The organism is Streptomyces regalis, from assembly GCF_001509475.1.
Taxonomy (GTDB): domain Bacteria; phylum Actinomycetota; class Actinomycetes; order Streptomycetales; family Streptomycetaceae; genus Streptomyces; species Streptomyces regalis.
In genome coordinates this window covers 1-57671 of record NZ_LLZG01000013.1, presented here as the reverse complement: position 1 = coordinate 57671, position 57671 = coordinate 1, and the positions used below count along the sequence as shown (strand labels likewise).

Here is a 57671-nt window from a genome sequence, read left to right as displayed (position 1 = left end):
TGCCCGCACACTGAGCGAGGTCGCCCACGCCTGCGATCTGACCCGCGCCGCCGCCCGCCGACTGCTGCTGACCCTCGCCGACCTCGGCTACGTCCACCAGGACGGACGGCTCTTCCGCCTCACGCCGCGCGTGCTGGAGCTGGGCTATTCCTACCTCTCCAGCTACACGCTGCCCCAGATCGCCGAGCCGCATCTGGAGCAACTCGTGGCGCAGGTACGGGAGTCGTCGTCGCTGTGCGTCCTGGACGGCGACGACGTCGTGTACGTGGCGCGGGTGCCGACCCGTCGCATCATGTCGGCGTCCATCACGGTCGGCACCCGCTTCCCGGCGTATGTGACGTCGGTGGGCCGGGTGATCCTCGCCCATCTACCGGAGGAGCAGGTCGAAGTCCGGCTCAGCAGGGCGGAGTTGAAGCCGCTGACCGGGCGCACCATCACCTCGCCGGACGCCCTGCGGGCGGAACTGCGGCGGGTCCGTCGGCAGGGATACGCCATCGTCGACCAGGAGTTGGAGGAGGGGCTCCGGTCGGTGGCCGCCCCGGTGCGGGAGCGGGACGGAGAGGTGGTGGCCGGCGTGAACATCGCGGTGCACGCCGGCCGCAACTCGGTGGACTCGATCTGTGCGGATCTGCTGCCGCATCTGCTCGCGGCGGTGGCCCGGATCGAGGCCGACCTGAGGATCACAGGTCCAGCACGAGCCGCTTCCCGCGACACCGGGACACACAGATCATCATCGTCTCGCCGCTCTCCTGCTCCTCCTGCGTGAGCACGGAGTCCCGGTGCTCCGGAGTGCCGTCGAGGACGTCGGTCTCGCAGGTCCCGCACGTGCCCTCGGTGCAGGAGAACAGCACCTCGACACCGGCGGCGCGCACGGCGTCGAGCACGGAGACGTCCGGGGAGACGGTGAGCGTCTTGCCGCTCTGCGCCAGCTCGACCTCGAACTCCGTGTTCTCGCCGCCCTCCTGCTCCTTCGGCGCGAACCGCTCCACGTGCAGCAGCCCGGCCGGGCACCGCGCCTCCACCGCGTCGAGCAGGGGCCCGGGTCCGCAGCAATAGACGAGCGTGCCCTCGGGAACGTCGTCGAGCACCGAGGTGAGGTCCAGAAGGCCGGTCTCGTCCTGTGGGGCTACGGTGATGCGGTCGCCGCCGTAGCGGCTCAACTCCTCGGTGAACGCCATGGACCGGCGGGTCCGTCCGCCGTACAGCAGGGTCCACTCCGCCCCCGCGGCCTCCGCCGCCGCCAGCATCGGCAGGACCGGCGTGATGCCGATGCCGCCGGCGATGAAGCGGTAGCGGGGCGCGGGCCGCAGGGCGAAGTGGTTGCGCGGCCCGCGCACCCGGACCTTGTCGCCCTGCCCCAACTGCTCGTGCACATGGGCGGATCCGCCCCGCCCGTCCGGCTCCCGGAGCACGGCGATCCGCCAGGCGTCCCGGTCCGCCGGATCGCCGCACAGCGAGTACTGCCGCTCCAGCTCCGGACCGAGAACGACATCGATGTGCGCGCCCGGCTCCCACGCCGGGAGTTCCTCGCCCAGCGGGTGGCGCAGGGTGAGGGCGAGCACGCCGTCGGCCGCGAACTCCTTGCGGTCGACGACGAGTTCGGCTTCGTACACGGTCATGAGCTGTTTCCTTGCGGCTCGTGTCCTTGCGGCTCGTGTCCCTGTGGCTGGTGTCCCTGGGGGTGGGCGAGCATCCACTCCCACATCTCGATCGGGTCCTGCGAGGTGTACTCGCGTCCGCAGTGACAGGTGCCGTGCAGGATGTCGGTGCCCGGCAGCCAGTCGATGCGGTAGATCTCCCCGGTGGGGCTACCGCTCACAGGACCTTCTCCACGGGCTTGTCGCCCTCCTCGACCAGCCGGGCGAGGATACGGCGGGCGGCCAGGCCGCCGGTGTCGATATTGATGCTCAGCTCCTGGTAGCCGGTGCGCTCGGTGCCGAGGGTCTGCTGCAGCAGGTTGAGGGCGGTGACGTCCTGCATGACGACGGTGTGGTTGTTGCTGCGCAGGAACTCGGTGACCTCGTCGTCGTCCGTCGCCCAGTCCCGGGAGACCGCCCAGAAGTCGTACACCTTGCCGTCGCCGGACGGCGTGATGGCGTAAGTGACCTCGGTGTGGAAGCCGCCCGGGTCACTGCCGTCCGGCTCCGGCACCACGCCGACCGGGGCGACGCGGCTGTGCAGCAGGTACAGGCACGGGGCGTGGTACTCGATGTCCTGCCAGCGGGTGATGCGGCCCTCGATGCCGGTGGACTTGGCGTAGAACGGCGGGCACTCGGCGTCGTCCATGTGCCGGCTGACCCGCACGATGCCGGCGCCCTCGTCGACCTCGGTGGTGATCGGCGTCTCGGCGACCTCGGGGGTACCGATGTAACCGCCGTGGAGGTAGGTCTCGTGGGACAGGTCGAGGAGGTTGTCGACGAGGAGGCCGTAGTCGCAGTCGATGGGCTCCATGCCGCGCACGGTGACCCAGCCGGGGGAGTCGAGGTGCTTGGCCCGCGGGATGCCCTGGGGGTCGGCGAGCGCCGGGTCACCGATCCACACCCAGATCAGCGAGTCCTGCTCGACGACGGGGTAGGAAGCCACGCGCGCCGTACGGGGGATGCGCTTCTGCCCCGGCACGTACACGCACGCACCGGTCGTGTCGTACGTGAACCCGTGGTACCCGCACACGATCCGGTCGCCGTCAAGGCGGGTCGGGGCCTCGGACAGCGGATAGCGCCGGTGCACACACCGGTCGTGCAGGACGACCGGCGTCCCGTCCTCCTCCGTGCGGTACAGGACGAGGGTCTCCCCGAGGATCGTCCGGCCGAGCAACTCGCGCCCGACCTCGTGGCTGTAGGCGGCGACGTACCACTGGTTCCTGGCGAAGGCGGTCGTGTGAGGCATGGGGTTCCCGTCCCTGTCGGCGGGGCGTCGTCGCCCCGCGTGCCGTGGTTGGGATCAGGGTCCTGAGGGCTGCGTCCACCACGCAAGGTGGCTTCTGTCAGGCGGAAGGACTTCTGTAAAATGCCTGGTCATAGCTTTGCTCTTCCTGTTGCTGATCACTGGAACGGGCGCTGAGACGGCGCGGGCGATGGGATTGCGCCCGAGGTGGCCGCAGACGGCTGGATCGAGTACATCCGTTCGCGGCGCTGCCGAAATTGCCCGTTAGTGCCGGTCTTAGTCTTGATTGTGAAAATTCTTGCCGGTCCTTGAGGTGGTACACCGGCAGAATTTTGCGTTGTCCCAGTTCAAGCCCGATCAAAGGTAGGGGGAAGCGACGTCGGGTCGAATCCGGGTCGAATCTGCCAACTTCCGTGTTCCCGGCTGGGTAAGTGCAGGTCAAGGAGGCAGACTGCGAGAAGGCCAAGCTGGTGCGCGGAGGGACGAACGGCCGCAGGGCACGGCTCCGGCCGTCCGAAGATGTCGACTTCAGGTCGGGGCTGTGGGGCCAGACGGGAACCGTTCGCATTTGTCGAACTCGCCCCTGTGTGTCGTCGTCGCGCGTGACAGGCGGCGGTTTCCGCAGTAGGCCTCGGGCGCGTGGGTGTTCGTGTCCGTCTCGCGCTGAACTTGTCAGTGAACGTCCGCCCGGCTCCGAGTGATCACGGCGGCCTCGCTCGCCGCTTCCGCGTGTCGTCCCCGTAGCTCTGAAATCACTCTGAACGCTGCTGCGGTCAGCGGTACCGCGACGACGAGGGGCAGACGCCGAGCGGCAAGATCCAACGCTTCGTCCTCAGAGGGATGAGCGACGACGACATAGCCCGCCTGTCCTGACAGTGAGCCCCGCTGGGACATGCCTCAGCGGCGGGGGTCGAGTCAGTGCACGAGTTCGGTGGGTGCCGCTTGCCCGGTCGGGGTGCGGGAGTCCGTCATCGTCAGTCTCGCGCAGAGGTAGGAGAAGCCGCGGTGCCGCGATGTCCTGAACAGCGCGATGAGCGAGACGGCGGCCAGGACGACGACAGGGCCGGACAACGACTCGAAGTGGTTGAGGAGGAGGAAGCCGCCGACACCCGTCAGGCCGCGCAGGAGTCTCGCCTTCACGTCCGGTCGGCGGCCGTCAGCGGTGGCCGCCTGCAACTTGACGATGTGCTGCCCGAGACTGGCCCCGCTGCCTGCCAGAGGAATTCCGACGGTGAGCACCAGCCACGGCACCCAGAACCCGACACGTTCGACGGTCGCGTCGAAGAAGAAATACGAGTACGCAGGTGTACCACCGGCGGACAGGCCCCCCTGCCAGATCCACATCAGCGCCGCGCAGGCGGCGACGGTCGGCACATAGAGGAAGGCGAAGCTCATCAGGTCGCACGCGGACGCCAGCAGCCGCCTGCGCCAGGTGATCGGGCGCGGCTCTCCCGGTTCGGCGTGGACCCGCTGACCGGGCACGGCACTGAGCAGGGGGGCGGCCAGCGCACCGATCAGACCTCCCAGGCCGTTCGCGATCAGGTCGTCGACGTCGAACAGCCGGTAGGCGCACGGGTAGATGAACCAGTCTCCGGTCAGTTGTGTCGTCTCGATCAGGAGGGACACACCCAGGCCGATGGCAACGGTGACGGGCACGCTGCGCCCGAACATGTACCGGACGAACATGCCCAGAGGTATGAAGAGCGCCACGTTCAGCAGCACTTGGGTCAGCGCCGGGTTGTTCAGCATCGCCATGGGGCCGCCGCTTCCGGTGGCGGACTTCCCCATGTCGTGCAGGAAGTGGAAGGGGATCAGCTGCGGTCGGCGAACACCGATGCCCGCACAGAAATCGTGCCGCATGGGTGGGAACGGTGCGAACACGTAGAAGAACAGAGCCAGGCCGTAGAGAGGCCCGGCGAACGCCAATGCCATGTTGCCCAGGCCCAGTTCGCCGCGCCGCCGGTACCGCACGGCGATATAGGGAACGAACAGCACGAACGCGGCCACGGACATCAGCAGGGCGGCCCATATGGCCGGCTCCACCCTCGTACTCACGAGCGAAATTCCTCTCAGCGCCGCGGACTCGGTCGGCTTCGGCGCACGAAAAATGGGATCAGTACAGGTGCAGCAGGCCGATGACGGCCAGCAGCGCGCAGATGCCGAGATTCAGGATCCGGTGCGACAGGAAGAGGGCCACGAACTCGCGGATCGTCGCGCTCGGCCAGAAATAGCGGGCCGTCGGCGCACCGATGACCTGTGCCTCGACCTTCTCCTTGCGGGCGATCTGCGCGGCGCGCATGACATGGAAGTTGTTGGTCACCACCAGCGCCCGGTAGTCCGTCTTGCGGTCCTGCATCAGCGCCTTGCTGAATCGCAGGTTCTCCTGGGTGGTGCGGGACTTGTCCTCGATGAGGATCCGGTCGGCGGGCACGCCGGCCGTGATGAGGTAGTCGGCCATCGCCCGCGCTTCGGGGAGGTCCTCGTCGGGCCCCTGGCCGCCGGACGTCAGCAGCATCGTCTCCCGGCCCTCGGCCCGCCGGGCGTCGAAGGCGGCGCGTCCCCGGTCCAGTCGGCCGGCCAGCAGCGGCGGGACCCGCGAACCTCCGATGAGCCCGGAGCCGAGCACCACGACGAAATCGACGGCGCACCGGTGCCGGATCCTGCCGTAGACGAACGAGTAGAGCAGAAAGCACACGAACAGCAGCGACACGTAACCGAGGACGAACCCCACTGCGTCCAGCGGGGTGCCCAGCAGCTCCCAGCGGGTGCTGTTGGCGATCGCCTTCAGCGCGATGAACAGCAGGATGCCCCCACCTGCCGCCAGAGACAGCAGGTTCGCCAGGCTCCTGCCCTCGCGACGCAGCATCGTCACCCCGTTGGCGATCAGGAAGACCGCGAGCACGAAGGGCAGCAGCATGAGGAGGATCCAGAGCGTCAACAGCAGGACCAGGGGCGCCGTCTCGGACGCCGACGCCAGTTTGTACAACAGCCCCAGGGACAGGGAGAGGAGCGCGAAGAAGAGGTAGACGCCGTTGCGTACGAGTCTTCGGTCGTACAGGAAGCTGCAGGCGAACACCAGGAAGAAGACGCCTGCGGGAGCAAAGATGATCATGTGTTGGCTACTTGGGGGTCAACTGAGCCGGCCGTGAGGAGCCTCCGGCCGGACTGAGGAAAGGGAGGAAGGAGGACCTGGGGGAGGGCAGGGCATGAGCGCAGGCCGCCGTGAGACGTCGCCGCAGGGGCTACCGTGCCGCCGAGAGTGTCGACGTGCGCCAGGTAGAGCTCTTGCCACTGGTTGTCGGCCGGTTGGGCCGGAGTTGCAGAGCAGTGTGCAGGACGGTGGGCCGTGCGGGCCACGCTCCGCCCGCCTGGTGGACGAGCCTCGCATCGCTCGGCTCGGCTGCGCATCGGCCGTATGGCTGAGACGGCGATGGGGTGGGTCTTGTCGGTGTGTGGCACGTCTCGCCAGTGGAGGGATGGTGGCCCCCACGTCAGGCCCGTTTCCCACGGGGTTTCCACCGGGCGTCATCCTTGAAGCTGACACGACGGCATACCTGAGGCTCACGAGACTGCCTCTCGCATCAGCCTCAGGTGGTCGGCACTTCGGCTGATACACGGAACCCGCATGAACCGGACGATGGAGGAGTACCCAGCGGGGTGGGTCCTGGACGCCCGCGTCCATGTGCTGTCAGTGGCCGTCTGCGCGGCCTGCGCCCCGCGCTGCCTCTGCCGCCGATCGGAGTAGTACCCGTGACCACCGCCTCGCCCACCGGCCCGCGCACCACCATCCCCACCGCAGCCGCCCGCGCCATAGAGCTCTCCAAGGTCTACGGGGACGGCGATACCCGGGTGGTCGCCCTCGATCGGGTCAGTGTCGGCTTCGGGCAGTCCCAGTTCACCGCGATCATGGGGCCTTCCGGGTCCGGCAAATCCACGCTGATGCACTGCGTGGCCGGACTGGACAGCTTCTCCTCCGGTTCGGTCCGCGTCGGTGACGTCGAGCTGGGGTCCCTGACGGACCGGCAGCTCACCCGGCTCCGCCGGGACAAGATCGGCTTCATCTTCCAGGCGTTCAACCTGCTGCCGACCCTCACCGCGCTCGAGAACATCACGCTCCCGATGGGCATCGCGGGCCGGAAGCCGGACAAGCAGTGGCTGGACTGCGTCATCCAGATGGTCGGGCTGTCCGGCCGGCTCAGCCACCGACCCACCCAGCTCTCAGGCGGCCAGCAGCAGCGTGTCGCCGTCGCCCGGGCACTCGCGTCGAAGCCGGACATCGTCTTCGGTGACGAGCCGACGGGGAACCTGGACTCGCGTGCGGGTGCGGAGGTCCTCGGCTTCCTGCGCGACTCCGTACGGACGCTGGGCCAGGCCGTCGTCATGGTCACCCATGATCCGGTCGCCGCCTCCTACGCGGACCGGGTCGTCTTCCTCGCCGACGGACGGATCGTCGACGAGATGTACGAGCCCACCGCAGACGGGGTCCTCGACCGGATGAAGGCCTTCGACACTTCGTTCCGTACGAGCTGAGCCGAAGCGGACCGAGCCGTACGAAGCGACGCGCACTCCCTCATCGACCCCGTCCTCCCCTCACCTCACCGGGACCCCTGCCACCATGTTCCGCACAGCCCTGCGCAACGTCCTCGCGCACAAGGCCAGACTGCTGATGACCGTGCTCGCCGTCATGCTCGGCGTCGCGTTCGTCTCCGGCACCCTGATCTTCAACGACACCCTCAGCAACGGCTACCGCGACCAGACGGCCAAGAGCTACGCCCACGTGGACGTCGAAGCCCGTTCCTACGACACCTCCGACAAGATTCCCGGCATCAGTGGGAAGACGTTCGACGACATCACCCGACTCGACCAGGTCGCCGAAGCCGCCGGGCGGGTCGACGGGACCGCCGACGTCACCGACAAGGACGGCAGGCTCATCAACAGTGGCTCGTCCACCTCGGCCGCCAACTTCGCGCCGGGGAAGGACGGCCAGGACCCGCTCTACGTGTTCACCGACGGCAGCGGACCCACCGAGCCCGGGCAGGTAGCGCTCGACAAGGACACCGCCGAGAAGAACGGCTACGAGGTCGGCGACACCGTGCGCATCGCCCTCAAGGGTCCGGCGAAGACGTACAAGCTCTCCGGCATCTTCACCACCGACGACACCTCAGTGGCCCTGGGCGACAGCCTGGTGCTGTTCGACACTCCGGTCGCTCAGCGGCTCTTCCTCCAGCCGGGCTTCTATCACTACGTCACCGCCACTGCCGCTCCGGGCACGTCGAGCACCGAACTCGCCGCCACCATCAGCAAGCTGCTGCCGGGCGACGCGGACGTCAAGACGGGTCAGCAACTCGCCGACGAGAGGGCCAAGGGGGGCGCGGGAGACGCTTCGACGCTCAGTGCGATCCTGCTCGCCTTCGCCGGCGTCGCGCTCTTCGTCAGCGTCTTCCTGATCGCCAACACCTTCACCATGCTGGCCGCCCAGCGCGCCCGGGAACTCGCTCTGCTGCGCGCGGTCGGCGCCTCCCGCGGGCAGGTCACCCGGTCCGTACTGATCGAGGCGATGGTCGTCGGCGCGGTCGCCTCGGCCGCCGGGCTCGGGCTCGGCGCCGCCATGGCCGCCGTAGCGCGCTCCACGGTCGGTGTGTTCGGCGCGAAGAACCCGGACGGGCCGCTGGTCGTCACGTCGACGACCGTCCTGGTCGCGGCAGTCGTCGGGGTCCTGGTCACCATGCTGGCGGCCTGGCTGCCGGCCCGTCGCGCCGCGAAGATCCCGCCGGTCGCGGCGATCGGCAGCGCGCACCTGCCGACCACCACCAGGTCCCTGGTGCTGCGGAACCTGCTCGGCGGCATGATCACGCTGCTCGGCGCGACGGTGGTCCTCGCGGGCGCCGGGGCCGGCGGCTCCCTGGGCCAAGGGCTCGTAGGGCTCGGTGCCGTCCTCGCGGTGACCGGTGTCATCGTGCTGATCCCGCTGCTGTCCCGGCCCGTGATCGCCGTCGCACACCCGTTGCTGCGGCGCGGCTTCGGGGTCTCCGGCAAGCTCGCGGGCCAGAACGCCGTACGCAGCCCGCGCCGAACCGGCGCCACCGCCTCCGCGCTGGCCATCGGGCTCACACTGGTCAGTGCTCTGACCGTACTTGCCGCCACCCTCGGCCAGGCTGTGGACAAGGTGACCACGGACATCGTCAGGGCCGACTACATGGTCACGGACAGCGGCGCCGGCCTGGATCCCTCGGCGGTCGCCGATCTGCGCAAGGTCCAAGGCGTCACGGCGGTGTCGCAGGAACAGCAGGCGTGGATGCAGATCGACGGCAGCCAGCAGGATGTCACCGGCGTCACCCCGGCGGACTTCCAAAAGGCCCTCCGCCTTCCGGTGGTCTCCGGCTCGCAGGACACGCTCGCGAAGGGGCAGATCGCCGTCGCCGAGAACCTCGCGCGGTCCAACGGCTGGAAAGTGGGGGACACCCTGCCCGTGGAGTACGAAGACGGCAAGAGCGGCAGGCTGACCGTCGGGGCCGTCTTCGAGCACAACGATGTCGTCTTGCCGGTCGTCGTCTCCACGGACGTGATCGAACCGCACGCGGACAAGACGTCCATCTTGAAGATCTACGTCAAGACGGAGGGCGGCACGAACGAGAAGGCACTGGCCGATGCCCTCGCCGGGGACCCCGGGGTCAAGATCGGCGACCGGCAGGACATCCGCGACGAGATCAGCGGGGAGCTCGACACCCTGCTGAACGTCCTGTACGGACTGCTCGCGATCTCCCTCGTCATCGCCGTGCTGGGGGTGGTGAACACCCTCGCGATGTCGGTCTTCGAGCGGCAACGGGAGGTCGGCATGCTGCGCGCCGTCGGGCTCGACCGGCGGGGCGTGACGCGGATGATCCAGCTGGAGTCCGTGGTCATTTCCCTCTTCGGCGCGGTGATCGGACTCGGCCTCGGAGCCTTCCTGGGCTGGGCCGTTGGCGAGACCATGAAGACGGAGATCCCCGGATACGCATGGGTGCTGCCGTGGGGCCGGTTCGCGCTCTTCATGCTTCTGGCGGCGCTGGTCGGACTGCTGGCCGCCATGTGGCCCGCCCGCAGCGCGGCCCGGCTGAACATGCTCACGGCCATCAAGACCGAGTAGGCGGAGCGGGTCGTCGTACGGCCGCAGGCACACCATGCCTGCGGCCGTACGGTCGCGAGCAGGGACTCAGCGGCCGATGTGGAGCCGACGTCCAGTGCGTCGGGCTCTGCCGGAGCCCGCGCTGCGCTGTGGCTCCGGTGCCGCGCGGGCCGGCGTGCAGGTCGAAGCTGATCACACCTCCGCCGTGCCGACCCGACCATCCCGTCTCCGGTCCGGAACCGCGTTCGGTGCTGCTGCGGCCGACTTTTCGTGCGCACACACGACCTGCGTACCACCGACGCCGGCACATGCTGGTGCCGCAGGAGATCGCGACCACCAGTCGTAAGCGCTTACTCGCAGCGGTGGCCTGGCGTGTACGTTGGCCCAGGCCGAGCGGGAGCCGATGCCCGACCTTTGGGCTGCCGCCTCCCGCCACAGGAGAAGCAATTTCATGGACCAGGCCGTGCGCAGGCGTCGTCAGGCGTTGTTTCTGCTCTTCCTGCTCGCCGGTATCGCGATGTCCTCGTGGGTGACGCGCACCCCCGCGATCCGGGATGCGCTGGATGTCTCCACGGCGCAGATGGGCCTGGTCCTGTTCGGGCTGTCGCTGGGCTCGATGCTGGGAATCCTCGCCTCCGGTCGGCTGGTTTCCCGATCCGGGACGCGACCCGTGATCTTCTGGGCCACGGCGTTGCTCATCCTGGGGATGGCAACGATCTGCGCGGGCAGCCTCATGATGTCCATATCGATGGTGACGGCCGGACTGTGCGCCTTCGGCGTCGGTATGGGCGCGAGCGATGTGGCTGCGAACATCGATGCCACGGACGTCGAGCGGACATCCGGCGTGACGACCATGCCTGCCCTGCACGGATGCTTCAGCCTGGGCACGGTCCTCGGAGCCGGCGCGGGCATGGGCGCGACGGCAGCCGACGTACCGGTCCACTGGCACCTCGCGGCGGTCACTGCTCTTGCTGTCGCGATCTTCTTCCACTCGCCGCGCGCCGTTCCGGCGGGTACCGGCCGCGCCACCGTCGACGAGTCGGCGAAGACGCATGGCCCCGGATCCCGCCCGGCGGTGTGGAGGGACGGGAAGCTCGTCCTCATCGGTGGAATCGTGCTGGCCATGGCGCTGGCCGAGGGGGCGGCGAACGACTGGCTGCCGCTGCTCATGGTCGACGGACACGGCATGGACGCCACTCTGGGCTCACTCGTTTACGCGGGTTTCGCGGCCGCGATGACCCTGGGGCGGTTCGCGGCATCCTTCTTCCTGAGTCGCTTCGGCCGTGCCCCGGTCATGCGCGTCAGCGCCGTCGCAGGAGCACTGGGTCTGCTCCTCGTGATCGCCTCGGACAACGCGGTGGTGGCCGGTGTCTCCGTGCTGCTGTGGGGGCTGGGTGCCTCACTCGGTTTTCCCCTCGCGCTCTCCGCCGCGGGGGAGTCGGGCTCCGACGAGGCGGCTCGGGTCAGCCTCGTCGCGACCATCGGTTACGTCGCGTTCCTCGTCGGACCACCGGGGCTGGGCTTCCTGGGTGAGCACATCGGACTGCGTGCCGCGATGCTGGTGGTCCTCGCGTTCGTCGTCCTCGCGGCCTTCCTCGCCCCGGCGGTCGAGCCCCGGCGTGATGGTGCGGCCGAGCGCATCCCGCAGCGGTGACTCTCCCTCGGTGGGAACGGCCCGTCCGAAGCAGAGCGTTCGGGTAGACCGCGGTCACACGCGCTGTCGTGATGGCCCATCTGCCGAGACTTCCGCCATTACTGCCGGGACGGGCATGGCAGTCTGTGCCCGTCCCCGACGCGTGTCGTGCAGCGAGCCGCCACGACGAGGCTCGGCAACGACGTACGGAGGCGGGCAGAGCCGGAAACGTGTCCCACCGGTCAAGCCGGCCCTGCCTGGCCTTCCCGTCGAGGCGGCCTGGGCAACGTCACGAAGGCCAGTGGGGCAGGCACGTGCCTGCCGGCACACGCGAGGCGGTCGGTCTTCCCGCGTCAGCGTGCGGGCGCGGGGACGACCCGACAACAGGGCCCTCCCAGGAGCCGAGTTGGCAATGACGCCCTCCGGAAAGTCGGCACCTTCTGACGGCGCTCAAGCCCCCGCTCAGGCCCAGCCCGAGCCCCGGACCAAGTTCCCGAGCGGCGCCAAGTGGTGTCGTCCCTCCTGATGGCCGCGTCTCCGTCGAAGTGATGAGACGGTGCCCTTCGCCGGTCTGACGTGCCGGCGATCACCGCCGCCATAGCCTCGCCGGGTGTCAGAGAAGATCAAGCCGGAAGAACCGGCAGCGGAGGCCGCGAGTCGGCGTGTGCGGTCGTTGGACGTGCTGCGCGGCATCGCCATCATCGGAACCCTGCTGAGCACCGTGAAGACGCACGTGCAGAAACTGCTGGCCAAACTCGACGTCCGCACGCGGGTGGAGGCGGCCCTCATCGCGAGCCGGGCCGGCCTCGTCGAGAACGGACAGGCCGAGCCGGGGAATTGACGACTCCGCACCCCGCCGGAGCCCACAGCAATGGGGTGGCCTGATATCGCACGCCGGGGCGGGGTCCTGCCAGGCTGACAGCGGTGGGCCGCCTCTTCCGCAAGCTGCGGGGCCGCAAGGGCGTGTACCAGGCAGGCACCGTGTCGTACGGCGACAGATGCGCGGAGCAGGACGCTCCGGTGTGCACGCGAACACCGGCTCTGACCAACCGCGGACACGCTGGGAGAGTCCGCCGAGAACAAGCGGATCGAGTGCCTGCTCGGCCGCTGACCCCGTGCCCGTGCGGAACACCTGTTCGGTGCGGGCACGGGGTGCTGTCGGTTGACGGAGGCAGGGCCGGCCGGTGCCGTCCGGCGCACTGCCGATCGGTGCGGCAAGCCCGATCGACGCACCGGAGGCATCGAACGACCGCCCTCGGGTCAATCCGCTGGTCTCACGGCGGGGAGGAGGGCCACGACCTCCCAGCCATGGTCCTTGCGTGGGCCGGTGTGCAGTGTGCCGCCGAGGGCGGTGACACGTTCGGTGAGGCCGACGATGCCGAAGCCTCCGCCGCGGGCGGCGTACGGCATCGGGGTGCCCCCGCGACCGTTGTCGCGCACCGTCACGTGCAAGGTGTTGTCGGCGTGAGCGAGGGCGACGGTGACTTCGGTGGCGTCGGCGGCGTGGCGGCGTACGTTCGTGAGGGCTTCCTGGACGACGCGGTAGGCGGCGGCCTGCACCTCGTGGGGCAGGTTCCGGGACACTGAGGCGTCGCGGTGCAGTTCGGCCTTCGGACCGGTCGGACCGCCGAATCCCTCGACCAGTTCCGCAAGGGCTGTCAGGTCCCCTACCAGGCGGCTCTCGCCCGGCTTGAGCCGGGCCGTTTCCTCCGGGCCGCCGCGCAGGATGCCGACGGTCACGCGCATGGAGTCGAGCGCTTGGGTCGCGGCGTGCTCGATTCCCGCCAGGACCGGGTCCAGGCGGCCGGGTTCGGTGGCGGCCATCATGCGGGCCATCTGGGTCTGGACCAGGATGCCGGTGACGTGGTGGGCGACGAAGTCGTGCAGGTCGGCAGCCATGGCGAGGCGTTCCGCGCGGCGGGTCTCGGCGACCGCGACGCCGCGTCTGTGGTCCAGGGAGCGCAGGTATCCGCCGAGGCCGGCGAAAACGCCGGTCAGCAGCGCTGCCGGCAGCATGAACAGCAGCGCGTCCTCCGTGGCGATGACATCGTGGAAGCGCAGTGGCGCCGCGATCGTCGCCCCGCCTGCGAGGACGGCGCACAGCCATGCCCACCGCGGTGGGCAGGTGCGGACGGCGATCAACAACAGACAGAGCAGGACCGCCACCTCACCGGGGCCGAGTGTCCGCATGCGCTCCGTCGTCGCGGCCACGGCGGTCAACGCCACGGAAACGCCTGCGGGAACGATGGTCCGCAGTTGCGGGGTGAGCCACACGGGCTGCCGGGCGGAGGGCCAGAGGACGGCCGCGAGGCCGAGCGACAGGAGCAGGAGTACCGCCCAGAGCGTCTTGCCGTTGACGACGGCGATGAACACGTCCGCAACGGCCAGCAGGAGCAGCATGGTGATGCCTGTCGCGCGCAGGCAGCCCTGCCGACGGGTCCGTGTCGTGGTGAAGTCGTCTGTCGCAGGCAGGAGGTTCACGTCGGTAACGGTAGGGGGAGACGTCAGGCTCGCCCCGGCCGGTCGACCAGGGCAGACGTCAGGCGCAGGAACCGCTTCGTCGGCGGTGCCTGCGCCTGGTCATCGGAGGTGGGAGCTGTCAGTTGACGCGGACGATCTTCCAGAGCTGGTCGTCGAGGCCGGCGCTGCCCCACTGGACGACGGCTGCCCCGTTGGCGGTGGAGGACTGGGCGACGCCGGCGACGAGGGTGCTGTTCACGTTCCGGAGTTTGTAGTAGCCGCCGCCCGCGTCGGTGAGGGTCCACTTCTGGGAGTCGGCGCTGGAGGCGGTGTTCTGGACGACGGCCGCTCCCGCTGTGGTGGAGGAGCCCTGGATGTCGAGGTTGAGGTTGCTCTTGACGTTCGTGATGTTCCAGGCGCCGCTGCCCGCGGACTGGAAGGTGAAGAGCTGGCAGGTGCAGGCCGTGTTCTGCCACTGGCCGACGGCGGTGCCCGCGGTGGTGGAGCCGTTCGGGATGTCGAGGTACTTGCCACTGTTCTTGTTCACCAGGACGTATCGGCCGGTGCCCAGGGGCGGCAGGGCAGTCTGAGTGAGGTTCCAGCGCTGGCAGGCGCAGGTGGTGCCGCTCCACTGCACGGCGGTGGTGCCGACGGTGGTGGAGGCGCTGGGTATCTCGAGGAACTTGCCACTGATGCGGTTCGTGATGCTGTACCCGCCGGCGGGGTGGGGGGCGACGGCCCATTCGTGGTCGAGGGTGCCGTTGTCATCCCACTGCAGGACGGTGGCGCCGTCGGCGGTGGACTGGTTCTGGACGCCGAGGACCTTGCCACTGGCGACGTTGAAGATCTTGAAGTAGCCCGAGGACTGCTGCTCGAAGCGCCACTGCTGGTTGGTGGAGGTGGTGGGGTTCTGCTGGGTGGCGGTGGTGCCGTTGGTGGTGGAGCCGCCGGCGATGGTGAGGTTCAGGGCGCTGTTCGCGTTGGTCATGGTGTAGGTGGCGCCGTCGGAGATGCTCCCGCCGAAGTCGACCGTGCTGTAGGTGACCGGGTTGCGGCGGTTGTCGCCGCCGAAGCCCGCGCTGAACACCATCAGGCTGTGGCCGTCGGCCAGCGGAAGCAGACCGCGGCTGTAGCCGCCACCGACGTTGGAGGGCATCCGCGTCCAGGTGTCCGCGGCGCCGTTCTGTGTGTTGACGAACAGGTCGTCGCTGCTGTGGGCGGTGGTGACGAGGGTGCCGTTGGGGCCGCCGGTGGGCAGCCAGGTGATGTAGGGCGTGCCCTGGGGGACCAGGCCGTCGGTGGTGCGCAGCGGGATGCCGGTGACGGAGTCGAACGCCTCCGGGTCGGAGGAGATCTTGTAGTGGACGGCGAAGTTGCCCGCGGCAGAACCGCCGAACTCGTACGTCATGATGTATTTCCCGTTGGGCATCCTGGCGACGGTCGGCATACCGGGGCGCTGGCTGTAGGTGGGCATCGCCACGTCGTCCACGACCGGGCCCCAGTTACGGACGTCCGTCGAGACCTGGTGGACGATCTTCTGCCCGTGGTCGGTGTCGCGCTGGTCGGAGTAGTAGACGATGAGCCTGTCGCCGGAGACCAGGAAGAACGGTTCCCACACAGGGGTATTGCCGTTCACATCCGTGGCTTTACCGCCGGTCGCGATGTTGGTGACGAAGGTCCAGCTCTGGCCGCGGTCGGTGCTGGCGTACAGGTCGATCTTGCTGCCGCCCCGGTCGTACGGCACCGAGTCACCGGCGGCGAGGATGGTTCCGGCGGGGAAGTCACCCATGGCCCTGGGCAGTTCGAACAGTTCGGGCTGCCAGCGCATGCCCCAGCCGTTCTGGGTGTCGGCGACCTCGGAGATCTTCGTCCAGGAGGTGCCGTTGTCGGTGCTGCGGTAGATCGGGAAGACGGGCATGTCCTCGCGGTACTGCTCGAACGTGGCGAGCAAGGTGCCGTTGGCCGAGCCGTTGTGCTGCAGGCGCATCGCCCGCGGGTAGTAGCTTCCGGGGGAGAGCGCGTCGGACGGCGGGGTGTACAGGGTCTGCGCGGGGCGGGAGAGGGCGTCCGCCCTTCCCGCTCCGGGCAGGACCAGCGTCGCCGCGGCGACGATCAACGCCAGGAACAGGAACAGCAGGGTGGTGGGGCGGGAACGCTGAGCGGCGCCGGGTCTGGCGCCCAACAGTGCAGGGGACATGTGCGGCTCTCAGGACAGGGGAGGGATAGGAGGGTCCGGTGCCTGCCGCCCCGGGACGAAACCGGGTAGGAAGCGGCGAGCCCGGAGTGCGCGTCCACCGCGTACGGGGAACTGCGGCGTCGTGCGGCACGGGAGTCGTACCGATCCGCCTCTCGGGTGAGACGGCGGTGCGAGTGGCAGAGCTGTGCCGGGGCGGGGTGTGTTCCCTGCTGCCGGGGTGCTCTCAGGTGGTGCGCCGGCCCGTCTTGTCGGGGTGCGATGGCGGAGGCGCGGTCGACCCGCGGACGACGAGTTCGACCGGTGGGTCGCTCGCCTGCGGCAGGTCGGTGTCGGGCTTCTCGATCGCGTGCACGAGAAGGCGGATGCCCTCTCGGGCCGCGGCCTCGAAGGGCTGGCGCACGGTGGTCAGGGGAGGAGAGACGTAGGCGAAGACCGGGTTGCCGTCGAAGCCGACGACACTGATGTCCTCAGGTACGCGGCGCCCGGCTTCCCGCAGGGCGTGGATGAGCCCGATGGCCATCTCGTCGCCCGCCGCGAAGACAGCGGTCACGGACCTGTCCGACGCCAGCGCCCGGCCCACGGCATGGCCGGAGGCCGCCGACCAGTCACCGTTGAGCAGCGGCGGCTCGTGCGCGCCCCGGGCCGCGAGCGCCGCCCGCCATCCCTCGATGCGGTCCTTGGCGGCGTACCACCGCCGCGGGCCGGCGAGGTGATGAACGGTCGCGTGCCCCAGATCCAGCAGGTGCTCGGTGGCAGCCCGAGCCAGTGCGTGGGCGCCCACACTCATGGTCAGGGTGCGGGCGGCGGTGAAGGCCGGCGGTGCTCCCAGGAAGAGGACGGGGACGTCGACGCGGACGCCGACCTCTCCCTCCACGATGGGTTCGGAGACGACGACGCCGTCCACCCCCTGCTCGAGCAGGGACTCCACGGCGCCCGCGATCCCCGCCGGGTCGCCGTCCGGCGTGTTGACCACGCGGAGCGCGTAGCCCGCGTCGCGCACGGCCCGCTCGATGTGCACGAGCAGTGAAGCGGTCCCGTATCCGGCGGTGCCCAGGGCGACCACGCCGATGGATCCGGTACGCCCGGAGGCCAGTGTCCTGGCCGCCTGGTTCAGCCGGTAGCCGAGTTCCTCAGCGGCTGCGAGGACTCTTGTGCGGGCCTCCTCGGAGACATACGGCTCGTTGTTGAGGACCCGGGAGACCGTCTTGCGCGACACCCCGGCCAGGCGGGCCACGTCCGCGCTGCGCGGCGCAGAGGAGCCCTCGCTCTGCCCCACCACTGCTGCCATGAAGTCTCCCGACGGCCGTGCGTCTGCATCGAATGAGGTCAACTGTATGACCACGCGGTCTGACCGCGTGGTCATGTCTACGGAGCCGACAGCTGTTCGTCAAGGGTCCCCGCAGTATCGATTCCGATGGACGGCAGCGGATTCGATGGAGGGCCACCGGTCGGCGAGGGGTGTCGTAGCCGCCGCGACGGAGTTGCCTTCGCCGGGTATATGTGCTGGTCAAGTGGTGGATTTGTACTCTCAAGTCCGCTCACGGAAGACGGCCGTCGTTCCCGTCGGGCTGCAAGGTGCCTGACTTTTCGACGTGTGCGGTCGGCCCTGCGCTCCGGTCGAAGGGGGCTTGACAGCAGCTCCCCGGAGCGTTCAGTCTTCCTCGCAGCTGCCGGTCGTATTTGTTCGATCGTGTTGAGTCTTGGTCGCGTTGACGGCCGCTTCCCCGTCACACCCCCTTGGGTCGACGTGCCGCCCGGGCACGACCGCCCTGTCAGGAGCCGAAATGCACTCTTTCTCCCTCGGCCGGCCCATGCCTGCTGCCAGCCGCCGCTCCGTCCTGCGCGGTATTGGTGGCGCAGCCGTCCTCGGCGCCGGCATACCGCTGCTCAGCGCCTGCGGCGGCAGCGGCACGGCTGCGGACCCGAAGACGGTCAGCCTCGGGTCGAACGCGTCGGACGCGGTGCCGAAGAAGGCGTTCGCCGAGATCTACGCGGCGTTCACGAAGCAGTCCGGGCTCACGGTCGACGTGAACACCAAGGACCACAACACCTTCCAGGAGCAGATCAACTCCTACCTCCAGGGCACCCCGGACGACGTGTTCAACTGGTTCGCCGGCTACCGCATGCAGTTCTTCGCGGCCAAGGGCCTGGCCTCCCCGATCGACGACGTATGGCAGAAGATCGGCGGCAACTTCCCCGAGGCGATGAAGGCGCTCAGCAAGGGCGAGGACGGCAAGTACTACTTCGTGCCGATCTCCACGTCCCTCTGGGGCGTCTTCTACCGCAAGAGCGTCTTCAAGAAGTACGGCTACGAGGTCCCCACCACCTGGGACCAACTCGTCGCGCTGTGCAAGCAGATGAAGAAGGACGGCCTGGTTCCGTTCGCCTTCGGCGACAAAGACGCCTGGCCCGCGCTCGGCACCTTCGACCAGATCAACTTCCGTACCAACGGCTACGACTTCCACGTCGAGCTGATGGCCGGCAAGGCGTCCTGGACGGATGCCAAGGTCCGCACCGCCTTCGACCACTGGGCCGAGATCCTTCCCTACCACCAGGAGGGCGCGGTCGGCCGCACATGGCAGGACGCGGCCCAGACGCTGATCTCGAAGAAGGCGGGCATGTACCTGTTCGGCAGCTTCGTGGCGCAGCAGTTCACGAACAAGGCCGACCTGGACGACCTCGACTTCTTCCCCTTCCCGGAGATCAACTCCGCGTACGGGCAGGACACCGTCGAGGCGCCGACCGACGGCTTCATGCTCTCCAAGGCCCCGAAGAACAAGGCCGGAGCGCTCAAGCTCCTGGAGTTCCTGGGCACCCCGGAGGCCGAGCAGATCTACCTGAAGTCCGACCCGAGCCTGGTCGCGGCGTCCAACAAGGCCGACACCTCCTCGTACACCGCGCTGCAGAAGAAGGCGTACGCGACGATCGCAGGCGCCAAGCACCTCACCCAGTTCATGGATCGCGACAGCCGCCCGGACTTCACCTCCACGGTGATGCAGCCGGCCCTGCAGAAGTTCATCCGTGACCCCAAGGGTGTCGACAGCCTGCTGACGTCGATCGAGCGCCAGAAGAAGACGATCTTCGCGTCCGCATGACCGCCACCACGAACACCGGTACCGGGACCGGCACCACCAGCACCCCGGGGACGGCCGCAGTGCCGCCCCCGGACAACCCGAAGCATGTGACCAAGAATCAGGCCAAGCGGCTACGGGCCCCCTTGGGCCACCGACGGCTGCTCACCCGACGGGACCGCACCACGCTCGGCCTGATGGCCGGTGTGCCGACGATCCTGCACGTCATGCTCGTCTGGCTCACGGCTCTCGCCTCGATCGCGCTGGCCTTCACCACCTGGGACGGCATCGGCTTCGACTCCATCAAGTGGGTCGGCCTGGACAACTTCAAGGAGCTGTTCACCAACAACCCGCAGTTCTGGCCGGCAGTCGAGCACAACGTCGTCTGGTTCGTCGTGCTCATCCTGATCCCGACGCCGCTGGGCCTGTTCCTGGCCGTGCAGCTGGACAAGAAGATCCGGTTCAGCAAGGTGTACCAGACCGCGTTCTTCCTGCCCGTCGTGCTGTCGATGGCGGTCATCGGGTTCGTCTGGCAGCTCGTCTACAACCCGGACACCGGCCTGATCAACAACCTGATCGGTGCGAACGAGCCCGGCCACTACATCGACTGGATCGGCGACCCGGACCTCAACCTGTGGTCCGTCCTCATCGCCGCTTCCTGGCGGCACACCGGATACATGATGATCCTCTACCTGGCGGGTCTGAAGGGCGTCGACCCGGCCCTGCGGGAGGCGTCCTCGCTGGACGGCGCCAACGAGTGGCAGACGTTCAGGAACGTCATCTTCCCCACCCTGCGCCTCACCAACACCATCGTCCTGGTCGTGACGATCATCGAGGCGCTGCGCGCCTTCGACCTGGTCTTCGTCTTCAACAAGGGCGCCGAGGGCACCGAGTTGCTGTCGATCCTGGTCACCAACAACATCATCGGTGAGTCCAGCCGGATCGGTTACGGCTCGGCGATCGCCGTGGTCCTGCTGGTGATCTCGCTTGCCGTGATCATCCCGTATCTGATCGCGACCTTCCGGAAGGAGCGGCGCGCATGAGCACCGTGAGCGCGCTCGGAAAGCAGCGCACCCCCGTCCGCCCCGCCCGGATCCTGCTGCACGTCTTCCTCGCTGGTGCCGCGCTGGCCTGGCTCGCGCCCCTGCTGTGGGCGATGTACGCGGCGATGCGGCCGTACGCCGAGACCAGCACCAAGGGCTACGTGTCCTGGCCCGACAAGCTGAGCCTCGACAACTTCACCAACGCCTTCCAGCAGTCGGACATGCTGCACTACTTCGGGAACACGCTGCTGGTGGCGATCCCGGCGGTGCTGCTGACGCTGTTCCTGTCGTCGTGTGTGGCCTTCTATGTCAGCCGCTTCGACTTCCGGGTCAACCTCTTCCTGCTCCTGGTGTTCACGGCCGGCAACCTGCTCCCGCAGCAGGTCATCATCACCCCGTTGTACCGGCTGTACCTGCTCATCGACCTGCCCGGCATCACCATGAGCGGCAAGCTGTACGACTCCGCGCTGGGCCTGGTCCTGATCCACGTGGCGTTCCAGTCGGGCTTCTGCGCCTTCGTGCTTGCCAACTACATGCGCTCGCTGCCGCACGAGCTGACCGAGGCCGCCCTCGTCGACGGCGCCTCCGTGTGGCGCCTGTACTGGCAGATCGTGCTGCCCCTGTGCAAGCCGGCGATGGCCGCCCTGGCGACGTTGCTGTCCATCTGGATCTACAACGACTTCTTCTGGGCCATCGTTCTGATCTCCACCGGCGAGAACATGCCGATCACCTCGGCACTGAACAACCTCTCCGGCCAGTACTTCACCGACCCCAACCTGATCGCCGCCGGCGCCCTGCTCACCGCTATCCCCACCCTGATCGTCTACTTCGTGCTCCAGCGGCAGTTCGTCAGCGGCCTCACGCTGGGCGCCAACAAGGGCTGAAGCACGCCTCCCACTCGTTCCCCACACTTTCCGGAGTACCACCAGTGACCACCGAACGCCGTCTCCGCCTGGCCGGAATCGCCTACGGCGGCGACTACAACCCCGAGCAGTGGCCCGAGGAGGTGTGGGCCGAGGACATGGCCCTGATGGGCGAGGCCGGGGTGACCATGGTCAGCGTCGGCATCTTCTCCTGGGCCCTGCTGGAGCCGTCCGAGGGCGTCTACGACTTCTCCCGCATGGACAGGATCCTCGACCTCCTCCACGAGAACGGCATCGCCGCAGACCTCGCCACCCCGACGGCCTGCCCGCCCGCCTGGTTCTTCCGGGCCCACCCGGAGGCACTGCCGATCGACCGCGACGGCCGCACGCTGTCGTACGGCAGCCGCCAAACGTTCTGCCCCTCCAGCCGGGCCTACCGCACAGCGGCGCTGCGTATCGCGGGTGCGCTGGCCGAGCGGTACGCCGACCACCCGGCCGTCGCGATGTGGCACGTCCACAACGAATACGGCTGCCACAACGCCGAATGCTTCTGCGACACCAGTGCGGCCGCCTTCCGCACCTGGCTGAAGGCGAAGTACGGCAACGACCTGAACGCGCTCAACCACGCCTGGGGCACCACCTTCTGGAGCCAGTGGTACTACGACTGGGAGGAGATCCTCCCGCCCCGCGCCACCGGCGCCGACCCCAACCCGACCCACCGGCTGGACTGGCGCCGCTTCTGCTCGGACGAACTGCTGTCGCTGTTCACCGCCGAACGCGACGTGCTCCGCAGAGCCGCCCCTCACATCCCCGCCACCACCAACTTCATGGTGATGCACAACTTCGACGCCATGGACTACTGGCGCTGGGCCCCCGAGCTGGACATCGTCTCCAACGACCACTACCTGCTCGCCACCGACCCGGAGTCGGAGACCGACATCGCGCTCTGCGGCGACCTGGTCCGCTCCCTGGCCGGCGGGCGGCCCTGGCTGCTGATGGAACACTCCACGGGAGCCATCAACTGGCAGCCCGTCAACCGGGCCAAGACGCCCGGCGAGATGCGCCGCAACGCGCTCGCCCACGTCGCGCACGGCGCCGACGGCATCGCCTACTTCCAGTGGCGCGCCGCGAAGGCGGGCGCCGAGCAGTGGCACTCGGCGATGCTGCCGCACGCGGGCACCGACAGCCAGATCTGGCAGGACGTCATGCAGCTCGGCGCCGATCTGCGGGCCCTCGCCGAAGTGGGCGGCAGCACCAGCCCCGCCAAGGTCGCCATCGTCTGGGACTGGAACGCCCGCTGGGCCATGGAACTGCCCTCCCAGCCCAGCAGCGAACTGCGCTTCCAGGACCTGGTGAGGGACTGGTACACACCGCTGTGGAAGGCCGGCGTGGCGGTCGACTTCATACGCCCCGACAGCCCGGACCTCGACCGCTACCGGCTCGTCCTCGCCCCCAGCCTGTACCTGGTCGACGACGCGGGCGCGACCAACCTGGCGGCGTTCGTCGAGCACGGCGGCACCCTCGCCGTGGGCTTCCACAGCGGTGCGGTGGACGAGAACTGCCATGTTCGCCTGGGCGGTTACCCAGGCGCCTTCCGGAAGGTCCTCGGGGTGCACGGCGACGAGTTGTTCCCCCTGCTGCCCGGACAGACGGTCGGCCTGGCCGGCCAGGTTCCGCAGGGTGCGACCGCCGACCTGTGGACCGAACGCCTCCGGCTCACCGGAGCGGATGCCGTTGCCACGTACGCCGAGGGACCGCTGGCCGGCGTCCCGGCCATCACCCGCCACGCGTACGGCAGCGGCACCGCCTGGTACCTCGCCACCCACCCGGACCCCACCACCCTGGCCACCGTCCTGGAGCGCATCCGAGAGGAAGCCGGAGTGCGCCCGGAGCACGACGTAGCAGCCGGCGTCGAGGTGGTGAGGCGGCGGGGCGCGGAGGCCGACTACCTCTTCCTGATCGACCACGCCGGCCACGGCGCCGAGATCCCCGCCGAAGGGGTCGAACTCCTCACCGGCAAACCGGTCGTGGGCTCCGTCACCGTCCCCGAAGGCGGCGTCGCAGTCGTCCGCGAGGCGACGCGCGAACCGAGTGGCGGGTGAGGCATCTGAGGTTGCTCCGTGTGTCGGTCTCCCCTCGGGCACTGTCCCTTCGCTTCGGGAGGTGACTGGGCGGGACGTCACCGCGCGGCCGACCGGACGACTTTGACAGTCAGCGAGGTTCGGCCGTGTGGTCCAGGAGGCGCTTGGGACATGAAGATCAGGACGGGGCGGCGCTCTCACCGCGCCGCGCCGCGCGGTACGGACGTGGCCCGTCTACGGCCGGTGCCGCCGCCACGTGCGCGGCGACTGAAACGACGCGACGGACTTGGATCCGCTCGACTGTGGCGCCGTGCCGGGGCCCTCTCCCCACACGCGACCTCGCCCGGCTTCCACATGACCGACGGCCGCGCCTGCAGGCGCGCCGAGCGTGTCTGAGAACCGCACCTCGCGCGACTCCGGCGCCGCGATCCAGGAGAACCGCCGGCTGGACGCGAGGTGGGACCGAGGCACTTCTCTCGGTTACGTGAGGCGGGCTGTCAGCCCGATCCGGGTGCCGCCCGGCCCGCCACGGGTGTAGGCACAACGCCGCGCCAACGGAATTTCCTGCTCCGACTCCACGGAAGTGAGTTCTGACATGACAGGTTTGCCCAGCCGCCGACAGGTGCTCGGCGGGGCGGCTGCGGGAGTGCTGGCCTCGCTGGCCGGGATTCCGCTTGCCGGTTCCGCGTCCGCCGCCACGACGTACACCGCACCTGATCCCCGTGTGTGGATCCACCTCAACAGCGGGTGGCGATTCATCAGATCGGACGTCGCAGGCGCGCAGGCGCCCGGATTCAATGACTCCGGATGGACGTCGGTCAACACGCCCCACACCTGGAACGCCGTCGACGGTGCCGACGGCGGCAACAACTACTACCGTGGAGTGGGCTGGTACCGCCGCCACTACACCGTGCCGTCCGAACTGGCGGGCAAGAGGCTGTACCTGCAGTTCGCCGGGGTCAACCAGGTCGCCGACGTCTGGGTCAACGGCACGTATCTCGGGCAGCACAAGGGCGGGTACTCCCGCTTCAGGTTCGACGCCACGGCCGTGCTCGTCCCGGGCGGGGACAACGTGATCGCGGTGAAGGTGACCAACGCACGCGACACCGACATCGCCCCGGTGGGCGCGGACTACACCTTCCAGGGCGGCATCTACCGCAACGTGAGCCTGTGGGCCGTCGACGACCTTCACGTGCGGATGACGGACTACGCGGGCCCCGGAATCTACCTGAGGCAGAGCAACGTGACCGCGGCGTCGGCCACGGTGACCGTGACGACGAAGCTGTGGAACGACAGCGGCACCACCAGATCGGTGGTCGTCCGCACCGTCATCGCCGACAAGAGCGGGACCATCGTCGCGGAGGCCGGCAGCACCGCGCAGACCGTCCCCGCGGCCACCGGCGCGGAGATCCGGCAGACCCTCCGCATCGACAACCCGCGCCTGTGGAACGGCCTGGCGGATCCCTACCTCCACAACGCCAGCGTCGAGATCCATGACGTCACCGGGGGCGGGGACAAGATCACGGACGTGGTGACCGAACGCCTGGGCCTTCGCTCCCTCGCCGTCGACGCCGACACAGGCTTCCGCCTCAACGGCAGCCACCTCCACCTGCACGGCGTCAACCTGCACCAGGACCGGGCCGTCAAGGGATGGGCGATATCCGACGCCGATCACACACAGGACTTCGACCTCATCGGCGAGATCGGCGCCAACGCCATCCGGATGGCGCACTACCAACACGACCAGAAGGACTACAACCTCGCCGACGAACGCGGAATGGTCGTGTGGGCGGAGATCCCGCTGGTCGACATCGTCACCGACTCGGCCGCCTTCACCACCAGCACCCAGAACCAACTGCGGGAACTGATCCGGCAGAACTACAACCACCCCTCGATCGCCTTCTGGGGCATCGGCAACGAACTCCTCGACTACAACGGCACCGCCGCGAACAAGCTGCTCGCGTCACTGGCCGACATCATCGAAGCCGAGGACCCGGACCGATTCTCCACCTACGCCGTACGTGGCGAGGACCCCGACAACGCGCAGGCGGGCCTGCACACGCAGACGACGGGCTTCAACAAGTACTACGGCTGGTACTACGGCTCCAAGGACAATGACCTCGGAGCATGGGCCGACAACCTGCACGCGAACTCCCCCTCCCGCAGGATCGCCATGTCGGAGTACGGCGTCGGCGCCAGCACCACCCAGCACGTACTCAACCCGCCCAAGCCGGCTCCGGGCGGATCCTGGCACCCCGAGGAGTACCAGTCGCTGTTCCACGAGGCGGCCTGGAGGCAGCTTGCGAGCCGTCCGTACATCTGGGGCACGTTCGTCTGGGCCATGTTCGACTTCCCCTCCGACGGCCGCAACGAAGGAGGCCAGCCCGGAATCAACGACAAGGGCCTGGTCACCCGCGACCGGCAGACCCGCAAGGACGCCTTCTACTGGTACAAGGCCAACTGGGCCGACACTCCCACCCTCTACATCACCAGCCGCCGCTGGACCCAGCGCACCGACGCCACCACCGAACTGAAGGTCTACTCCAACGCGGGCCAGGTCACCGCCACCCTCAACGGCACCTCCCTGGGAACCCTGAGCAGCAGCGACCACATCTTCAGGTGGCCCAGCATCACCTTGAGGCCCGGACAGAACACCGTGACGGTCACCGCGACCATCAACGGCTCCACCTACACCGACAGCGTCAACTGGACACTCGGCTGAGAACCCGGCCCCTCGACAGACGCCCCGTCCGACAAGCGGAACAGGCGCTACAGGGGCAGGGTGATGCCACATTTCCGACGATCCCGTAGGTGCGCGGGTGGCGGCGGTGTGACGATGCCAGCTGGCACACGCCGTACGCGACGAAGCTCCGGTGGGCACGGTGACCTGTCAGGTCGTTCTCCCCGACCGGAGTTTCGATGCGCCGCCAAGGCCGCCACCGCGTGCGACTGCCGACCTGCCACAGCGGCTCGCGATGCCAGCCGATCCCGCCTCGTCATGGACGGCACGGCAGGCGAGTCCGAGGCGGTGGGCGCCACCGCACCGGTGCACACCAGGACTGCCGTCGGGGCCATGATGACGGCAGGGCGAGCCGTGGCCCGTTCGACGGGAACACTCAGCTTCGTGCGGAGGTGAAATTCGCCCGGCCGCAGAACGGCGTCGCGCACGTCCTGCGTCACGATGAACGAGCACCGGCGGGCGCGGTGTCAGGCATGGGCCAGTCCCGGGAGGTGTTCGGCGAGATGCACGGCATGCAGCCGCGCGAACTCGTCGTGTGTGCAGCGTCCGTAGGCGGGGTGGGGGCGTGTTCTCCCATGTGGCCGGTGAACAGGGCCACCGCGTCCGCGAAGCCGGCCGCAGCCTCGGTCAACGGCAGGCCCGGGTCCAGCGGCGGCGCTCCGTCGATCTCCGCACCGAGCGGGTGCTTCATCGCTCCGCGGCGCAGGAAGACCCGTTTGACCAGAGCGCCTGCCGTCGCCCGGAACAGGGCGGGCTTGAGATCGGGGTAACCGGTCACGGAGTAGCGGACGGTCTGGGCACAGTGCTGCAGCGTCTGGGACAGGTTCCAGGGGCTGCCCGGCGCCAGCAGGTCACGCTCGGGGCGACCGAGGTCCTTGTGGAGCCGTTCAGTGAGCTGGACGAGGGTGAGTGAGGTCATATCGCAAGATTCCGTTTCCTCCATGCTCGACGGCCAAGGCCCCGACCTCGGTCCCGCCCCTCACAGCGAAGGCGGCACCAACCGACAAGGATCGCTTCGTCCTCGAAGAGGATCCGTAGGCCGTGCTGGTTCAGGTATTCGCTGAACGGCTGGGCTTGGCGGCTCGTCGTGACTGTTGGTTCGGGACCGTCGCACGTGAAGGTGATACGGCCGTCTGCGATGGTGAGCTGGTAGTCGGCACTCCAGTGTGGTGTGTGCAGGGTGAAGCCGATCGGGCCTTCGCGGGTGAAGGTCGTGACGGTGAGGTCGGTGTCTATCACCGGCCAGCTGAAGTTGCCGCGCTTGATTTCGAAGCTCTCGTTGGCGTCGAGGAAGCACTGGACCGGCCCCTCCAGGGCCAATGGCACGAGGTCGGGACGTCCGTTGGCTTCGGTGGGGATGATGAACCCCTTGAGGACGCGTGTCCGTGGGCACCGTCGTTGTGCGCCGGTGTCCTTGGAGGGCGTCCAGTGCCGCCAACCTCCACTCCGCCGACGTCGAAGCCCTTGTGCGATTTGACCGGCCGAGCGGTCGGCGCGTCGGTGGGGTGGAACCCTGATCTCGGATGTCTGTCAAAGCGGGTCAAGCCCAGGTGGCCATCGTCTCGTTGTTCTGGGCGGTGTACGCCTACCCCGTGATCAACGGACACAGCCGGACTGTCGAGACGATCGCGCTGTCGTCGATGCCGGAAGACCTGGCCTCGCAGAAGGACTTGTCGACGACGTTGACGAGGTGTTCGACCTGGTGTGAGGCCGGCAGCTCGTTGAGGGCAATGGCGGCGCTGCGGCCTCCGGAGCCGACGGCGATCAGCGAGCCGTGGTCGCCGGGCACCCCGCCCGCATGGGCCCACCACATGCCGCCGCAGGACAACGGTGTGGAGATCAGGCCCAGCCCGTAGCGGGCGCCGGGCCACACCCGGTCGGGGTCAGCGGCCACGGTCTGTCGTATGAGATCCAGTTGGCCGCATGCGACAGACGCCGACCAAGCAGGGCGGAGGCGAAGCGCGTCAGGTCGGCCGGTGTGGAGACGAGGGCACCGCCGACGCCGCCGAAGGTCAGGTTCCAGTCAGTGCCGTCGACGCGGTGGCCGTCCCGGTCAGTGAATGCCTGATTGTCCTCAGTGACCTCCACGGTTGAGCGCGATTTAGGCGTGGGCCCACAAGCGGCCACGGCGATCGGGGATTCCGCCAAGCACTGCGCGCCAAGGCGGTGGGTTGCGTTCCCGAAGGGTACCTGCCGTGCGACCTGGCGCCGGGACTTGTTCCTGACCTACTTCCGACTCCTATCGGCCCCTGTCCATAGCCGTGAGAACCGAGCCGGTGTCGATGGAGGTGCGCGGCAGATCCGGCGAGGTCTCGGCGCGGGCCGGCGCGGCCTGCTGCGAGACGTCACCGGACCGCCGCGCCACCTCAGTCTTGGCCCGCCCCCTCCCGCGGTCGAGGATCCCCGAGCTCTGAGGGCGGTGCTCCAGCCCATCCGGACGGGTCCACACCGAGGGCGCTCCTGGGGTTCCGCCACTCGACTGAGCCGTTCAGCCCGGGCGCTGCACTCTCACCAATAGATCCGATGTATAGCGCTTCAGTCGCCGAGTGGGTGATCTTTCGAGCTCTACGCGCCGCAAGAGACCCCCGCTTGTCACTCATGTTTGGGTCAACCTCGTCTCAGCTATAGACGCGGCCATCGTCGTTCACTTATAAATCCATCCGATGTCTTCTAAGGGTGACGCGGAGCACGGCCGCCACGCCGGCGTTCCGCTCCCAGCGCCCTGCCATCCCTCCTCCCTTGACCCATGGAGCCGCACCATGTCTTCTGCCTCCCTCAGCAGACGCTCTCTGATGAAGGCCGCCGCCCTTGCCGGAGGAGTGGCGGCCTTCGGGCTGCCTCAGGTCTTGTGGCCCGCCACCGCCGAGGCGTACACCGTCCCCTCGAAGATGGACTGGTGGTACCAGGCCAGGTTCGGGATGTTCATCCACTACGGGTCCTACTCGGCGCTCGGCCAGGGCGAGTGGGCGTTCGACACCCAGCAGTGGAGCAAGGCGAACTACCAGACGCAGGTCACCCAGAACTTCAACCCGTCCCAGTTCAACGCCGCCGCCATCGCCGAACTGGCCAAGAACGCCGGCATGAAGTACCTCGTGATCACCGCCAAGCACCACGAGGGCTACGCGATGTGGGACTCCAACGTCCCCGGCTTCACCGACAGCACCGGCACCAAGCAGTACAACCTGCGCGACTACAACGGCATCCAGTCCGACCCGCTCATGAACCTCAAGACCGAGTGCGAGAGCCGCGGGATCAAGTTCTGCCTGTACTACTCGATCCTCGACTGGAACCACCCTTCCCAGACCGATCGCCACGAAAGCGGCCTCACGACGATGTCGTCGCAGGCCGCCCGCACCGCCTACATCGCCGACATGAAGGCGCAGCTTCAGGAACTGCTGGACCGCTACGACCCGGCGCTGCTCTGGTTCGACGGTGACTGGTTCGGCGAGCCCTCCAGCCCCACCCTGGAAGACTGGTGGCTGGAATCGGACGGCGTCGACCTCTACAACTGGCTGATCGCCCGCAAGCCCGGCCTCATCGTCAACGAACGGGTCAAGCGGGACCACCGTCTCGGTGACTACGCGGTCGCGGAGTTCGGTATCCCCAGTGAGCCGATGGGCCGGCCGTGGGAGCGGTGCGCCACCATGAACGGCGCCTGGGGTTACAACGCGGGGAGTGAGAACTCCTACAGGTCCGTCAAGGACATCATCCAGGAGCTCGTCACGGTGGTCTCCCGGGACGGCAACCTCTTGTTGAACATCGGCCCCAAGGGCGACGGCTCGGTCCCCGCCGGGTCCCAGACCGTCCTCAACGGCCTGGCCTCATGGATGTCGACGTACGGCGACAGCATCCACGGGACCAGCGGCGGCCCGTTCACCAGCGAACCCGCATGGGGGAAGGTCACCAAGAAGGACGGCAAGCTCTTCGCCCACGTCTTCAGCTGGCCCACGAACGGCCAGCTGAGGATCCCGAGGATCGACAACACGATCAGCCGCGTCTATCTGCTGAACAACCCCTCGGTCTCGCTCTCGTACACCGTCACCGACCAGATCAACGTCACCGTGCCGGCCACCGCGCCGAACGCCAACGTCTCCGTGGTGTGCGTCGAGGTCCAAGGCATGCCCATGAGTGTCTCACCGGCGGTGTTCTCGAACGTCGACTACCAGGGCACCCGCGCTGTTCTGCCGCTGGGCAGTTACACCTCCTCCCAGCTGTCCGCCGCCGGCCTGGGGCCCGCCATGGCCTCGTCCATTCTGGTGCCCAACGGCTACCGGGTGACGGGCTACTCCGGCGACAACTTCACCGGCACCGCCTGGACGTTCACCTCGAACGCCGCCGATCTTCGGGTGACCGGCAACAATGACGCCATCGCCTCGCTGAGGGTGACGTTCAACCCGGCCACGTACTTCCGCCTGGGCAACGTCACGAGCGGCCTGGTGCTGGACAGCGGCGGCAACTTCACCAGTGGCTCCAACCTCAAGCAGTGGGAGCCAATAGACCACAACAATGTCCAGTGGCAGGCAATCGAACTCGGAAACGGCTACTACAGGCTCGTCAACCGCACCAACAGCCTGGTCGCCGACGGCTGGGGCGCTACCAACAACGGCGACCCGGCCCGGCAGAGGGCCTGGGACGGAAGCAACACGCAGCAGTGGCAGATCACCCACCGCGGCCAGGGCCAGTACTCGATCGCCAACCGCAGCACGGGGCTGGTCCTCGACGGCGGAGGCATGGTCGCCGCAGGGGCTGTGGCCAAGCAGTGGACGTGGCAGCAGCACACCAACCTGCTGTGGACGTTCAGACCGGTCGGCTGACTGGCGCGACCCCGGTGGCATGCCTGATGTCTTCGTCGTCGGGCGCCTATGAGTCGGTAGGCGCCCGCAACGGCAAGGGTGCTGAACTCGTGGAGACCGTTGGCGAACCGATCTGCGTCACCCGAGGGTGGGGCACGGGGTCATGTCCTGTGCGGTGGTGTAGTCACTTGCCGGGCTGATTCGGTACGGGCGGGGAAAGCCGGCGGTTGTCCTCGGTGGGTCTGGCGGTGCAGATTTCGGCCAGCAAGCCGTCCGGGAGACAGTGGCGGTCGAAGACCTGCCACGCATCGTGGAGTTCGGCCAGGACTGCGGCGGCGAGCCGGTCGAGGGCCGCTGGGCCGGAGAAGACCTGGACGACGTAGGCTCATCGTTTGATCCCGCGGTTCAGCCGCTCCCACGGGTGGTGCTCCAGATCGTCTTCATGACTGGTAGTACTGGGTGCCGAGCGATGGCCCGGTGGCTTCGTCAACCTACGTCGCAGACATTCAGCGTGGCCTCCTCACCGCCGAACCAAACGGCTTCGGAGTGGGCCCCGGTCCCCGCAGACGGCGTCCGACACCGGATCGTCGGCAGGGCGGATCCGGCCCGGCGCCACCTACACCGGGGTCGCCACCGCCTACGAGGCCGAGGACGGAAACGGGCGTCCGGTGGCGCGGGCCCCGCTCCCGGATGGTCGGAGTCCGGTCTGTCGGCGGCGGTGGCCCCGCCGGTCGGCGCAGTGAGTGCTTCGGGGAGCCGCGACGGGATGGCGGCGCGGGCCAAGACTGCGAGGAGTCCATGAGCGAACAGATACGGCGGCCCTGCGGCCGACGGACGAGGGAGGGCGGGCAGGGATCCCCTACGCGATCGACGGCGGAGGGCTCGCCGTGCGCGCCTGGCTCCGGCCGGCGCATGCGGAGGTGTCGTCGGTCGAAGTCGACGACGCGGCCATCCGTTTGACGGACTCGCCTCACGGATCGACGCGTAGGCCCACCACTACCGCTTCATGGCCGTGCTCCAGACCAACGGCGGGTGCCTCATCGACGTCGACGTAGTGGCGGAACTCCATCCCGGGGGAGAACCTGCGCCTCGAGAACATCGACATCCTCGACCACCGGGAACCGCAGATGCTCTACCAGGGCTGCATCGCCATCAACCCCGGTGACGGCGACCTCGTCCGGGACGTGATGGTCGACAACGTCCGCGTCGAGGACACCCTGTGGCAAGGACCTCACCTGCATCGACCCCTTGGAGCGCATGGACCCATCCCGTGGTCCATGGGGCCCATGGACGTGTTGTGGGTTCATGCGGCGGACTCCCATTCGCTGAGGGCTTCGGCATGGGCGGCGGCCAGCTCGTCGTACGTCGATCCTGCCCACGCCGACCCAGGTTGCTGTTCGTCCAGTGAAATGTGTGTCACTCGTGGGGCTGTGAGTCTCGGGTCGGGACAGTGTCAGCCGTCGATCGCCGGTAGCGGGCCGTCGTTCAGGCTGGCCGCCAGCCACTGCTCGACGGCTGCGATGTGGACGGTCGCGGCGGAGACTGCCAAGTGGGCGTCGCGTGCCTGGAGCGCGCTGAGGATCTCCTCGTGATCCTGGTGAGCGTTGTCCAGGGCACGACGGGTCCGGCTCCCGCGGACGATGCGGACGCGCTGGGTGCGGGTCGAGAGCACGCGCAGCAGCATGGACAGCACCGGGTTGCCGATGGTCTCGACGATCCTGAGATGGAAGGCGATGTCGTGGGCGACGAACTCGTCGACCGTGGTGGCGGATCGGCACCGGTCGAGGATGTCGCGCAGTTCCCGGATGTCCTCCGGCTGCAGCAGTGCGGCGGCCATTCCGGTCGCCTGCGGCTCGAGCAGTCGGCGTACTTGGAGTAGCTGCAGCGCGGTTTGTCCCTGGGAGACGTCGGCGGCGAAGGAGAGGCTCTCCAGCAGCAGATGGGGTTCGAGGCTGGAGACGTAGGTGCCGTCGCCCTGCCGGGTGATCAGGATACGCATGGCGGTCAGGGCCCGGACGGCCTCGCGGAGGGAGTTGCGGGACAGGCCGAGTTGTCCGGCGAGGATCTCCTCCTTCGGGAGGCGGGAGCCTGGCGCGAGTTCGCCGGCGACGATCATCGCCTTGATCTTGTCGATGGCCTCGTCGGTCAGTGCCACGAACGTGCCTCTCCGTGCTGGGGGATGCGCTGGTGGGCGTTGGTTCCGCCCGGCGACGTCAGGGCCGGGCGGAGCTGCCCATGGGGCGGGCGCGGCTACTCCTGCTTCTCGCCGGAGGCGAAGCGGGAGATGATCAGGGCGACGATGATGATCGCGCCGTTGAGGAACTGGTTCCACAGCGGAGGTACGCCAGCGAGCGTCATGACGTTGACGACGAGCTGGAGGGTGAGTACACCGGTCAGCGCGCCGAAGATCGAGCCCTTGCCGCCGTTGAGGCTGACTCCGCCGATGACGGTCGCGGCGAAGACCTGGAAGATCCAGCCGCTGCCCTGGGTGGCGGAGATGGAGCCGTAGTGGCCGCTGTAGAGGATGCCGGCGAACGCGGCGAGCAGGCTGCCGAGGATGAGGACGATCCACACGGTCCGGTCGACGCGGATACCCGCGGTGCGGGCGGCCTCCGCGTTGCCGCCGATCGCGTACAGCGCCCGGCCGTGCCGGAGCCAGGCCAGCGCGCTGCCCCCGATCGCGAAGAGCACCGCGCAGACCCAGATGGCGGCGGGCATACCCAGCCAGGACGCCTTGCCCAGGTAGGTGAAGGACGAGGGCAGTTCGACGATGGACTGGCCCTCGGAGAGGGCGACCTGAAGGCCGCGCAGCATGGTCAGCATGCCGAGGGTGACGATGAACCCGTTGAGGCGCAGCTTCAGGATCAGGAATCCGTTGACGGCGCCGATCACCACGCCGACCAGGAGGCAGAGCGGGAACGCCATCCACTCGGGGAAGAGGCCGAGGCCGGTGAACCGCGCACCGCTGGTGGGCAGGACCAGCCATACGGCGATGACGGGGGCCACGCCGATGGTGGACTCCAGGGACAGGTCCATCCGGCCGCAGATGAGGATGAGCGCCGTGGCGAGCACGAGCAGGCTCAGTTCGGTGGACTGCTGCAGTACGCCGATGAGGTTGTCGGCGGTGAGGAAGGCCGGCGAGACGATGAACCCGATCAGCATCAGCACGAGGATGGCCGGGATCAGGGACAGGTCACGAAAGTGGCCGAGGTCGATCCGGCTGCCGCGGCGGCCGGTCTCCGCGGCGGCCGGCTCCGCCTTGCTCGCTGCGGGCTCGGTGAGATCTGTGGTGGCGGACATGACTACCTTCCGTGCGCTTCGGTGCCGGATGCGGTGAATGAGGCGGATGCGGCGCCTGCCGCGGGAGTGGCGACGCCTTCCATGGCGGCGACCACCTGCTCGTCCCGCCAGCCGCGCTCGAACTCGGCGACCACCCGTCCGTGGAACATGACGACGACCCGGTCGCAGACCCGGAGGTCGTCCAGTTCGTCGGAGACGATCAGTGCGGCCTTGCCGCCGTCGGCGACCTGCCGGATCCGGCCGAGCAGGAACTCCTTGGACTTGACGTCCACGCCGTTGGTGGGCCGGATGGCCACCAGGACATGGGGGTCGGTGGCCAGGGCGCGGGCGACGACGACCTTCTGCTGGTTGCCGCCGGACAGGGCGGAGACCGGGGTGGCGGCTCCCGGGGTCTTGATGTCGAGGTCCCGGATCATGCGCCGGGCGAAGGTCCTGGTGCGTGCGGGCAGTACGGTGCCGAACGGGCCGAGCTGGTCGGTGACGGTGAGCGTCGCGTTCTCCGCCACGCTGCGGTTGTTGACCAGCCCCTGGACGTGGCGGTCCTCGGGGACCAGACCGACTCCGGCGGCGAGGGCGGAGGGCACGCTGCCGGTGCGCACGACCCGGCCGCCTACCGTGATGCCGCCGTCCTTGGCGCGGTGCAGGCCTGCGATGGCCTCGCCCACCTGCACGTTGCCGCTGGCCGCGGCGCCGGCGAGCCCGACCAGCTCGCCCTTGCGGACCGAGAGGGACAGGTTCTCGCAGACGCCGGGCAGCGTCAGGCCGTCGATCGTCAGCAGCTCCGGGGAGTCGGCCCGTGCGGCTGGGGCCGTGCTCGTGGCGGCGGTGTTCGTGGCGGCGGACTCGCCGGTCATGGCCTCCACCAGCGCCTGGTGACCGAGCTCGGCCACGGGCGCGGTGAGGATGTGACGGGCGTCGCGGTAGACCGTGACCGTGCTGCAGAGGTCGTAGACCTCTTGCAGGTGGTGGGAGATGAACAGGAAGGCGACGCCCTGGTCCTGGAGGTCGCGGAGCTTGTCGAAGAGGCGGCCGATGCCGCGCGCGTCGAGTTTGGCGGTCGGCTCGTCGAGGATGATGAAGCGGGCGCCGAAGGACAGCGCCCGGGCGATCTCGACGAACTGCCGCTGCTCGACCGTGAGGTCCCTGGCCCGCGCGGCGGGGTCGACGGCCACGCCGTACTCGGCGAGCAGTTCCTCCGCGCGCTGCCGCAGCTGCTTCCAGCGGATGGGTTGTACCGCGCCGGCGCTCTGCCGGTTCAGGAAGAGGTTCTCGGCGACGGTCAGCTCACCGATGATGGTGGAGCGCTGGTAGACGCAGGCGACGCGGGAGCGCCAGGCGTCGATGTCTCCGAAGGCGGGTGCGGGCTCGCCCGAGAAGCGCAGGGAGCCGGTGTCGGGCTGCTGGAGTCCGGTGAGGATGGACACGAGCGTCGACTTGCCGGCGCCGTTGCGTCCCACCAGGGCGTGCGACTCGCCCGGGGCGATGGTGACACGTGCGTCGCGCAGGGCGACGGTCGCCCCGAATCGTTTGCTGATGCCGGTCGCTTCGGCCACCGGGGCCGGATGCCCGGGGCCGGTGGCCCGGGCGGTCGCGGTGTCCGCCATGGTGGATACCGTCCTTCGTGTACGGATGCTGCCGTGTACGGATGCTGGGCCGGGGAGGTGCGCTCGGGCGCGGTGTGGAGAGAGGGAACCGGCCGTCCCTCCACACCGCGGGCGTGAGCTGTCGGCGGTCAGCCGACGTTGTTGCCCCACAGCGCCTTGTCGTCGACGTTGTCCTTGGTCACGAGCGGTGCGGGGAGCTGGTCCTCCAGGCCGTTGGGCAGCTTGATGATGGTGGAGTCGTGGTCGGTCCTGCCCGGCTTGAAGGTCTTGCCCTCGGCCGCGGCCTGGGCGTAGTACAGCGCGTACTTGGCGTACAGGTCGGCCGGCTGGGAGATGGTGGCGTCGATCTGGCCCTTGCGGATGGCGTCGAACTCCTGCGGGATGCCGTCGTTGGAGATGATCGCGATGTGGCCCTTCTCGCCCGCCGGCTTGAGCAGGCCCTTCTGCTCCAGCAGGGACAGGGTGGGCTGCAGGAAGACGCCGCCGGCCTGCATGTAGATGCCGTTCAGGTCCGGGTGCTGGGCGAGCAGCGACTGGAGCTTGGCGGAGGCCACGTCGCCCTTCCAGTCGGTGGGCAGCTCGAAGACCTTGATCTTCGGGAACTTCGTCTTCATGCACTCCGCGAACGCCTCGGAGCGGTCACGTCCGTTGATCGAGTCCAGGGCGCCCTGGAACTCGGCGACCTTGCCCTTGCCGCCCAGCTGCTCGCCGAGGAACTCGCAGGCCTTGGTGCCGTACGCCCTGTTGTCGGCGCGGACCACCATGTAGACGTCGCCCTTGTCGGGTCTGGTGTCGACGCTGACCACGGGGATCTTCTTCGATGCCAGGGTGTCGAGGGTGGAGGCGATGGCGCCGGTGTCCTGGGGCGCCATGACGACGGCCTTGGCGCCGGTGTTCTGGAAGACCTGGACGTTGGCGACCAGCTTGGTGACGTCGTTCTGCGAGTTGCTCAGCGGCAGGGCGTTGATGCCGTCGGACTTGATGTCCTTCTTCATGTACTCGGCGTAGGAGTTCCAGAAGTCGGAGTCGGAACGCGGCAGGTCGATGCCGATGGCGGGCTTGTCGCCGCCGCCCGAGGCTGCCGAGGCCGTGCTGTCGCGGTTGCACGCGGTGGCGAGGGCCAGGACCGCGAGGACGGCGGTGGCGGCTGCGGCGGTGGAGCGGGTGCGGGTGCGGGTGCGGGTGAGCTTCATGGCTGTGTTGTCTCCTTGGCCAGGGCGGGGTGCCGCAGGGCGACGGTGGGAAGGACGGCGTACCCGCCCGCAGGGGATGGGGCGAGGCCGCCTGCCGGGCAAGGATCGGTCCGACACAGGGCATGTGCGGACCGCGCCCGAGGGGGACGGAAGCGAGGGTCAGCCGGTGACCGAGGTGGCGGAAAGTGAGCGGTCGCGTTGCGCGCCCCGAATGGGCGCACTGTGAGCCGTAGAACATTCCTCCGATGTATCTCGGACGACGAGGACGTTACGACGGCGTTGCCGAAGTTGACAAGGGTTCACCCCAGTCGATTTGTGTCGCATCGGGCCACCGGCCCTCGCGGGCCGGGCCTGACGGGCCGAACGATCGGGTGAATCATGGGTTCTGCCTGCGCTTTCACTGATCCAGCGGCCGAGAGGGGTCAGGCGGAAGCAGCTCACAAATCGGAAACGGTGCCACTGGACCCTGCCGCGTGAGCGGCCTGAAGGGTCCCGAGGAGGGGTGCTTCTTCCTTCGGGCGACCTCGAAGGAAGAAGCACCCATGGCCTCTCGCCAGGGAATGTTGCCGTATGAGGTGTCTCTGGATTCATCGGAGGGTGGGAACCCTACCGCTCGCACGCTTGGGCGATATCCCAGGCAGATGCGGCTTGAGGGATAGGTGAGTGTCGGCGAGAGAGCTAATTCATCCGAGGTATCCGTTGTCAGGTGGCCTCACCTGCGTCTAGAGTCACGGGGCCGCCATACATCCGATGACTGAGGGCGCGCGAATCGAGGCCCTTCTGCAGCGGTTCGGCCAGGTGCGAGTCGGCGGCCCACCCGGTACAGCCGACCGTCATCCCCAACGAACCAGCCACCACGGCAAGGGAGTTGCCCAGTGAAACTGCTACGTGTCGGCGCACCCGGTGAGGAGCGGCCCGCCGTCCGCACCGACGACGGCCGGCTGCTGGACCTCTCCTCCCTGACCTCCGACGTCGACGGCACCTTTCTCGCCTCGGACGGTGTCGACCGGGCCCGCGCGGCTCTCGCGCAGGGCTCGCTGCCCGAACTGGACGCCGACGGCCTGCGCATCGGCGCACCCGTCGCCCGCCCCGGCAAGGTCGTCTGCATCGGCCTGAACTACCGCGACCACGCCGCCGAGACAGGCGCGGCGATTCCACCGCGTCCGGTGGTCTTCATGAAGGACCCGGGCACGGTCGTCGGACCGTACGACGAGGTGCTCGTCCCCCGCGGCTCCGTGAAGACCGACTGGGAGGTCGAACTCGCGGTCGTCATCGGACGCCGGGCTCGCTACCTCGACGGACCTGAGGCCGCGCGGGCCGTGATCGCGGGGTACGCGATCAGCCACGACGTCTCGGAGCGCGAGTTCCAGCTGGAGTACTCGCCCCAGTGGGACCTCGGCAAGTCCTGTGAGACCTTCAACCCGCTCGGCCCGTGGCTGGTCACCGCCGACGAGGTCGGCGACCCGCAGGATCTCGGGCTGCACCTGAGCGTCAACGGCGTGAAGCGGCAGGACGGGCACACCAGCGACATGATCTTTCCGGTCGACCACATCGTGGCGTACCTGAGCCAGTACATGGTCCTGGAGCCGGGCGACGTGATCAACACCGGTACGCCCGCGGGTGTGGCTCTGGGCCTTCCCGGCACCCCCTTCCTGCGCCCCGGCGACACCGTCGAGCTGTCCATCGACGGGCTCGGCGGCCAGCGCCAGACCTTCGCCCAAGCGTGAGCAGACCGTCGCCCCAGTGTGACCAGACCTTCGCCCCAGCGTGAAAGGCACCCCCTTGACTGCAATCTCCGCCCGGATCACCGGCGTCGACACCTACGACGTCCGCTTCCCCACCTCGCGGGAACTGGACGGCTCGGACGCGATGAACCCGGACCCCGACTATTCCGCCGCCTATGTGGTGCTGCGCACGGACGCCGGTGACGGGCTCGAAGGCCACGGCTTCACCTTCACCATCGGACGCGGCAACGACGTCCAGGTCGCCGCGATCGACGCCCTGCGGCCCCACGTCGTGGGCCGGTCCGTCGACGAGCTGTGCGCCGACCCCGGCTCGCTCAGCCGCGACCTGATCGGCGACAGCCAGCTGCGCTGGCTCGGCCCCGAGAAGGGCGTGATGCACATGGCGATCGGCGCCGTGGTCAACGCCGTGTGGGACCTGGCCGCCAAGCGGGAGGGCAAGCCGCTGTGGCAGCTGCTTGCCCACGCCTCCCCGGAGTGGCTGGTCTCCCAGGTCGATTTCCGCTACATCGCCGACGCCCTCACCCCTGAGGACGCCCTGGGGCTGCTGCGCGAGGGCCGGACGGGGCTCGCAGAGCGCGAGACGTTCCTGCTGGAGCGCGGCTTCCCCGGCTACACCACCTCACCGGGCTGGCTCGGCTACTCCGACGACAAGCTCACCCGGCTGGCCAAGCAGGCCGTCGCCGACGGCTTCACCCAGATCAAGCTCAAGGTCGGCGCCAACCTCGACGACGACATCCGGCGGATGCGCACCGCCCGCGCCGCCGTCGGCGACGGCATCCGCATCGCCATCGACGCCAACCAGCGGTGGAACGTGGACGAGGCGATCGAGTGGACCAAGGCGCTCGCCGAGTTCGACCCGTACTGGATCGAGGAGCCGACCAGCCCCGACGACATCCTGGGCCACGCGTCCGTACGGCAGGCGGTCGCCCCGGTGAAGGTCGCCACCGGCGAGCACGTGCAGAACCGCATCATCTTCAAGCAGCTCCTCCAGGCCGGTGCCATCGACGTCCTCCAGATCGACGCGGCCCGCGTCGGCGGCGTCAACGAGAACCTCGCGATCCTTCTGCTCGCCGCCAAGTTCGGCGTACCGGTGTGCCCGCACGCCGGCGGGGTGGGGCTGTGCGAGCTGGTGCAGCACCTGTCGATGTTCGACTACCTGGCGCTCTCCGGCACGACCGACGACCGGGTCATCGAGTACGTCGACCACCTGCACCAGCACTTCACCGCACCCGTGGTGATGCGCGACGGCCACTACACCGCGCCGCTCACCCCGGGCTTCTCCGCCACGATGCTGGAGGAGTCCCTCGCCGAATACCGTTACCCGGACGGGACGTTCTGGGTGGCAGACCTCGCCGGACAGGAGGATGCGGCATGACCGATCTGTCAGGTCTCAGGGCCATCGTCACCGGAGGCGCTGCCGGGATCGGGCTCGCCACGGCCCGCGCGCTGGCCGCGCGGGGCGCGGCGGTGGCCGTCCTCGACCTCGAACCCGCCGGTGTGCCCCGGCCGTTGCTCGGACTCAAGGCCGATGTGAGCGACGACACCTCGGTACGCGCCGCCGTGGAGGCCGCGGCCACCGCGCTGGGCGGCATCGACATCCTCGTCAACAACGCCGGCATCGGCGCCATCGGTACCGTCGAGGACAACTCCGACGAGCAGTGGCACCGCGTCCTGGACGTCAACGTCCTCGGCATGGTCCGCACCACCCGGGCCGCCCTCCCCCATCTGCGCCGCGCTGCCACTGCCCGTCCGGGCACTGCGGCCGTCGTCAACACCTGCTCCATCGCGGCCACCGCCGGACTCCCGCAGCGCGCCCTGTACTCCGCCAGCAAGGGCGCCGTGCTGTCCCTCACCCTGGCCATGGCCGCCGACCACGTCCGCGAGGGAATCCGCGTCAACTGCGTCAACCCCGGCACCGCCGACACCCCCTGGGTAGGCAGGCTCCTCGACGCCGCCGACGACCCGGAAGCAGAGCGAGCCGCCCTCAACGCCCGCCAGCCCATGGGCCGTCTGGTGAGCGCCGACGAGGTGGCGGCGGCCATCGTCTACCTCGCGAGTCCGGCCGCGGCCAGCGTTACCGGCACCGCGCTCGCGGTGGACGGCGGCATGCAGGGACTGCGGCTGCGTCCGGCGGCCCGGCCGTGACTCCGCTGCGGACGACGAGGCTGGGCGACAGCACGGTCGAGGTCACACAACTCGCGCTCGGCTGCGCGGGAATCGGCAACCTCTATCACCCGGTCACGAACGAGACCGCCCACGCCACGGTCGACGCGGCCTGGGACGCCGGCATCCGCACCTTCGACACCGCACCCCACTACGGCCTCGGCCTGTCGGAGCGGCGGCTGGGCGACGCGCTGCGGGGCCGCCCCCGGGACACGTACACCGTTTCCACCAAGGTGGGCCGACTCCTCGTACCGAATCCGGCGGCCGACCCCGGTGACGATCTGGCCCATGGCTTCGCCGTCCCCGCCACCCATCGCCGCGTATGGGACTTCAGCGCCGACGGGGTGCTGCGCTCCCTGGAGGCGAGCCTGGACCGCCTCGGCCTCGACCGGATCGACGTCGCCCTGCTGCACGACCCGGACGACCACGCCGAGCAGGCCCTGCGCGAGGCGTACCCGGCGCTGGAGCGGCTGCGCGCCGAGGGTGTGATCGGGGCGATCGGCGTCGGGATGAACCAGTCCGCGCTGCCCGCCCGCTTCGTGCGCGAGACCGACATCGACGTGGTGCTGCTGGCCGGCCGCTACACCCTCCTGGAGCAGGACGGGCTCGCCGAGCTGCTGCCGGAGGCCGCCGCCCGCGGCCGGAGCGTCGTCGTCGGCGGCGTCTTCAACTCCGGGCTGCTCACGGCCCCGCGTCCAGGCGCCACGTACGACTACGCGCCCGCGCCGCAGCCGGTGCTCGACCGGGCGCTGCGCCTGCTGGCGGTCACCGAACGCCACGGCGTGCCGCTGCGCGCCGCCGCCCTGCGCTTCCCGTTCGGTCATGGCGCGGTCGCGAGCGTCCTGACCGGCGCCCGGTCCCCCGAGGAGGTACGGGACACCGTTGAGCAGCTGCGGCGCCCGATCCCGGACGCGCTGTGGGACGAGCTGCACGCGGAGGGACTGCTGGCCGAGGGCACCCCCGTCCCCCTGTCCACGCCGTCGAAGGAGCCGTCATGAGGGTCGCCCTGCACACCAAGGTCCGCGCCGACCGCATCGAGGAGTACGAGGCCGCCCACCGCGAGGTCCCCGAGGAACTGACCGCCGCGATCCGCGCCGCCGGGGTGAGCGAGTGGACGATCTGGCGCAGCGGCACCGACCTGTTCCACCTGGTGGAGGTCGAGGACTACCCGGCGATGATCGCCGAACTGGAGCAGCTCCCGGTCAACATCACCTGGCAGGCACGGATGGCCGAGCTGCTCGACGTCGTCCACGACTACTCCGCGGAAGGCGCGGACGCCTCACTACCGGTGGTGTGGCAGCTGTGACCCCGGCCGAGACCGAACCCGGGATCGTAGACGCCCACCACCACGTCTGGGACCTCTCCGTCCGCGACCAGGACTGGATCAGCGGCCCCGAACTCGCCCCGCTGCTCCGTGACTTCACCCTCGCCGACCTGGAACCGGAGGCCCGCGCCGCCGGGGTCGCGGCCACCGTGCTCGTGCAGACGATCACCGTACCGGAGGAGACCCCGGAGTTCCTGACCCTGGCGGCGCACAGCGACCTGGTCGCCGGCGTCGTCGGCTGGGCCGACCTGACCGCACCCGACGTCGCCGACAACCTCGCGAGGTTGCGCGCGGGCCTCGGAGGCGAGTACCTGGTGGGCATCCGCCACCAGGTACAGGGAGAACCGGACCCCCGCTGGCTGCTCCGCCCCGACGTGCAGCGCGGACTGCACGCGGTCTCCGAGGCCGGACTGGTCTACGACCTGGTGGTCAAACCCCACCAACTCCCCGCCGCCGTCGAGGCGGCCGAGCGACTGCCGGGCCTCACCTTCGTCCTCGACCACCTGGGAAAGCCGCCCATCGCGTCCGGCACCCTCGATCCCTGGGCCGGCCACATCCGCCGGCTCGCCCTCCTTCCCCACGCCGTCTGCAAGCTCTCCGGCCTGGTCACCGAAGCCGACTGGGGCTCGTGGACCGTCGAGGACCTCAGGCCGTACGCCGACACAGTCCTGGACGCCTTCGGGCCCGAGCGGCTGATGTTCGGCTCCGACTGGCCGGTCTGCCGTCTCGCCGCCCCCTATGCCCAAGTCATCGCCGCAGCAACCGAGTTGACGGCGGGACTCGCTGCCGCCGAACGCCACGAGGTCTTCACCGGCACCGCCGTACGAACCTACGGCCTGACCATCACCGGGGTCCCGGGCCCTCAGGAAGCACCATGCGCATAGCCCTCTTCATCACCTGCTTCAACGACACGATGTTCCCCCGCACCGGCCAGGCGGTGACCACCCTGCTCGAACGCCTCGGTCACACGGTCGAGTTCCCGCAGGGCCAGACCTGCTGCGGCCAGATGCACTTCAACACCGGCTATCGCCCCGAGACCCTGCCGATGGTGCGCCGCTTCGCCGAGGTCTTCGCGGGGTACGACGCCGTGGTCGCCCCCTCCGGATCCTGCGCGGGCATGGTGCGCGACCACCACCGGCTGGTGGCCGCCCAGTACGGGGACGCCGCCCTCACCGAGGCGGTCGAGCAGGTGGTACCGACGGTGTACGAGCTGTCGGAACTCCTCGTCGACGTCCTCGGTGTCACCGACGTCGGCGCGTACTTCCCGCACCGCGTCACCTACCACCCGACCTGCCACTCACTGCGCATGCTGCGGGTCGGCGACCGGCCGCTCAAGCTGCTGCGCGCCGTGAAGGGCATCGACCTCGTCGAACTGCCCGCCGCCGACTCCTGCTGCGGCTTCGGCGGCACCTTCGCGCTGAAGAACGCGGACGTGTCCAACGCCATGCTCGCCGACAAGATGCGCCATGTCCTGGACACCGGAGCCGAGTTCCTGTGCGCGGGCGACAACTCCTGTCTGACCCACATCGGCGGCGGCCTGTCCCGCCTGCGCACCGGCGTCGGAACACTGCACCTGGCTGAAATCCTGGCCGCCACGGAAGGGGACGGACGATGAGCGGCGCCGACAACGTCGTATGGCTGGGCACACCGGCCTTCCCCGAGGCGGCGCGCACCGCGCTCGCCGACAGCCGACTGCGGGCGAACCTGCGCCGGGCCACCGGCACCATCCGGGACAAACGGCTGGCGGTCGCCGCCGAGTTGGAAGACTGGGAGGAGCTGCGGGAGAAGGCCGCGGCGATCAAGCGCCACACCCTGCGCCACCTCGACCGCCATCTGCTGCGCCTGGAGAAGGCGGTGACCGCCGCGGGCGGCACCGTCCACTGGGCGGCCGACGCGGCCGAGGCCAACCACATCGTCACCCAGCTGGTGCAGGCGACCGGCGAGAGCGAGGTCGTCAAGGTCAAGTCGATGGCGACCCAGGAGATCGGCCTCAACGAGGCACTCGCCGACGCCGGCATCCGCGCCTACGAGACCGATCTCGCCGAACTCATCGTGCAGTTGGGCGGCGACCGCCCCTCGCACATCCTCGTGCCGGCCATCCACCGGGGCCGCTCCGAGATCCGGGAGATCTTCCTGCGGGAGATGGGGGAGTGGGGGAGACCGGCCCCCGAGGTCCTCACCGACGACCCGCGCGACCTCGCCGAAGCGGCCCGGCTCCATCTGCGGGAGAAGTTCCTGCGGGCGAAGGTGGCCGTCTCCGGCGCCAACTTCGCCGCGGCCGACACGGGCACGGTCGCTGTCGTGGAGTCGGAGGGCAACGGGAGGATGTGCCTGACCCTGCCGGAGACCCTGATCACCGTCATGGGCATCGAGAAGGTCCTGCCCACCTTCGCCGACCTGGACGTCTTCCTCCAGCTGCTGCCCCGCTCATCGACCGGCGAGCGCATGAACCCGTACACGTCGCTGTGGACCGGCGTCACCGAGGGCGACGGACCGAGCGACTTCCACCTGGTGCTCCTCGACAACGGCCGCACCGCCACCCTCGCCGACGAGGTCGGCCGCCAGGCGCTGTCCTGCATCCGCTGCTCGGCCTGCCTGAACGTCTGCCCGGTCTACGAGCGCACCGGCGGCCACGCCTACGGCTCCGTGTACCCCGGCCCCATCGGCGCCGTCCTGACCCCACAGCTCGTCGGCATCGAGAACGCGGCCTCGCTGCCCTTCGCCTCGACCCTGTGCGGGGCCTGCTACGACGCCTGCCCCGTGAAGATCAACATCCCCGAGGTGCTGGTCCATCTGCGCGCCGAGGCTGTCGAGGCCAAGCGCCGGAGCCGGCGGCTGCCCACCATCGAGGCGCTGGCGATGAAGGCCGCGGGGGCTGTGCTGTCCTCCCCGAGGCGCCTGGCCGCAGCCCAGAGGCTGGCAGCCCTCGGGGGCCGACTGATCGCCCGCGACGGCCGGATCGGGGCGCTGCCGGGTCCGTTCGCCCGCTGGTCCGGAACCCGCGACACGCCCGCGCCGCCCCGGGAATCGCTGCGTTCCTGGTGGCGCCGTACGAGGACGACCGCGCGAGACGAAAGACATACGACAGCAGCAGAGAAGGGAAGACGATGAGCGGCCGCAAGACCGTTCTGAACGCGGTACGGGGAGCCCTGGCCGACGTGCCCGGCTACGAGAGCCCCGACGACGGACCGCTCCCGCACGGTCGTCGCGCCGACCACGCGGGACCCGACATTGTCGGGCTGTTCACCGAGCGCGCCGCAGAGTACCGCGCCACCGTGGTCCGGGCCACGGCGGCCGACGCCGCTGCCGCCGTCGGCCGCGCGCTGGTACGCACCGGAGCGCGGTCCGTGGTGGTGCCGCCCGGACTCCCCGAGGACCTGGTCCCGGAGGGGCCCTGGTCGAGGCTGGAGGACGTCCCGCGACTGAAGGTCGGACAACTCGACGCGGCGGACGCCGTGGTCACCACCGCCGCCACCGCCATCGCCGTCACGGGCACCGTGACCCTCGACCACGGTCCCGGCCAGGGGCGCCGGGCGCTGACCCTGCTGCCGGATCAGCACATCTGCGTTGTCCGGGCGGACCAGATCGTCCCCGACGTGCCCGAGGCGCTGAGCCGGCTCGACCCGTACCGGCCGCTGACGCTCATCTCCGGTCCCTCGGCCACCAGCGACATCGAACTCGACCGGGTCGAGGGCGTGCACGGGCCACGGATCCTGGACATCGTCGTGATCGTGGACGAGTAGCAGCTCCGTGCGGGACAGCCCGGACCCCGGCGGAGGGCAGGAGATGCCATCCGCCGGTCTGTCCCCCGGGACGGCTGGCCGCAGTCCAGAAACTCGCCGCCCCGGGAGCCCGGTTGTTGACGCGCGACGGCCGGATCGGCGCGCTCCCGGGGCCGTGCGCTGACGCTCGTGTCCGGCCCCCGGCCACCAGCGACATCGAGGCGGACCGGGAGGAAGGCGTGCACGGGCCGCGTGTCCTGGACATCGTCGTGTTGGGCGACGCGTAGCGGCCCGGTGGAGACGACGGCACGAAGTCCGGCGGGGGACGGCAGTTGGCCGCCACCCGCCACGCTTGTCTCCGGTCAGGCGGTCACACGCTGGAACTGCTGGTTGGTGCCGGTCCCGCAAGGCCACTGGATGAGCCGGGCTCCGTCGGCGGTGGACGCGTTCGCCATGTCGAGGCACTTGCCGCTGTGCCGGGCCACCAGCTGGTAGTAGCCATTGCCCTGGTCCTGGAACCTCCACTGCTGGTTGGTGCCGGTGGTGCAGCGGTACTGGTTCACGTAGGCACCGTCTGCCGTGAAGGCGCCCGCGACGCCCAGGCACTTGCCGCTGTGCTGGGCGAGGACGCGGACGTAGCCGTCACCCGCGTCTTGGAGCCGCCACTGCTGGTTGAGGCCGCCCGTGCAGGTGTACTGGATGGCGACCGCGTTGTCGGCGGCCGAGTTGTCGGACACGTCGAGGCACCTGCCGCTGTGCCGGGCGATCAGCTTGTAGTAGGGGCCGCCGCCCACCCCGCTGATCGTGCCGGCGTCGGTGTCGATGGCAACCTGCGGGTACCACGGCAGGTCCATGGTGGTCTTGGTGGGGAAGGTCAGGGGGAGCCAGACGTACTGCGAGTCGTTGACCGTGCCGCCCATGGAGTTGCCCCAGCGGTCGCCCATGTACAGGTACGAGGTGCTCTGAGTGCCCTGGACGGGCAACACGAACGCGGTCTGGGAGCCGTAGGCGGTGTCGTCACCGACGTCGGTCAGGGCGGTCCAGGGACCCGTGAGGCTCGTGGCGGTCGCGTACTTCTGCTGGTTGGGCTTCCAGCCGCTGTTGCCGGAGGTGAGCATGAAGTAGACGCCGTTCCGCTCGAACAGCGCCGGCGCCTCCCGGAAGGTCCCCGCCCATGGATTGGCGACCAGGCTGCCGTACGCCGTGTAGTCGGCGGTGAGGCGGTAGATGTGCAGGTCGGCGTTCCCGGCCGCGGAGGTGATCTGGTAGGCGGTGCCGTCGTCGTCCTTGAACAGCGTCATGTCGCGGGACGTGGTGCCGGACGGCGGCCGGAAGCTGCCCTGCCAGGTGTAGTCGCCGTCGACGGTGTCGGAGACGGCTGCGCGGGCCTGTGTGTAGTCGGTGCCGTTCTCCTTGTGCATCCACATCACGAACTTGCCGGTCGTGGAGTTGTAGATGACCTTGGGGCGCTCGATGTTGGCGACGGCGAGCTCGGGGTCGCTGACCTGAGTGAGGACGTTGCGTCTGAACTCCCAGGTTTTCAGGTCGGTCGAGCGGTAGGCGGAGACGGCTTTGAAGGTGTTGTCGGCGTTGCGGTTCTCGCCGAACCAGTAGTAATAGGAGCCGACCTTGATCACCCCTCCTCCATGGGCGTGCACCACGGCGCCGGTGGTGTCGGTGAACTGGGTCGCGTTGGTCACGGTGACCAGGGCGGCCTGCGCGGGCGATCCGGTGACGAGCAGGGTGAACACGCTCATCGTGGCGGCCAGCACGAGGCTGAGAATGCGTCGGCGCATTGGATTCCTCGACGACGGTTTCAAATTGTTTGGTTATGTGCGGCTCCGTTGAGGACGGTAGATGGATGGCGTGGCCGCGTCAAGGCTAGACATCGGATGTATTCACCGCTCATGCCGTTCATCGATCGTCGCAGCCTGCGACTTCCTGCCGGTTTCTTCCCAACCTCTGGACAGGACCTGGCTCGTGGGCCATTAATGCATCCATGTCATCCGGTGTCGTGTACGCCTTCGTACGGCTCCCCTGCACCTTGCCGGCGATGGATGACTCATCCGATCTATTCGGTCCGGATGTTGAGCCGCAGCACGGTCCGTGCTGTCCTGTGGACAGTCAGGAGAGACCTCCCTTGTCAGAACCCATCACCCGACGAAGAGTGCTGGTCGGCATGGCGGCCATGACGGTCGCCGCCGCCATCACCCCCACCCTGGCCTCACCCGCTCATGCCGCCTCCTCCCAGCCGCTGCCCCTGCCGCCACTGCGCATCCCCAAGATCGACATGGGCCTTGAGCAGCAGCCCGACGAGAAGGTCCAGTGGCTGCAGGACGCCAAGATCGGCATGTTCATCCACTGGGGTCCCTACTCCGGCCCGGCCAAGGGCGAGTGGTACATGGAGAACGCCGCCATCACGCCGGAGAACTACAAGAAGTACGTCACCGACGCCACCAGCGAGCAGTTCACCGGCAGCGCCTACGACCCGGCCGACTGGGCCCAACTGGCCAAGGACATGGGCGCCAGGTACACGGTGCTCACGGCCCGCCACCACGATGGCTTCGCCCTGTGGCCGTCCACCCATCCCAACGCCTGGCACTCCGGACAGGCCCCGCTCCAGAAGGACTTCATCAGCCAGTACGTCACCGCCGTGCGGAACGCCGGGCTGAAGGTCGGCCTGTACTTCTCCCCCCTGAGCTGGCGCTACCCCGGCTACTACGACGTCCACGGCACCAACTGCCTGGAGAACGCCTGGGGTTACACCACCGATCCCGCGCACAAGGAGAACGCGCGAATCATGAAGAACGAGGTGTACCAGCAGGTCAAGGAACTGGTCACCCAGTACGGCAAGATCGACGACCTCTGGTGGGACGGCGGCTGGCTGGGCCAGCAGGGCTCCGACGCGGACGCCGCCTTCTTCTGGGAGCCCGGCAAGTTCCGGGACACGTCCAACGAGTGGCCGGTGGACGCCGCCTACAGCGACACCGACACCGCGACCGGAAAGCCCCTGGGGCTGACCGGCCTCGTCCGCAAGTACCAGCCCGATATCGTCACCACCCTGCGCTCCGGCTGGATCGGCGACTTCGCCAGCGAGGAGGGCCCGTCGGTTCCGAGCGGCGCCATCCGCACCGGCAAGGTGTCGGAGAAGTGCTTCACCATCGGCGGTGCCTGGGGCTACAAGGCCGGCTCCGGCGTGATGAGCTTCGGCACGGCCACGAACATCCTGGTCAATGCCTGGGTGCGCAACATGACCTGCCTGGTCAACGTCGGCCCGGACCGCACCGGCGCGGTGCCCAGCGACCAGCAGGCCCTGGTACGGCGGATCGGATCCTTCCTGACCACGTGCGGCGAGGCCGTGTACGGCACCCGAGGCGGCCCGTGGAACCCGGTCGACGGCAAGTACGGCTTCACGTACAAGGACAGGACCTTCTACGTCCACCTGCTGCCCGGCTACAGCGGCACCTCCTTCACCACCCCGCAGATCGGCGACGCGACGGTCACCCGGGTCTTCGACGTGGCGTCGGGCACCGACCTGTCGTACTCCGTGAGTTCGGACGGCGAGGTGACCATCACCGGCATCAACCGCACCCGAATCCCCGAGGACAGCGTCGTCGGGGTGACCCTGGACCGGACGGTCCAGCCCGCCGACATCGCCGTCGGCAGGACGGCCACGGCCAGCAGTGAGGAGAGCTCCAAGGGCAACACCGCGGCCAAGGCCGTCGACGGTTCCACCGCGACCCGCTGGTGCGCGAACAACGGCAACACAGGTCACTGGCTGAAGGTGGATCTGGGTTCGACCAAGTCGATCACCGGCACCCGGATCGCCTGGGAGCTGGACGCCACCAACTACCGGTACAAGGTCGAGGGCTCCACCGACAACACCGACTGGACCACCCTGGCCGACCGTACCGACACCACCAGCACGAGCCAGGTCCAGACCGCCATGTTCAGCGCGTCGGCCCGGTATGTACGGGTGACGGTGACCGGTCTGCCCTCCGGCGTCTGGACCTCCATCCGCAACCTCGAGGTATACGACCGTCCCTTCGCCGCCGACCTGGGGACCTTCAGGCTGGTGAACCGCAAGAGCGGGAAGGTGCTGGACGTCAGCGGGGCCTCCAGCGCCGACGGCGCGGCCGTCATCCAGTGGCCGTGGACCGGCGGCACCAACCAGCAGTGGCAGCTGCTGCCCAACACCGACGGCTCCTACCGGCTGTCCAACGTCCGCAGCGGCAAGGTCCTGGACAGCCCCGGCGGTTCCGCCCAGGGCGTTGCCCTCGACCAGTGGACCGACACTGACAGCAGCAACCAGTGGTGGAAGCTCGTCCCCGCCACCAGCGGCTACCACCGGCTCGTCAACGTCGGCAACGGCTGGTGCGCCGACGTCAAGGACGCCTCCACGGCGGACGGCGCCAGCGTCATCCAGTGGCCCAACACGGGCGGCTCCAACCAGGAATGGCAGGTCATCGCCCTGTAGCCCGGCGATGCGCGAGAGGGCCGGTGCCGCACCGCACCGGCCCTCGGCCTCCCCTTCCTCCAGCCGCACGCGCGGCCCTCACCCCTCCACTCCTCCACCTCCGGGCTGGCCAAGCGGCCCTACGATCTCCGGCACGCCGGGATCTCGTTCTCGTTGTACTCCGGTGTGGACCCGGCCGAATGCGCTCGCCGCGCCGGCCAGAGCATCGAGGTCCTCTTCCGGCACTACGCCAAGTTCCTGGACGGCGTCAGGGAGCAGGCCAACCGCCTGATGGAGCAGTCCACGCAGGAGTGGGACCGCGTCAGCCAGGGCGCGGCGCGTGAGGGGTGAGTCGAGGTTTTGGTCCGTGACTGGTCCGGAAGAGCTGGTCAGGAGCGGGATAGCGGTGGGAGGAACTGGGAGTTGCAACGTAAAGAAGAAGCCGGGCTTCTTCGGCGAGTACGACACCAGAAGGTTCTTCGTCTGCTGGTGGTGCAGCGGCAGCGCATCACTGACCTGCCCACATAGCAGCCGTCGAGACCTTGTCGGAACCGCCGGCCCGGGTCATGGCCCGGGTCTTGAGATCGATGCGGGTCTTGGGGCTGCGGCTTGTTGCATGCGCTGTGACCGACGCTCTGATGTCCGTGATCGTCGCATCTGGCCCACGCTGTAGCGAGGCGGGGCTGCGTCGTGTGGTGTGCCACGACGGCGTTCAGTGTCCGGGGGCGCGGCGTTGTCCTTGTGCTCTGCGCTTTCGAGCACACGCAGCAGGGATGCGGTGAAGACGCGTGCCGTACTGCCGATGCGTAGCACGCGGCATCGTCCGCACCTGGCGCGAGGCGAAGGCCGGCCGCCACCAGCCGGAGGAACTGGAGGAACTCCTGGCCGACCGCGGCCTGATGAACCGGGTCCTTCAGGGCCGCTCCGACATGTTCATCGAGCACGGCTGGCAGCTGTACTTCGTGGGCCTGCTCTTCGGCCTCGGCTTCGACACCGCCACCCAGGTCGGCGCGCTGGGCATGGCGGCGGGCTCGGCCGCGGACGGCACGCTTCTCGCCCAGCGCCGTGTGGGCGGCCACCGCGCCCTCGAACCAGGCTCTGGACATACGCGCGCACCACCGGGTCCCCGGGCGCTTGCCGCCTGGAAACCGATCGGTGTACGGTATGGAAACCGATCGATTTCCGAGTGCTCGTGGCCACGGACATCAGGACAGAGCCAGTCGGTCGGTGCTGTTGATCGCCAAGCTGAAGCAGAGATCAGCCCGGAATGCGCCGCACCCGGCGCGTGCTGATCGCGTGCGTACTCAACCTCTGGAGTCAAGAACCATGTCTTCTCATGCCACCTCCACCATCTTCGTCATTGGCGGTACAGGGGCCCAAGGGATTCCCATCGTCCGCGCTCTTGTTGCAGACAAGAAATACTCCGTCCGGGTCCTCACCCGGGATGCCACCTCCCCCCGGGCCCAGGAACTCCTCGCGCTCGGCAACGTCTCCATCCTCGAAGGGTCATTCGCCGACGAGGACGTGCTGCGCGAAGGATTTCGCGGCTGTGACGGGGCGTTCGTCAACATCGACGGGTTCAACACCGGCGAGAAGACCGAGACCTACTGGGCCATCCGCACTTATGAGATAGCGATCGAGGAAGGAATCAAGTTCTTCGTCTACGGGAACCTCGACTACGCCCTCAAGAAGTCGGGCTACGACTCCAGGTTCCGCACCGGCCACTATGACGGCAAGGGTCGCATGGCCGAATGGGTTCTCTTCCAGAACGAAAAGAACAGGGACCGGATGGGAGCGGCGGTCTTCACGTCAGGTCCCTACATCGAGATGGTGATCTCGCCGCTCACGCCCATGACGCCCAGCATCGAGGACGGTGTCGTCACGTGGCGAGTCCCGCTCGGCGAGGGATCCGTTCCGCACGTCGCTCTCGAAGACTGCGGATTCTATGTCCGCTGGCTCTTCGACAATCCGGAGCGGGCCAACGGCATGGACCTCGAAGTCGCCATCGAGCACATGACCTACACCGATATGGCCGCGGCATTCGAGAAGGTCACCGGGCATCCGGCGCAGTACATCGACACCGATCTGGACACCTATTGGAACAGTCCGGACCTCAGGGGGATCGCTGATCACCCTGCCGGATACAACGCTGATCCCAACGACAAGAGCACCATGAGCTTCCGCGACAACTTCACGGGCTTCTGGAACGTGTGGAAACACGGAATCATCACCAGGGACTACGCCCTGCTCGACGAAATCCACCCCAACAGGATCAGGAGCGCGGAGGAGTGGTTCCGTCGCGAAGACCACCTGGGAAGGGAACTCGGCAAGGGAAGCCTCTGGGAGAGGGTCCAGCCGGAGAACTGGACCATGGACTCCGCGGTCCTCAAGAGCAGCGCGGATTTCAGGACGGGCAAGTTGTAAAGACGGGCAACTTGTAAACAGGCGAGCCGGTAGTGGCTCGGTATCCGCTGCGCGACGAGACCTCCCAGGCCTGTCCGGCATGGCCAGGAACCCGGCGATCTTCACGCCTGCGATCAGTACGGCCAACACCGCAAGCGAGATGGTGCGCTCGGCCCGCGTTGCGGTCGCCGCGCGCGAGCCGAGCTCTACGACACCGGCGACGTCGCCGGGGCGGATGAGGTGTTCGCCCCGGACGTGATCGACTACAACCCTGCTGCCGGCGCCGCCCCTTCGGGCATCGACGGCATGCGAGCACTGGTCGCTGCGGTCCGCGACGGATTCACCGAACGCAGCACCGGATCCTGTTCCAGCAGGAGCTTCCGGGCGGCTGGGTGGTCCTCCACTGGCGGATGACCGCGACCCACACCGGAAACGCCTTCGGGTTCGCCGCCAGCGGCAACCCGGTCGATATCTGGTCGTGGGAGTAGCGTTCAGCCAAGGGTGCCGGGCCCGCAGGCGCCGCCACGCTGTTCATCAGGATCAGAGAATCAGCGTTGGCGATCCATGTCAGAGATCGATGCCGGCCGGCGACTGGCTCGCCGTCCGAGGTGTCACGCCGAGACGCTTCTGGGCGGAGTGCTCGGCTGTGATCGAGCGATCCGGCTCGCCTCGTAGGTCACTGTTCGTCCGAGCCGGGTGCTGAACGCCTCGGCCACGTTCTCTCCGCTGATCGCCGGGTACTGCCCGACGGAGAGACCACGCCGGTGACGTCCGTGCGTTCGAGCAGTGCGGTGGCGGCGTCGGCGATGTCCGGGTGCGAGGCCCACGAGGCGCGGAGGCCGCTGGGTAGCGGGTAGCGCAGCACGCCCTCCTCGCGGACGCCCGCGAGCGCGTGCGGCAGGAGCAGGTTCTCCAGGTAGAAGCGGGGCTCGATCACCGTGTGGGAGACAGCACTGTCCGCCAGTCCGGCGACAAGCACCGATACGGCGTTCTCGGCCGAGTCGCCCCGAGAGCTGTCGCCGTCGGTGCTCACGATGCCGCCGCTGGTGGAGAACACCACGCGGGCGGGTCGGGCCTCACGAACGGCGGCCACGGTGTTGTGCGCGTAGGCCAGACGGTCCCCCTCCGGGGCCACCGGCAGGTGGACGAACACTCCCTCCGCGCCACGACAGTCCCCGACGGCGAGCCCACAGCCACCGCGTGACCCGAGGAACTCACCGTCATCTCGAACGGCCGCCGCCGGTCGTGCCAACTCACCGGAGCCCTGTGACTCTGGCATCAGATCGAGCAGGCGGGGGCCACCGGCTGCTCGTGCCCTCTTGGCTCAGGCCCTGGGTGTCGTACTCGGCAGGGTGGCCGCCGTCTTCTGATGCGGCCGCGTCACCGCCGGTCGGCCGAGCGCAGGCTGGTCGGCCTGCTGGCCGAGGGAATCTTCACCCCGGAGTTTGCCGACGGGCAGGCGCCCTGGTGGGAGATCATCGCCTCCGCCGCGGATGCCTGCCGCCCTTCGACCGAGCCGACATGACTGCTTCGGCAGCCCTTGCCTACCGGAGCAACGGATCGGCCGGCTCTCCCGCCGCTTCGGTCAGGCCGGAGGCACCACGGGCAGGATGATCCGGGAGGGTCGGTCGGGGTCGTGGAAGACCTGCTGGCGGGCCACTCGGGCCGTGGTTGCGTCCTGCTCGGGTTCGTCCGTGTTGAGGTTGCGGTCCCAGCGGGGGAAGTTGCTGGAGGTGATCTGGACCCGTATGCGGTGCCCTGCCCGGAAGACGATGCTGGTCGACCACAGGTCCACGACGTGTTCGGCTGCCTCGCCCGGCGTCGCCGCACGCACGCGCACGATGCCGTCGGTGATGTTGCGGGAGACGCCGTTCTCGTCGACGTCGCACAGGCGTGCCACCCAGTCGGTCGAGGGTCCGTCCGTGGCGGCGAAGAGGACCGCCCGGACGCGGCCGGTCACCTCGGTGTCCTCGGTGAGCGGTTCGGTGCTGAAGACGAGGACGTCCTCGCGTGCCTCCACGACCGTCTGGTCCAGGGGTCCGGCACGGAACTCGTCGGACAGCAGGAGCGCGCCGCCGGTGGTGGGCACCGGATCCATGGGGTCGTAGGTGAACTCCTCGGGCTGCTCGGCAGTGGAGGGTGGCTCAAGGGTCAGGCGTCCGTCCGCGTGCAGGTGGAAGTCCGTGTCCACGGCCCGCGACAGGGGCCATTCCCTCTCCTCGCGCCACTGGTTGACGCCCATGACGAACAGCAGCACCCGGCCCGTGTCCGGCTCCAGGGCCTCGCCATCACCGATCGCGCGCTGGTACCAGTCGAGCTGCATGTCGTGCAGGCGTCCGCGCATGCCCATGAAGGCAGAGTTCGCGGCGAACCCGAAGTTGACGTCGCCGATGACGTGCTGCTGGTTGGTGTGCGTCCAGGGGCCCATGATCAGTGTGGCGGGCCGGCCGGCGCGGCGCATGGCGGTGAAGTTGTCGAGTGTGCCCTGGGTGAAGATGTCGTACCAGCCGCCGACCTGGAAGGTGGGCAGGTCCACCTCGTCGTGTCGGCCCGCGACGCGGCAGGAGCGCGCCCAGTCGGGCTCCCGCCGGGACCGCTCGTAGCCCAGTTCGGGCAGGTCGTGGCGGGCGAAGGCGGGAAAGCGTCCCACGGGCAGTTCCCCGTAACCGCCGCCCGCCAGGCCGTCCAGATCCCGTACGAGTCCGGTGATGCCGCCCACGAGCGCGGCAGGGTCGGTGCCGTGCCGGCGCGTCAGCGCGTCGGCGCCCATCATGAGGGTCCAGGGCGCGGTGATGCCGAGCTCGACCGCACCGCCGCGCGTCCATAGTCCGTCGTCCGGATCGGACCACGTGACCATCGGTGCGATCGCCTTCAGCTCCGGGGGCTTGGACAGCGCCGCCATCCACTGCGTGTTGCCGAAATAGCTGGCGCCGATCATGCCGACGGAGCCGTTCGCGCCGGGAAGGGCGGCAGCCCAGCGCACGGTGTCGTACCCGTCGCTCTCCTCGTACGTCCACGGCTCCCACTGCCCCTCGGAGGCGAACCGGCCACGGGTGTCCTGGATGACCACCATGAAGCCACGCCTGGCCGCCGCCAGGGGATCGAGGATCGCGAGCGCCATGGGCATCTGCTTCCCGTACGGCAGCCGACTCAGCAGCACCGGCCACGGCCCCGTACCGCCGGGGCGATAGACGTCCGCGCGTAGCACGGTGCCATCACGCATCTCCGCCGGAACATCGAACTCGATCTGCATCTCCGCCATGTGCTGCTCCTTTGCGTGCCACGAGGCTGCCACGCGACATGGTCGAACCTGGTCCCCGTGGCGCACTACACCCGAACGGGGGTGACCACGGCACTCTCGGGGAGGTCAGGCCGCCGCCGCGTTCAACAGGTCGGCCAGTACGTCGGGCCGTTCCAAGGCGATGAAGTGGCCCGCCTTCGGGACCTGCGTGAAGTCGGCGGCGGGCAGCAGCTGCTTGTTGGCCTCCCGGTCCGAGGGCCGGGACCAGTCCTTCTCGCCGTAGACGAGGTGGACGGGGGCCTTGACCTCGGGGTAGCGCGAGCGGGCCGCGATGAGGCTGGGCAGGTTCTGGTACACGCCCCGGGCGACGGTCGGGTAGCCGGGGCGCCTGCCCACCTGGAGGAGTTCGTCCACGTAGTCCGCCCGCAGTGCGCTCTTGTCGCCGAGTCCGCCTTGCAGGATCGTGCGGAGGGCGGGCCTGGGCTCCACACCGGCGATCACCGGGCCCACTCCGGGCAGGAGGACGCCGCTGACCACGACGCGGGCGAGGAGGCTGGAGCGGGCGATTCCGCCGCGGAAGTCGTAGGTGTTGACCGCGACGACGCGACGGACCCGTTCCGGGAGGTCGGCGGCGGTGGTCAGGGCGAGCACCGCCCCCATGGACTCGCCGACCAACGTCACGTCGTGGAGGTCGAGTTCGGTCAGGAGCCGCTTGACGCCCGCGCGCATGGCCGGCTCGTCGTACGAGGCGCCGGGCACGATGTCGGAGTAGCCCATCCCCGGCAGATCGAGGGCGTACACGGTGTAGTGGTCCGCGATCAGCGGAATGAGGTGGCGGAAGTGCTCGGCCTGGGTTCGTACGGTGTGCAGCAGGACCAAGGGGGCGCCGGTGCCCGCCTTGAGGTAGCGCAGCGTCCCCTCTCGGCCGTCAAGTCCCGCGCGCGGGGCGATGGTGTGGCTGGTGGTCCCCGGAATGTGGATCGTGGGACGTGACTCGTGACCAGGCATCTTGCCGACTCCTTGTGTGTGAAGGGGTTACTTCGCCAGCTGGGCGTACAGTCCGGCCAGGTCGCCGGCCAGGCCCGCCTTGACCTGCCGCGAGACGTCGTCGGCGAGCACTTCGTACGCGCCGGTTTCGATGCCGTCGAGGGCGAGGGCGGCGATGTCCCGCGGGTCGGACTTGGGTGCGTCGACGCCGGCCGCCAGGTCGGTGTCGACGTAGCCGACGTGCAGTCCGGTGACGGCGATGCCGCGCGACCGGAGCTCCAGGCGCAGGGAGTTGGTCTGCGACCACAGGGCGGCCTTGGAGGCGCTGTAGGAGCCGCCGAGCGCGATCCAGGAGAGCACGGAGTGCACGTTGAGGAGGTGGCCGCCGCCGTTGCGCTCGATGACCGGCACGAAGGCCCGGGTGAGAAGGAGCGGGCCGTAGAAGTTGGTCTCGAACTCGCGGCGGACGTCCTCGACCGGGGAGTCGAGGAAGGACGCGCCGACCGAGGCACCGGCGTTGTTGATCAGCACGGTGACGTCTCCCGCCTGCACGGCCGCCGCCGCGACGGAGGCCGGGTCGGTGACCTCCAGCGCCACCGGGACCGCATCGGGGTGCGTCACGCTGCGCGGGTCGCGGGCCGTGGCGTAGACCTTGCCGGCACCG

Annotated in this window: 48 protein-coding genes and 1 pseudogene (1 of these 49 running past the window's edge); 26 read left to right on the top strand and 23 right to left on the bottom strand. The window is 68.8% G+C overall.

Features of this window, described 5'->3' with window-relative positions; translation table 11 throughout:
• Nucleotides 1-766: the 3' portion of an IclR family transcriptional regulator domain-containing protein gene (locus ADL12_RS03685; protein ID WP_062698401.1), read on the top strand. 86 nt of this gene lie to the left of the window's left edge; 766 of the gene's 852 nt are visible here — the last part of the coding sequence; its start codon lies beyond the left edge, outside the window; it ends in the stop codon at nucleotides 764-766.
• On the opposite strand, the gene ADL12_RS03680 is transcribed toward ADL12_RS03685, so the two are convergent.
• The 5 genes from ADL12_RS03680 to ADL12_RS03660 all read right to left on the bottom strand — a co-directional run bounded on the left by ADL12_RS03680 (nucleotide 681) and on the right by ADL12_RS03660 (nucleotide 5995).
• Nucleotides 681-1619, bottom strand: a complete 939-nt coding sequence (locus tag ADL12_RS03680) for a PDR/VanB family oxidoreductase (RefSeq protein WP_062698399.1) — start codon at nucleotides 1617-1619, stop codon at nucleotides 681-683. The genes ADL12_RS03685 and ADL12_RS03680 overlap by 86 nt on opposite strands.
• Nucleotides 1616-1819, bottom strand: a complete 204-nt coding sequence (locus tag ADL12_RS03675) for a hypothetical protein (protein ID WP_062698397.1) — start codon at nucleotides 1817-1819, stop codon at nucleotides 1616-1618. Before ADL12_RS03675 ends, ADL12_RS03680 begins: the two co-directional genes overlap by 4 nt.
• Nucleotides 1816-2886 carry an aromatic ring-hydroxylating dioxygenase subunit alpha gene (locus ADL12_RS03670; RefSeq protein ID WP_062698395.1) on the bottom strand — a complete coding sequence of 357 codons (1071 nt, stop codon included), beginning with the start codon at nucleotides 2884-2886 and terminating at the stop codon, nucleotides 1816-1818. The genes ADL12_RS03675 and ADL12_RS03670 overlap by 4 nt, the downstream gene beginning before the upstream one ends.
• Before the next feature lie 912 nt (nucleotides 2887-3798).
• A complete protein-coding gene (locus ADL12_RS03665; protein WP_244187753.1) occupies nucleotides 3799-4938 on the bottom strand; it encodes a VanZ family protein in 1140 nt (379 codons plus the stop codon).
• A gap of 58 nt (nucleotides 4939-4996) precedes the next feature.
• The gene (locus tag ADL12_RS03660) at nucleotides 4997-5995 is read right to left on the bottom strand and encodes a YdcF family protein (RefSeq protein ID WP_062698391.1); all 999 of its coding nucleotides are present in this window, start codon (nucleotides 5993-5995) and stop codon (nucleotides 4997-4999) included.
• Between the two features lie 638 nt (nucleotides 5996-6633).
• On the opposite strand from ADL12_RS03660, the gene ADL12_RS03655 reads away from it, so the two are divergent.
• The 4 genes from ADL12_RS03655 to ADL12_RS53695 all read left to right on the top strand — a co-directional run bounded on the left by ADL12_RS03655 (nucleotide 6634) and on the right by ADL12_RS53695 (nucleotide 12462).
• Nucleotides 6634-7413, top strand: a complete 780-nt coding sequence (locus ADL12_RS03655) for an ABC transporter ATP-binding protein (RefSeq protein WP_062698389.1) — start codon at nucleotides 6634-6636, stop codon at nucleotides 7411-7413.
• An 85-nt stretch (nucleotides 7414-7498) separates the two neighbouring features.
• Nucleotides 7499-10009, top strand: a complete 2511-nt coding sequence (locus ADL12_RS03650) for an ABC transporter permease (RefSeq protein WP_062698387.1) — start codon at nucleotides 7499-7501, stop codon at nucleotides 10007-10009.
• 430 nt (nucleotides 10010-10439) lie between these two features.
• A complete protein-coding gene (locus ADL12_RS03645) occupies nucleotides 10440-11642 on the top strand; it encodes an MFS transporter (protein WP_062698385.1) in 1203 nt (400 codons plus the stop codon).
• Nucleotides 11643-12231: 589 nt separating this feature from the next.
• Nucleotides 12232-12462, top strand: coding sequence for a helix-turn-helix domain-containing protein (locus tag ADL12_RS53695; protein ID WP_159053071.1), 231 nt, complete (start codon nucleotides 12232-12234; stop codon nucleotides 12460-12462).
• Between the two features lie 419 nt (nucleotides 12463-12881).
• Here ADL12_RS53695 and ADL12_RS03640 read toward each other — a convergent pair whose 3' ends face one another.
• From ADL12_RS03640 to ADL12_RS03630, 3 genes are all read right to left on the bottom strand, one after another.
• Nucleotides 12882-14102, bottom strand: a complete 1221-nt coding sequence (locus tag ADL12_RS03640) for a sensor histidine kinase (protein WP_244187752.1) — start codon at nucleotides 14100-14102, stop codon at nucleotides 12882-12884.
• A 118-nt stretch (nucleotides 14103-14220) separates the two neighbouring features.
• The gene (locus tag ADL12_RS03635; RefSeq protein ID WP_062698381.1) at nucleotides 14221-16278 is read right to left on the bottom strand and encodes an RICIN domain-containing protein; all 2058 of its coding nucleotides are present in this window, start codon (nucleotides 16276-16278) and stop codon (nucleotides 14221-14223) included.
• Between the two features lie 223 nt (nucleotides 16279-16501).
• Nucleotides 16502-17566, bottom strand: coding sequence for a LacI family DNA-binding transcriptional regulator (locus ADL12_RS03630; protein WP_208614462.1), 1065 nt, complete (start codon nucleotides 17564-17566; stop codon nucleotides 16502-16504).
• Nucleotides 17567-18062: 496 nt separating this feature from the next.
• On the opposite strand from ADL12_RS03630, the gene ADL12_RS03625 reads away from it, so the two are divergent.
• The 5 genes from ADL12_RS03625 (at nucleotide 18063) to ADL12_RS03605 (ending at nucleotide 26058) form a co-directional block, all read left to right on the top strand.
• A complete protein-coding gene (locus tag ADL12_RS03625; protein ID WP_208614461.1) occupies nucleotides 18063-19373 on the top strand; it encodes an ABC transporter substrate-binding protein in 1311 nt (436 codons plus the stop codon).
• Nucleotides 19370-20392: a carbohydrate ABC transporter permease gene (locus tag ADL12_RS03620; protein WP_079051815.1), complete on the top strand. Its 1023-nt coding sequence runs from the start codon at nucleotides 19370-19372 to the stop codon at nucleotides 20390-20392. The genes ADL12_RS03625 and ADL12_RS03620 overlap by 4 nt, the downstream gene beginning before the upstream one ends.
• Nucleotides 20389-21276: a carbohydrate ABC transporter permease gene (locus ADL12_RS03615; RefSeq protein WP_062698379.1), complete on the top strand. Its 888-nt coding sequence runs from the start codon at nucleotides 20389-20391 to the stop codon at nucleotides 21274-21276. Before ADL12_RS03620 ends, ADL12_RS03615 begins: the two co-directional genes overlap by 4 nt.
• A gap of 44 nt (nucleotides 21277-21320) precedes the next feature.
• A complete protein-coding gene (locus ADL12_RS03610; RefSeq protein WP_062698376.1) occupies nucleotides 21321-23357 on the top strand; it encodes a beta-galactosidase in 2037 nt (678 codons plus the stop codon).
• Between the two features lie 574 nt (nucleotides 23358-23931).
• Nucleotides 23932-26058, top strand: a complete 2127-nt coding sequence (locus ADL12_RS03605; RefSeq protein WP_208614460.1) for a glycoside hydrolase family 2 protein — start codon at nucleotides 23932-23934, stop codon at nucleotides 26056-26058.
• Nucleotides 26059-26512: 454 nt separating this feature from the next.
• On the opposite strand, the gene ADL12_RS03600 is transcribed toward ADL12_RS03605, so the two are convergent.
• The 4 genes from ADL12_RS03600 to ADL12_RS56010 form a co-directional block, all read right to left on the bottom strand.
• Complete coding sequence (locus ADL12_RS03600) at nucleotides 26513-26995, bottom strand: DUF1569 domain-containing protein (protein ID WP_244187751.1); 483 nt, start codon at nucleotides 26993-26995, stop codon at nucleotides 26513-26515.
• Nucleotides 26992-27402 carry a hypothetical protein gene (locus ADL12_RS03595; protein ID WP_159053070.1) on the bottom strand — a complete coding sequence of 137 codons (411 nt, stop codon included), beginning with the start codon at nucleotides 27400-27402 and terminating at the stop codon, nucleotides 26992-26994. Before ADL12_RS03595 ends, ADL12_RS03600 begins: the two co-directional genes overlap by 4 nt.
• Nucleotides 27403-27661: 259 nt before the next feature.
• Nucleotides 27662-27970 carry a hypothetical protein gene (locus ADL12_RS58005; protein WP_208614459.1) on the bottom strand — a complete coding sequence of 103 codons (309 nt, stop codon included), beginning with the start codon at nucleotides 27968-27970 and terminating at the stop codon, nucleotides 27662-27664.
• 345 nt (nucleotides 27971-28315) lie between these two features.
• The gene (locus ADL12_RS56010) at nucleotides 28316-28525 is read right to left on the bottom strand and encodes a hypothetical protein (protein ID WP_062698367.1); all 210 of its coding nucleotides are present in this window, start codon (nucleotides 28523-28525) and stop codon (nucleotides 28316-28318) included.
• A gap of 310 nt (nucleotides 28526-28835) precedes the next feature.
• On the opposite strand from ADL12_RS56010, the gene ADL12_RS03575 reads away from it, so the two are divergent.
• On the top strand, nucleotides 28836-30890 hold the full coding sequence (locus tag ADL12_RS03575; RefSeq protein ID WP_062698365.1) for an alpha-L-fucosidase: 2055 nt from the start codon (nucleotides 28836-28838) through the stop codon (nucleotides 30888-30890).
• 163 nt (nucleotides 30891-31053) lie between these two features.
• On the opposite strand, the pseudogene ADL12_RS58000 reads toward ADL12_RS03575, so the two are convergent.
• The 6 genes and pseudogenes from ADL12_RS58000 to ADL12_RS03555 all read right to left on the bottom strand — a co-directional run.
• A pseudogene (locus ADL12_RS58000) lies at nucleotides 31054-31310 on the bottom strand (transposase); the annotation flags it as partial.
• Between the two features lie 596 nt (nucleotides 31311-31906).
• Nucleotides 31907-32128 carry a hypothetical protein gene (locus ADL12_RS53690; RefSeq protein WP_159053069.1) on the bottom strand — a complete coding sequence of 74 codons (222 nt, stop codon included), beginning with the start codon at nucleotides 32126-32128 and terminating at the stop codon, nucleotides 31907-31909.
• Nucleotides 32129-32322: 194 nt separating this feature from the next.
• Nucleotides 32323-33024 (bottom strand): FadR/GntR family transcriptional regulator, encoded by a 702-nt coding sequence (locus tag ADL12_RS03570; RefSeq protein ID WP_062698363.1) that lies wholly within the window; start codon nucleotides 33022-33024, stop codon nucleotides 32323-32325.
• Nucleotides 33025-33119: 95 nt separating this feature from the next.
• Nucleotides 33120-34169: an ABC transporter permease gene (locus ADL12_RS03565; protein ID WP_062698361.1), complete on the bottom strand. Its 1050-nt coding sequence runs from the start codon at nucleotides 34167-34169 to the stop codon at nucleotides 33120-33122.
• A 2-nt stretch (nucleotides 34170-34171) separates the two neighbouring features.
• Nucleotides 34172-35773 (bottom strand): sugar ABC transporter ATP-binding protein, encoded by a 1602-nt coding sequence (locus ADL12_RS03560; protein WP_062698359.1) that lies wholly within the window; start codon nucleotides 35771-35773, stop codon nucleotides 34172-34174.
• Nucleotides 35774-35901: 128 nt separating this feature from the next.
• Nucleotides 35902-36966, bottom strand: a complete 1065-nt coding sequence (locus ADL12_RS03555) for a sugar ABC transporter substrate-binding protein (protein ID WP_062698356.1) — start codon at nucleotides 36964-36966, stop codon at nucleotides 35902-35904.
• Nucleotides 36967-37841: 875 nt separating this feature from the next.
• On the opposite strand from ADL12_RS03555, the gene ADL12_RS03550 reads away from it, so the two are divergent.
• Genes ADL12_RS03550 through ADL12_RS03510 form a run of 9 tightly spaced genes read left to right on the top strand, consistent with a single transcriptional unit; the run spans nucleotide 37842 to nucleotide 45941 of the window.
• On the top strand, nucleotides 37842-38693 hold the full coding sequence (locus tag ADL12_RS03550; protein ID WP_062698354.1) for a fumarylacetoacetate hydrolase family protein: 852 nt from the start codon (nucleotides 37842-37844) through the stop codon (nucleotides 38691-38693).
• 55 nt (nucleotides 38694-38748) lie between these two features.
• Entirely contained in the window at nucleotides 38749-40086 is a 1338-nt protein-coding gene (locus ADL12_RS03545) for an L-fuconate dehydratase (RefSeq protein WP_062698352.1), read from the top strand.
• The gene (locus ADL12_RS03540) at nucleotides 40083-40856 is read left to right on the top strand and encodes an SDR family NAD(P)-dependent oxidoreductase (protein WP_062698351.1); all 774 of its coding nucleotides are present in this window, start codon (nucleotides 40083-40085) and stop codon (nucleotides 40854-40856) included. The genes ADL12_RS03545 and ADL12_RS03540 overlap by 4 nt, the downstream gene beginning before the upstream one ends.
• Before the next feature lie 5 nt (nucleotides 40857-40861).
• Nucleotides 40862-41872 carry an aldo/keto reductase gene (locus tag ADL12_RS03535; RefSeq protein ID WP_062698516.1) on the top strand — a complete coding sequence of 337 codons (1011 nt, stop codon included), beginning with the start codon at nucleotides 40862-40864 and terminating at the stop codon, nucleotides 41870-41872.
• Nucleotides 41869-42180: an L-rhamnose mutarotase gene (locus ADL12_RS03530; RefSeq protein WP_062698348.1), complete on the top strand. Its 312-nt coding sequence runs from the start codon at nucleotides 41869-41871 to the stop codon at nucleotides 42178-42180. Before ADL12_RS03535 ends, ADL12_RS03530 begins: the two co-directional genes overlap by 4 nt.
• Entirely contained in the window at nucleotides 42177-43082 is a 906-nt protein-coding gene (locus ADL12_RS03525) for an amidohydrolase family protein (RefSeq protein WP_062698346.1), read from the top strand. Before ADL12_RS03530 ends, ADL12_RS03525 begins: the two co-directional genes overlap by 4 nt.
• On the top strand, nucleotides 43073-43813 hold the full coding sequence (locus ADL12_RS03520) for a (Fe-S)-binding protein (protein ID WP_062698344.1): 741 nt from the start codon (nucleotides 43073-43075) through the stop codon (nucleotides 43811-43813). The genes ADL12_RS03525 and ADL12_RS03520 overlap by 10 nt, the downstream gene beginning before the upstream one ends.
• Nucleotides 43810-45309, top strand: coding sequence for a LutB/LldF family L-lactate oxidation iron-sulfur protein (locus ADL12_RS03515; RefSeq protein ID WP_062698342.1), 1500 nt, complete (start codon nucleotides 43810-43812; stop codon nucleotides 45307-45309). The genes ADL12_RS03520 and ADL12_RS03515 overlap by 4 nt, the downstream gene beginning before the upstream one ends.
• Nucleotides 45306-45941: a LutC/YkgG family protein gene (locus ADL12_RS03510; RefSeq protein WP_062698340.1), complete on the top strand. Its 636-nt coding sequence runs from the start codon at nucleotides 45306-45308 to the stop codon at nucleotides 45939-45941. Before ADL12_RS03515 ends, ADL12_RS03510 begins: the two co-directional genes overlap by 4 nt.
• Before the next feature lie 341 nt (nucleotides 45942-46282).
• Here the strand turns inward: ADL12_RS03510 and ADL12_RS03505 are convergent, their stop codons facing one another.
• On the bottom strand, nucleotides 46283-47716 hold the full coding sequence (locus ADL12_RS03505) for an RICIN domain-containing protein (RefSeq protein WP_062698338.1): 1434 nt from the start codon (nucleotides 47714-47716) through the stop codon (nucleotides 46283-46285).
• A 383-nt stretch (nucleotides 47717-48099) separates the two neighbouring features.
• On the opposite strand from ADL12_RS03505, the gene ADL12_RS03500 reads away from it, so the two are divergent.
• From ADL12_RS03500 to ADL12_RS58305, 5 genes are all read left to right on the top strand, one after another.
• Entirely contained in the window at nucleotides 48100-50397 is a 2298-nt protein-coding gene (locus tag ADL12_RS03500; RefSeq protein WP_079051821.1) for an alpha-L-fucosidase, read from the top strand.
• A 153-nt stretch (nucleotides 50398-50550) separates the two neighbouring features.
• A complete protein-coding gene (locus ADL12_RS03495) occupies nucleotides 50551-50727 on the top strand; it encodes a hypothetical protein (protein ID WP_062698335.1) in 177 nt (58 codons plus the stop codon).
• A 437-nt stretch (nucleotides 50728-51164) separates the two neighbouring features.
• Nucleotides 51165-51668 (top strand): HoxN/HupN/NixA family nickel/cobalt transporter, encoded by a 504-nt coding sequence (locus ADL12_RS56000; RefSeq protein WP_062698333.1) that lies wholly within the window; start codon nucleotides 51165-51167, stop codon nucleotides 51666-51668.
• A 34-nt stretch (nucleotides 51669-51702) separates the two neighbouring features.
• The gene (locus tag ADL12_RS03485) at nucleotides 51703-52800 is read left to right on the top strand and encodes an NmrA family NAD(P)-binding protein (RefSeq protein WP_062698331.1); all 1098 of its coding nucleotides are present in this window, start codon (nucleotides 51703-51705) and stop codon (nucleotides 52798-52800) included.
• Nucleotides 52801-52842: 42 nt separating this feature from the next.
• Nucleotides 52843-53193, top strand: a complete 351-nt coding sequence (locus ADL12_RS58305; RefSeq protein ID WP_107119818.1) for a nuclear transport factor 2 family protein — start codon at nucleotides 52843-52845, stop codon at nucleotides 53191-53193.
• A 262-nt stretch (nucleotides 53194-53455) separates the two neighbouring features.
• Here the strand turns inward: ADL12_RS58305 and ADL12_RS03480 are convergent, their stop codons facing one another.
• Nucleotides 53456-53932 carry an SDR family oxidoreductase gene (locus ADL12_RS03480; RefSeq protein WP_062698329.1) on the bottom strand — a complete coding sequence of 159 codons (477 nt, stop codon included), beginning with the start codon at nucleotides 53930-53932 and terminating at the stop codon, nucleotides 53456-53458.
• Nucleotides 53933-54148: 216 nt separating this feature from the next.
• On the opposite strand from ADL12_RS03480, the gene ADL12_RS53680 reads away from it, so the two are divergent.
• Nucleotides 54149-54304 carry a hypothetical protein gene (locus ADL12_RS53680; protein ID WP_159053067.1) on the top strand — a complete coding sequence of 52 codons (156 nt, stop codon included), beginning with the start codon at nucleotides 54149-54151 and terminating at the stop codon, nucleotides 54302-54304.
• A 60-nt stretch (nucleotides 54305-54364) separates the two neighbouring features.
• Here ADL12_RS53680 and ADL12_RS03475 read toward each other — a convergent pair whose 3' ends face one another.
• The 3 genes from ADL12_RS03475 to ADL12_RS03465 form a co-directional block, all read right to left on the bottom strand.
• A complete protein-coding gene (locus tag ADL12_RS03475; RefSeq protein ID WP_062698327.1) occupies nucleotides 54365-56041 on the bottom strand; it encodes a CocE/NonD family hydrolase in 1677 nt (558 codons plus the stop codon).
• A gap of 105 nt (nucleotides 56042-56146) precedes the next feature.
• Entirely contained in the window at nucleotides 56147-57028 is an 882-nt protein-coding gene (locus ADL12_RS03470; RefSeq protein ID WP_062698325.1) for an alpha/beta fold hydrolase, read from the bottom strand.
• A 27-nt stretch (nucleotides 57029-57055) separates the two neighbouring features.
• Nucleotides 57056-57671: SDR family oxidoreductase (locus ADL12_RS03465; RefSeq protein WP_062698323.1), on the bottom strand; the 616-nt coding region annotated here is incomplete at its 5' end.

Coding starts and splice junctions, on each gene's coding strand:
- ADL12_RS03630 (WP_208614462.1), bottom strand. CDS start 17,566: ATGGCAGCAGTGGTGGGGCAGAGCGAGGGCTCCTCTGCGCCGCGCAGC.
- ADL12_RS03515 (WP_062698342.1), top strand. CDS start 43,810: ATGAGCGGCGCCGACAACGTCGTATGGCTGGGCACACCGGCCTTCCCC.
- ADL12_RS03680 (WP_062698399.1), bottom strand. CDS start 1,619: ATGACCGTGTACGAAGCCGAACTCGTCGTCGACCGCAAGGAGTTCGCG.
- ADL12_RS03505 (WP_062698338.1), bottom strand. CDS start 47,716: ATGCGCCGACGCATTCTCAGCCTCGTGCTGGCCGCCACGATGAGCGTG.
- ADL12_RS03530 (WP_062698348.1), top strand. CDS start 41,869: ATGAGGGTCGCCCTGCACACCAAGGTCCGCGCCGACCGCATCGAGGAG.
- ADL12_RS03540 (WP_062698351.1), top strand. CDS start 40,083: ATGACCGATCTGTCAGGTCTCAGGGCCATCGTCACCGGAGGCGCTGCC.
- ADL12_RS03645 (WP_062698385.1), top strand. CDS start 10,440: ATGGACCAGGCCGTGCGCAGGCGTCGTCAGGCGTTGTTTCTGCTCTTC.
- ADL12_RS03560 (WP_062698359.1), bottom strand. CDS start 35,773: ATGGCGGACACCGCGACCGCCCGGGCCACCGGCCCCGGGCATCCGGCC.
- ADL12_RS03500 (WP_079051821.1), top strand. CDS start 48,100: ATGGCGGCCATGACGGTCGCCGCCGCCATCACCCCCACCCTGGCCTCA.
- ADL12_RS03615 (WP_062698379.1), top strand. CDS start 20,389: ATGAGCACCGTGAGCGCGCTCGGAAAGCAGCGCACCCCCGTCCGCCCC.
- ADL12_RS03660 (WP_062698391.1), bottom strand. CDS start 5,995: ATGATCATCTTTGCTCCCGCAGGCGTCTTCTTCCTGGTGTTCGCCTGC.
- ADL12_RS03470 (WP_062698325.1), bottom strand. CDS start 57,028: ATGCCTGGTCACGAGTCACGTCCCACGATCCACATTCCGGGGACCACC.
- ADL12_RS53680 (WP_159053067.1), top strand. CDS start 54,149: ATGCGGCCGCGTCACCGCCGGTCGGCCGAGCGCAGGCTGGTCGGCCTG.
- ADL12_RS03600 (WP_244187751.1), bottom strand. CDS start 26,995: ATGACCTCACTCACCCTCGTCCAGCTCACTGAACGGCTCCACAAGGAC.
- ADL12_RS03510 (WP_062698340.1), top strand. CDS start 45,306: ATGAGCGGCCGCAAGACCGTTCTGAACGCGGTACGGGGAGCCCTGGCC.
- ADL12_RS03605 (WP_208614460.1), top strand. CDS start 23,932: ATGACAGGTTTGCCCAGCCGCCGACAGGTGCTCGGCGGGGCGGCTGCG.
- ADL12_RS53690 (WP_159053069.1), bottom strand. CDS start 32,128: ATGCGCTCCAAGGGGTCGATGCAGGTGAGGTCCTTGCCACAGGGTGTC.
- ADL12_RS03485 (WP_062698331.1), top strand. CDS start 51,703: ATGTCTTCTCATGCCACCTCCACCATCTTCGTCATTGGCGGTACAGGG.
- ADL12_RS03555 (WP_062698356.1), bottom strand. CDS start 36,966: ATGAAGCTCACCCGCACCCGCACCCGCACCCGCTCCACCGCCGCAGCC.
- ADL12_RS03520 (WP_062698344.1), top strand. CDS start 43,073: ATGCGCATAGCCCTCTTCATCACCTGCTTCAACGACACGATGTTCCCC.
- ADL12_RS03625 (WP_208614461.1), top strand. CDS start 18,063: ATGCACTCTTTCTCCCTCGGCCGGCCCATGCCTGCTGCCAGCCGCCGC.
- ADL12_RS03620 (WP_079051815.1), top strand. CDS start 19,370: ATGACCGCCACCACGAACACCGGTACCGGGACCGGCACCACCAGCACC.
- ADL12_RS03635 (WP_062698381.1), bottom strand. CDS start 16,278: ATGTCCCCTGCACTGTTGGGCGCCAGACCCGGCGCCGCTCAGCGTTCC.
- ADL12_RS03475 (WP_062698327.1), bottom strand. CDS start 56,041: ATGGCGGAGATGCAGATCGAGTTCGATGTTCCGGCGGAGATGCGTGAT.
- ADL12_RS03575 (WP_062698365.1), top strand. CDS start 28,836: ATGTCTTCTGCCTCCCTCAGCAGACGCTCTCTGATGAAGGCCGCCGCC.
- ADL12_RS03670 (WP_062698395.1), bottom strand. CDS start 2,886: ATGCCTCACACGACCGCCTTCGCCAGGAACCAGTGGTACGTCGCCGCC.
- ADL12_RS03565 (WP_062698361.1), bottom strand. CDS start 34,169: ATGTCCGCCACCACAGATCTCACCGAGCCCGCAGCGAGCAAGGCGGAG.
- ADL12_RS03650 (WP_062698387.1), top strand. CDS start 7,499: ATGTTCCGCACAGCCCTGCGCAACGTCCTCGCGCACAAGGCCAGACTG.